General features: G+C 71.8%; 57 protein-coding genes and 1 pseudogene (1 of these 58 running past the window's edge). 35 read left to right on the top strand and 23 right to left on the bottom strand.

Features of this window, described 5'->3' with window-relative positions:
* Window positions 1-7, bottom strand: the 5' portion of a protein-coding gene (locus IH80_RS44915; RefSeq protein WP_158943616.1) for a hypothetical protein. The gene continues 203 nt to the left of window position 1, outside the view; 7 of the gene's 210 nt are visible here — the first part of the coding sequence; the start codon lies at window positions 5-7; its stop codon lies off the left edge, out of view.
* 945 nt (window positions 8-952) lie between these two features.
* Between IH80_RS44915 and IH80_RS0125910 the strand changes: the two genes are divergently transcribed.
* From IH80_RS0125910 to IH80_RS0125900, 3 genes are read left to right on the top strand one after another with little or no spacing between them, the layout of a single operon-like run.
* Window positions 953-1,366 (top strand): phage holin family protein, encoded by a 414-nt coding sequence (locus IH80_RS0125910; protein ID WP_030963688.1) that lies wholly within the window; start codon window positions 953-955, stop codon window positions 1,364-1,366.
* Window positions 1,363-1,851 carry a DUF3618 domain-containing protein gene (locus IH80_RS0125905; protein WP_030963687.1) on the top strand — a complete coding sequence of 163 codons (489 nt, stop codon included), beginning with the start codon at window positions 1,363-1,365 and terminating at the stop codon, window positions 1,849-1,851. The genes IH80_RS0125910 and IH80_RS0125905 overlap by 4 nt, the downstream gene beginning before the upstream one ends.
* A complete protein-coding gene (locus tag IH80_RS0125900; protein WP_030963686.1) occupies window positions 1,848-2,114 on the top strand; it encodes a DUF4235 domain-containing protein in 267 nt (88 codons plus the stop codon). The genes IH80_RS0125905 and IH80_RS0125900 overlap by 4 nt, the downstream gene beginning before the upstream one ends.
* Before the next feature lie 139 nt (window positions 2,115-2,253).
* On the opposite strand, the gene IH80_RS0125895 is transcribed toward IH80_RS0125900, so the two are convergent.
* Window positions 2,254-3,507, bottom strand: coding sequence for a cation:proton antiporter (locus tag IH80_RS0125895; protein ID WP_030963684.1), 1,254 nt, complete (start codon window positions 3,505-3,507; stop codon window positions 2,254-2,256).
* Between the two features lie 401 nt (window positions 3,508-3,908).
* Between IH80_RS0125895 and IH80_RS0125890 the strand changes: the two genes are divergently transcribed.
* A complete protein-coding gene (locus tag IH80_RS0125890; RefSeq protein ID WP_030963683.1) occupies window positions 3,909-4,826 on the top strand; it encodes a SigB/SigF/SigG family RNA polymerase sigma factor in 918 nt (305 codons plus the stop codon).
* 252 nt (window positions 4,827-5,078) lie between these two features.
* Window positions 5,079-5,525 (top strand): ATP-binding protein, encoded by a 447-nt coding sequence (locus IH80_RS0125885; protein ID WP_030963682.1) that lies wholly within the window; start codon window positions 5,079-5,081, stop codon window positions 5,523-5,525.
* A gap of 824 nt (window positions 5,526-6,349) precedes the next feature.
* Here the strand turns inward: IH80_RS0125885 and IH80_RS0125880 are convergent.
* Entirely contained in the window at window positions 6,350-7,312 is a 963-nt protein-coding gene (locus IH80_RS0125880; protein WP_158943614.1) for a hypothetical protein, read from the bottom strand.
* A 1,319-nt stretch (window positions 7,313-8,631) separates the two neighbouring features.
* On the bottom strand, window positions 8,632-9,048 hold the full coding sequence (locus IH80_RS0125870; protein WP_030963678.1) for a CBS domain-containing protein: 417 nt from the start codon (window positions 9,046-9,048) through the stop codon (window positions 8,632-8,634).
* A 227-nt stretch (window positions 9,049-9,275) separates the two neighbouring features.
* On the opposite strand from IH80_RS0125870, the gene IH80_RS44005 reads away from it, so the two are divergent.
* The 5 genes from IH80_RS44005 (at window position 9,276) to IH80_RS0125850 (ending at window position 12,477) form a co-directional block, all read left to right on the top strand.
* Window positions 9,276-9,488, top strand: a complete 213-nt coding sequence (locus IH80_RS44005) for a hypothetical protein (RefSeq protein ID WP_199819308.1) — start codon at window positions 9,276-9,278, stop codon at window positions 9,486-9,488.
* Window positions 9,489-9,696: 208 nt separating this feature from the next.
* On the top strand, window positions 9,697-9,975 hold the full coding sequence (locus IH80_RS0125865) for a hypothetical protein (RefSeq protein WP_030963677.1): 279 nt from the start codon (window positions 9,697-9,699) through the stop codon (window positions 9,973-9,975).
* A gap of 92 nt (window positions 9,976-10,067) precedes the next feature.
* On the top strand, window positions 10,068-11,069 hold the full coding sequence (locus IH80_RS0125860; protein ID WP_030963675.1) for a PHP domain-containing protein: 1,002 nt from the start codon (window positions 10,068-10,070) through the stop codon (window positions 11,067-11,069).
* A 149-nt stretch (window positions 11,070-11,218) separates the two neighbouring features.
* Entirely contained in the window at window positions 11,219-11,779 is a 561-nt protein-coding gene (locus IH80_RS0125855; RefSeq protein WP_030963674.1) for a hemerythrin domain-containing protein, read from the top strand.
* Between the two features lie 194 nt (window positions 11,780-11,973).
* Window positions 11,974-12,477 carry a hypothetical protein gene (locus IH80_RS0125850; protein WP_030963673.1) on the top strand — a complete coding sequence of 168 codons (504 nt, stop codon included), beginning with the start codon at window positions 11,974-11,976 and terminating at the stop codon, window positions 12,475-12,477.
* Between the two features lie 146 nt (window positions 12,478-12,623).
* Here IH80_RS0125850 and IH80_RS0125845 read toward each other — a convergent pair whose 3' ends face one another.
* From IH80_RS0125845 to IH80_RS0125835, 3 genes are all read right to left on the bottom strand, one after another.
* Complete coding sequence (locus IH80_RS0125845) at window positions 12,624-13,016, bottom strand: hypothetical protein (RefSeq protein ID WP_030963672.1); 393 nt, start codon at window positions 13,014-13,016, stop codon at window positions 12,624-12,626.
* A gap of 393 nt (window positions 13,017-13,409) precedes the next feature.
* Window positions 13,410-13,646 carry a hypothetical protein gene (locus tag IH80_RS0125840; protein WP_030963670.1) on the bottom strand — a complete coding sequence of 79 codons (237 nt, stop codon included), beginning with the start codon at window positions 13,644-13,646 and terminating at the stop codon, window positions 13,410-13,412.
* A gap of 300 nt (window positions 13,647-13,946) precedes the next feature.
* A complete protein-coding gene (locus IH80_RS0125835) occupies window positions 13,947-14,912 on the bottom strand; it encodes a GlxA family transcriptional regulator (protein WP_030963669.1) in 966 nt (321 codons plus the stop codon).
* A 135-nt stretch (window positions 14,913-15,047) separates the two neighbouring features.
* On the opposite strand from IH80_RS0125835, the gene IH80_RS0125830 reads away from it, so the two are divergent.
* Window positions 15,048-15,461, top strand: coding sequence for a hypothetical protein (locus IH80_RS0125830; protein ID WP_030963668.1), 414 nt, complete (start codon window positions 15,048-15,050; stop codon window positions 15,459-15,461).
* A gap of 80 nt (window positions 15,462-15,541) precedes the next feature.
* Here the strand turns inward: IH80_RS0125830 and IH80_RS0125825 are convergent, their stop codons facing one another.
* Window positions 15,542-17,014: an aminotransferase class I/II-fold pyridoxal phosphate-dependent enzyme gene (locus IH80_RS0125825; RefSeq protein WP_030963667.1), complete on the bottom strand. Its 1,473-nt coding sequence runs from the start codon at window positions 17,012-17,014 to the stop codon at window positions 15,542-15,544.
* A 362-nt stretch (window positions 17,015-17,376) separates the two neighbouring features.
* Here IH80_RS0125825 and IH80_RS0125820 point away from each other — a divergent pair, with 362 nt between their 5' ends.
* From IH80_RS0125820 to IH80_RS0125800, 4 genes are all read left to right on the top strand, one after another.
* Entirely contained in the window at window positions 17,377-18,573 is a 1,197-nt protein-coding gene (locus IH80_RS0125820; RefSeq protein ID WP_030963665.1) for an amidohydrolase, read from the top strand.
* Window positions 18,574-18,794: 221 nt separating this feature from the next.
* Window positions 18,795-19,205 (top strand): hypothetical protein, encoded by a 411-nt coding sequence (locus IH80_RS0125815; RefSeq protein ID WP_234432386.1) that lies wholly within the window; start codon window positions 18,795-18,797, stop codon window positions 19,203-19,205.
* A gap of 287 nt (window positions 19,206-19,492) precedes the next feature.
* Window positions 19,493-20,038 (top strand): DUF4383 domain-containing protein, encoded by a 546-nt coding sequence (locus IH80_RS0125805; RefSeq protein WP_051809932.1) that lies wholly within the window; start codon window positions 19,493-19,495, stop codon window positions 20,036-20,038.
* Between the two features lie 84 nt (window positions 20,039-20,122).
* Window positions 20,123-20,302: a DUF6480 family protein gene (locus tag IH80_RS0125800; protein WP_030963661.1), complete on the top strand. Its 180-nt coding sequence runs from the start codon at window positions 20,123-20,125 to the stop codon at window positions 20,300-20,302.
* Between the two features lie 28 nt (window positions 20,303-20,330).
* Here the strand turns inward: IH80_RS0125800 and IH80_RS0125795 are convergent, their stop codons facing one another.
* The 3 genes from IH80_RS0125795 to IH80_RS46925 all read right to left on the bottom strand — a co-directional run bounded on the left by IH80_RS0125795 (window position 20,331) and on the right by IH80_RS46925 (window position 22,383).
* A complete protein-coding gene (locus IH80_RS0125795; protein WP_030963660.1) occupies window positions 20,331-21,341 on the bottom strand; it encodes a MerR family transcriptional regulator in 1,011 nt (336 codons plus the stop codon).
* A gap of 163 nt (window positions 21,342-21,504) precedes the next feature.
* Window positions 21,505-22,002, bottom strand: coding sequence for a DUF427 domain-containing protein (locus tag IH80_RS0125790; RefSeq protein ID WP_030963658.1), 498 nt, complete (start codon window positions 22,000-22,002; stop codon window positions 21,505-21,507).
* Window positions 22,003-22,014: 12 nt separating this feature from the next.
* Window positions 22,015-22,383 (bottom strand): UBP-type zinc finger domain-containing protein, encoded by a 369-nt coding sequence (locus tag IH80_RS46925; protein WP_078906746.1) that lies wholly within the window; start codon window positions 22,381-22,383, stop codon window positions 22,015-22,017.
* A gap of 186 nt (window positions 22,384-22,569) precedes the next feature.
* Here IH80_RS46925 and IH80_RS0125780 point away from each other — a divergent pair, with 186 nt between their 5' ends.
* Window positions 22,570-24,075: a cryptochrome/photolyase family protein gene (locus IH80_RS0125780; protein WP_030963657.1), complete on the top strand. Its 1,506-nt coding sequence runs from the start codon at window positions 22,570-22,572 to the stop codon at window positions 24,073-24,075.
* A 275-nt stretch (window positions 24,076-24,350) separates the two neighbouring features.
* Window positions 24,351-25,154 (top strand): hypothetical protein, encoded by an 804-nt coding sequence (locus tag IH80_RS44000; protein ID WP_051809924.1) that lies wholly within the window; start codon window positions 24,351-24,353, stop codon window positions 25,152-25,154.
* Window positions 25,155-25,252: 98 nt separating this feature from the next.
* On the opposite strand, the pseudogene IH80_RS47205 reads toward IH80_RS44000, so the two are convergent.
* Window positions 25,253-25,483: pseudogene (locus IH80_RS47205) on the bottom strand (2'-5' RNA ligase family protein); the annotation flags it as partial.
* 402 nt (window positions 25,484-25,885) lie between these two features.
* Here IH80_RS47205 and IH80_RS0125770 point away from each other — a divergent pair.
* The 7 genes from IH80_RS0125770 (at window position 25,886) to IH80_RS0125750 (ending at window position 30,534) form a co-directional block, all read left to right on the top strand.
* Window positions 25,886-27,388 carry a hypothetical protein gene (locus IH80_RS0125770; RefSeq protein ID WP_030963654.1) on the top strand — a complete coding sequence of 501 codons (1,503 nt, stop codon included), beginning with the start codon at window positions 25,886-25,888 and terminating at the stop codon, window positions 27,386-27,388.
* Between the two features lie 302 nt (window positions 27,389-27,690).
* Window positions 27,691-28,326, top strand: a complete 636-nt coding sequence (locus IH80_RS39705) for a DUF4241 domain-containing protein (protein WP_158943612.1) — start codon at window positions 27,691-27,693, stop codon at window positions 28,324-28,326.
* 78 nt (window positions 28,327-28,404) lie between these two features.
* Window positions 28,405-28,545 (top strand): hypothetical protein, encoded by a 141-nt coding sequence (locus tag IH80_RS47420; protein ID WP_420708858.1) that lies wholly within the window; start codon window positions 28,405-28,407, stop codon window positions 28,543-28,545.
* 50 nt (window positions 28,546-28,595) lie between these two features.
* Window positions 28,596-28,928 carry a hypothetical protein gene (locus tag IH80_RS44910; RefSeq protein WP_158943610.1) on the top strand — a complete coding sequence of 111 codons (333 nt, stop codon included), beginning with the start codon at window positions 28,596-28,598 and terminating at the stop codon, window positions 28,926-28,928.
* The gene (locus tag IH80_RS43995) at window positions 28,862-29,050 is read left to right on the top strand and encodes a transposase (protein ID WP_107056901.1); all 189 of its coding nucleotides are present in this window, start codon (window positions 28,862-28,864) and stop codon (window positions 29,048-29,050) included. Before IH80_RS44910 ends, IH80_RS43995 begins: the two co-directional genes overlap by 67 nt.
* Window positions 29,051-29,082: 32 nt before the next feature.
* Window positions 29,083-29,664 (top strand): hypothetical protein, encoded by a 582-nt coding sequence (locus IH80_RS0125755; RefSeq protein WP_030963651.1) that lies wholly within the window; start codon window positions 29,083-29,085, stop codon window positions 29,662-29,664.
* A gap of 405 nt (window positions 29,665-30,069) precedes the next feature.
* Window positions 30,070-30,534 (top strand): LIC_13387 family protein, encoded by a 465-nt coding sequence (locus tag IH80_RS0125750; protein WP_234432384.1) that lies wholly within the window; start codon window positions 30,070-30,072, stop codon window positions 30,532-30,534.
* 400 nt (window positions 30,535-30,934) lie between these two features.
* On the opposite strand, the gene IH80_RS0125740 is transcribed toward IH80_RS0125750, so the two are convergent.
* Both IH80_RS0125740 and IH80_RS0125735 read right to left on the bottom strand, forming a co-directional pair.
* Window positions 30,935-31,660: a dienelactone hydrolase family protein gene (locus tag IH80_RS0125740; RefSeq protein WP_030963647.1), complete on the bottom strand. Its 726-nt coding sequence runs from the start codon at window positions 31,658-31,660 to the stop codon at window positions 30,935-30,937.
* Between the two features lie 196 nt (window positions 31,661-31,856).
* Window positions 31,857-32,267, bottom strand: a complete 411-nt coding sequence (locus tag IH80_RS0125735; protein WP_030963646.1) for a RidA family protein — start codon at window positions 32,265-32,267, stop codon at window positions 31,857-31,859.
* A 443-nt stretch (window positions 32,268-32,710) separates the two neighbouring features.
* Here IH80_RS0125735 and IH80_RS0125730 point away from each other — a divergent pair, with 443 nt between their 5' ends.
* Window positions 32,711-33,286: an Imm21 family immunity protein gene (locus tag IH80_RS0125730; protein WP_078906745.1), complete on the top strand. Its 576-nt coding sequence runs from the start codon at window positions 32,711-32,713 to the stop codon at window positions 33,284-33,286.
* Between the two features lie 242 nt (window positions 33,287-33,528).
* Window positions 33,529-35,223, top strand: coding sequence for an alkaline phosphatase D family protein (locus IH80_RS0125725; protein WP_030963644.1), 1,695 nt, complete (start codon window positions 33,529-33,531; stop codon window positions 35,221-35,223).
* A gap of 319 nt (window positions 35,224-35,542) precedes the next feature.
* On the opposite strand, the gene IH80_RS0125720 is transcribed toward IH80_RS0125725, so the two are convergent.
* Window positions 35,543-37,405: a hypothetical protein gene (locus IH80_RS0125720; protein WP_030963641.1), complete on the bottom strand. Its 1,863-nt coding sequence runs from the start codon at window positions 37,403-37,405 to the stop codon at window positions 35,543-35,545.
* Between the two features lie 415 nt (window positions 37,406-37,820).
* Here IH80_RS0125720 and IH80_RS0125715 point away from each other — a divergent pair, with 415 nt between their 5' ends.
* Both IH80_RS0125715 and IH80_RS0125710 read left to right on the top strand, forming a co-directional pair.
* Entirely contained in the window at window positions 37,821-38,192 is a 372-nt protein-coding gene (locus tag IH80_RS0125715; RefSeq protein ID WP_030963640.1) for a hypothetical protein, read from the top strand.
* A 195-nt stretch (window positions 38,193-38,387) separates the two neighbouring features.
* Window positions 38,388-38,747, top strand: coding sequence for an ArsR/SmtB family transcription factor (locus IH80_RS0125710; RefSeq protein WP_030963639.1), 360 nt, complete (start codon window positions 38,388-38,390; stop codon window positions 38,745-38,747).
* Window positions 38,748-38,881: 134 nt separating this feature from the next.
* Here IH80_RS0125710 and IH80_RS0125705 read toward each other — a convergent pair whose 3' ends face one another.
* Entirely contained in the window at window positions 38,882-40,489 is a 1,608-nt protein-coding gene (locus IH80_RS0125705) for a phospholipase (protein WP_030963638.1), read from the bottom strand.
* Between the two features lie 268 nt (window positions 40,490-40,757).
* On the opposite strand from IH80_RS0125705, the gene IH80_RS0125700 reads away from it, so the two are divergent.
* The 4 genes from IH80_RS0125700 (at window position 40,758) to IH80_RS0125685 (ending at window position 43,563) form a co-directional block, all read left to right on the top strand.
* Entirely contained in the window at window positions 40,758-41,660 is a 903-nt protein-coding gene (locus IH80_RS0125700) for an NAD-dependent protein deacetylase (protein ID WP_030963636.1), read from the top strand.
* A gap of 82 nt (window positions 41,661-41,742) precedes the next feature.
* A complete protein-coding gene (locus IH80_RS0125695; RefSeq protein WP_030963635.1) occupies window positions 41,743-42,273 on the top strand; it encodes a GNAT family N-acetyltransferase in 531 nt (176 codons plus the stop codon).
* 125 nt (window positions 42,274-42,398) lie between these two features.
* Window positions 42,399-42,851, top strand: coding sequence for a VOC family protein (locus tag IH80_RS0125690; protein WP_051809922.1), 453 nt, complete (start codon window positions 42,399-42,401; stop codon window positions 42,849-42,851).
* A complete protein-coding gene (locus IH80_RS0125685) occupies window positions 42,835-43,563 on the top strand; it encodes a DUF2625 family protein (protein WP_030963632.1) in 729 nt (242 codons plus the stop codon). The genes IH80_RS0125690 and IH80_RS0125685 overlap by 17 nt, the downstream gene beginning before the upstream one ends.
* Before the next feature lie 591 nt (window positions 43,564-44,154).
* Here the strand turns inward: IH80_RS0125685 and IH80_RS0125680 are convergent.
* The 3 genes from IH80_RS0125680 to IH80_RS41010 form a co-directional block, all read right to left on the bottom strand.
* Entirely contained in the window at window positions 44,155-46,587 is a 2,433-nt protein-coding gene (locus tag IH80_RS0125680; RefSeq protein ID WP_030963631.1) for a SpoIIE family protein phosphatase, read from the bottom strand.
* A gap of 117 nt (window positions 46,588-46,704) precedes the next feature.
* Window positions 46,705-47,184, bottom strand: a complete 480-nt coding sequence (locus IH80_RS0125675; protein ID WP_030963629.1) for a hypothetical protein — start codon at window positions 47,182-47,184, stop codon at window positions 46,705-46,707.
* Window positions 47,185-47,272: 88 nt separating this feature from the next.
* Window positions 47,273-48,130 (bottom strand): 2OG-Fe(II) oxygenase, encoded by an 858-nt coding sequence (locus IH80_RS41010; RefSeq protein ID WP_158943608.1) that lies wholly within the window; start codon window positions 48,128-48,130, stop codon window positions 47,273-47,275.
* A gap of 445 nt (window positions 48,131-48,575) precedes the next feature.
* On the opposite strand from IH80_RS41010, the gene IH80_RS0125665 reads away from it, so the two are divergent.
* Together IH80_RS0125665 and IH80_RS0125660 are read left to right on the top strand one after the other, a co-directional pair.
* Window positions 48,576-49,223, top strand: a complete 648-nt coding sequence (locus tag IH80_RS0125665) for a DUF4389 domain-containing protein (protein ID WP_107056899.1) — start codon at window positions 48,576-48,578, stop codon at window positions 49,221-49,223.
* Window positions 49,224-49,355: 132 nt separating this feature from the next.
* The gene (locus IH80_RS0125660) at window positions 49,356-49,736 is read left to right on the top strand and encodes a VOC family protein (protein WP_030963625.1); all 381 of its coding nucleotides are present in this window, start codon (window positions 49,356-49,358) and stop codon (window positions 49,734-49,736) included.
* A gap of 123 nt (window positions 49,737-49,859) precedes the next feature.
* Here the strand turns inward: IH80_RS0125660 and IH80_RS0125655 are convergent, their stop codons facing one another.
* The gene (locus tag IH80_RS0125655; protein WP_051809919.1) at window positions 49,860-51,227 is read right to left on the bottom strand and encodes a serine hydrolase domain-containing protein; all 1,368 of its coding nucleotides are present in this window, start codon (window positions 51,225-51,227) and stop codon (window positions 49,860-49,862) included.
* 146 nt (window positions 51,228-51,373) lie between these two features.
* On the bottom strand, window positions 51,374-52,168 hold the full coding sequence (locus IH80_RS0125650; RefSeq protein ID WP_037881103.1) for a 3-hydroxybutyrate dehydrogenase: 795 nt from the start codon (window positions 52,166-52,168) through the stop codon (window positions 51,374-51,376).
* A 288-nt stretch (window positions 52,169-52,456) separates the two neighbouring features.
* On the opposite strand from IH80_RS0125650, the gene IH80_RS0125645 reads away from it, so the two are divergent.
* Window positions 52,457-53,026, top strand: coding sequence for a hypothetical protein (locus IH80_RS0125645; RefSeq protein WP_030963620.1), 570 nt, complete (start codon window positions 52,457-52,459; stop codon window positions 53,024-53,026).
* Here IH80_RS0125645 and IH80_RS0125640 read toward each other — a convergent pair.
* Together IH80_RS0125640 and IH80_RS0125635 are read right to left on the bottom strand one after the other, a co-directional pair.
* Window positions 52,998-53,690, bottom strand: a complete 693-nt coding sequence (locus tag IH80_RS0125640) for an HAD family hydrolase (protein WP_030963619.1) — start codon at window positions 53,688-53,690, stop codon at window positions 52,998-53,000. The genes IH80_RS0125645 and IH80_RS0125640 overlap by 29 nt on opposite strands.
* Before the next feature lie 35 nt (window positions 53,691-53,725).
* A complete protein-coding gene (locus IH80_RS0125635) occupies window positions 53,726-55,123 on the bottom strand; it encodes a L,D-transpeptidase (RefSeq protein ID WP_234432383.1) in 1,398 nt (465 codons plus the stop codon).
* Between the last annotated feature and the right edge of the window lie 232 nt (window positions 55,124-55,355).

Here is a 55,355-nt window from a genome sequence, read left to right as displayed (position 1 = left end):
TGCTCACGGACATGAATCCCGCCTTTCGCCTTGACGTTTACACCCTGTGGCTACTCAGCGTTTCCAATATCAGCCGCTCTAAACACGTTAAGTGACGCCCAATCAGGCTGAGTCACGTCTTCTCGCAGGTGAACGTCACCGTACTGCTCGCCGCCCTGGCCCGCCTTCCGGGAGGCCCTGCCGGACTTCAGCTCGCGCTGTCTGCAGCAACTGCGTTCTACTGCGTACTGATCTCTGTCGCTTGGCGACGGGGCCGTTCCGACCCGGCGGAGGGGTGCCGGGCGGAGCGGTCACGGTGTGGGGCCGGAAGGGTGGTCGCCTCACGACGGAGAGCTGGGCCGCCTCCGCCGGCCCGGACCCCGACCGGTGGACATGAACGCCGAGCAACCCGGGCACCCACCCTGCGAGGGCGCCCCGGATGTGCTCGCCCAACCGTCGACACCCGCATGGGGCCCCCGGGCGCGATACCGGCGCTCATTCCTCCATCGTCACCGCCACCACCGACGACGAACCGCGGTGGCGCGTCCCGTCACGGACTGCTGTTCGCGCAGCGGCCCGACGCGCTCGTCTCCCGACCGAGGCACCCTCGACCCGAGCGACCCTCGACGTCGCTGCTTGTTCGACGACGGCGCCCGCCTTGGGGGTGGGCGCCGTGATCGAGCGGGGGCGGGTCAGCCGCGGGCGATGTTCTTCTGGCCGGACACAGGGCATCGGTTCGACCCCAGGGCTGCTGTCGAGCTCCTTTCGTACACCGCTGGTGGCCACGCGGGTGACGGCGCGGTTGCGGGGTAGTCGCGCCGTTGCGACATGACCGTTCACACCCTGAACGGCAGCGACTCGGTCAGTCGCAGCGCCGATGCCCCCGTCCCGGACACCACCGGCGCTGAGCAGAGCGTCTGACCGAGGTGTCGCCCATTCCGGCACTTGGAAGAGAAAGGCAAGGTTTCCTGTCATGACCACGGTAGAGCGGCAGCCCGACGCCGCCGACGATTCGGTGGGCATCCTGGTTTCACGCGCTTCACAGCAGATGTCCGAACTCGTGCGCGAGGAGATGCAGCTGGCCCGGGCGGAGATGGCCGAGAAGGGCAAGCGCTACGGGAAGGGCGGCGGCCTCTTCGGCGCCACAGGGATCATCGGCGTCCTGGCACTCCAGGCCCTGACGGCAACCTGTATCGCCGCTCTCGCGCTGGTCCTGCCCGTGTGGGCGTCCGCCCTCATCATCACCGTGGCCCTGGGGATCGTGGCGGGCGGGACCGCCCTGGCCGGAAAGAAGCAGATAGCCCGGGCCGGTACGCCGGCTCCCGAGCAGACCATCGACAGCGTCAAGGCCGACCTGGCCGAGATCAAGGAGAAGGCACACCGATGAACGACGACGCCCGAACCAACATCGGCACCCCCGCCCCCACCCCTGCCGACCCCGGCTCCGCCGAACTGCGCGATCAGGTCGAGCGCACCCGTGACGAGCTCGGCCGGACCGTCGAGGCCCTCGCCGCGAAGGCCGACATCAAGGGCCAGGCCAAGGAGAAGACCGCCGCAGTCAAGGACCAGGCCGCCGAGAAGGCGGCGCTGCTCACCGACCAGATCCGCGAGAAGGCGGGGCACGCCGCCCAGCTGGTCAAGGACAAGACCCCCGACCCGCTCCTGGAGAAGACCGCGCAGGCCGCAGCACATGTACGGGAGAACGCGGCCAGGGCGGGCCGGTACGCCACGGACAAGGCGCCCGACCCGCTCCTGGACAAGGCCGGCCAGGCAGCGACGGCCGCACGCGCCAACCGCACTCCGCTCCTGGTGGCCGGGGCCGCCGTGGTCGTCCTCCTGCTGGTCCGTCGCAGCCGGGGACGTCGCCGGTGAAGGCCTCCAAGCTCGCATACAAGCCCGTCGGGCTGGCGCTCGGCGCCCTCAGCGGTGTACTCGCAGGCGTCGCATTCAAGCAGGCCTGGAAGATCATCGAAGGTGAGGGCGATGCTCCCGACGCCACCGACGAGGACCGGGCCTGGAAGCAGATCCTGCTCGCCGCAGCCATCCAGGGTGCGATCTTCGCCGTGGTCAAGGCCTCGGTCGAACGGTCGGGGGCCGTGGCCGTACGGCGCCTGACGGGCACCTGGCCCGGCTGAGCAGCGGCGGTGCCGGCCACCATCCCCGTGCCGGCCGGCACCGCCCGCCCGGCCCACCCCTGCTGGGGACGGCGCGTACCGGGCGAGGACCCCCCGCCCTCCCGGCCCGTGGGCCCCCGACGATCAGTGATGGCGCTCTTCAGCCATCCTGGGCAGAGCGGTCGAGCCGGGCCGTGACCGGTGTCGCCGCGACGCCGTGCAGGAGTACGGAGAGCAGCACGGTGAAAGTCACCACGGCCCACAGCTCGCGCGCCGACGCGGCGAAACTTGCCTCGCCCAGAGCGTACGCAAGGTAGAAGAACGAGCCGACGCCCCGGATGCCGAACACCGCGATGGCCATGCGCTCCTTCCCCGTGGCACGGCCCCGCATCTGGACGGCCCAGCCGACGGCCGGGCGGATCAGCAGGAAGAGCACCAGCCCCAGTACGGCTCCCTGCCAGGTCAGTGCCGCCAGGCCACCGTCGGCGATGAAACCGCCGACGAGGAAGAGGATGACGGCCGTGAGAAGCCTTTCGACCTGATCGGTGAAGGCGTGCATGACGCGGTGGTACCGATGGCCACGTTCGGCGTTCCGGATCGTGCAGGCCGCGACGAACACAGCGACGAACCCGTAGCCGTGGAAGAGTTCGGTCAGGCCGTAGGCCGTGAAGGTCGCGGCGAGCGCGACGAAGCCCTCGCGGTGCTCTGAGAGCCGCAGCGCCTTCCAGGAGGCCTGGAAGAACATCCGACCGAGGACGCGCCCGACGCCGAATCCCACGGCCAGTCCCACCACGCTCCGCACCAGGATGTCGCTCCACACCCAGTGCCAGAGTCCGTCCGTGGACCACCCCGTCGCCGAGGCGGTGGTCAGCGCGACGGCCGCCAGGACGAACGGGAAGGCCAGACCATCGTTGAGCCCCGCCTCGCTGGTCAGCGCGAAGCGAACTTCGTCCTCGTCGTCCTCCTCGTCCGTAGGCTCGCCCACGCGCACCTCCGCGGCCAGTACCGGGTCCGTGGGAGCAAGGGCAGCCGCCACCATGAGCGCGACGGCCGGCGGCCACCCCACCAGCCACCCCGCCACGGCCGCGGTGAACAAGATCGTCAGGGGCATGGCCAAGGCGAGCAGCCGCCACGTCGTCGACCAGGCACGCCGGCCCGGCGGCCTGTTGATGGCCAGCCCCGCGCCCATCAACGCCACCACCACGCAGACCTCGGTGAGGTGCTCCACCAGGCTCCGGTGCCGGACGGGATCCAGCGCCGGGAGCGCGTCGAGCGGCAGCAGGAACACCAGGAACCCCGCCGCCAGGAACACCATGGGCAAGGACAGGGGCCGCTTCGCCAGAGCGGTCGGGAGCACTGCCGCGCACAGAGCCCCCAGCCCCGCACAGGCGTACACCACGTCGATCCCGGTCATACCCGACAAGCCGATCACCCGTTCCCGTACGAACCCCCGTGGGGACCGCCTACCCGATCTTCCAAGGGGCAGACTCGGTACCCGTCTGCTGCTTCGGCGCACGGTGACCGCCGGCAGCACGGCTCTGCGGTCCGCCTCCGACCTTCCCCGTCGCAGTTGGTAGTGGTCCTCTGTGGTGCGCTTGCGCCACACACGGACCGGACCCGTACCGGCGGTCCTGGCACCGGCACGACGGACCCGTCGGCCGGAACGTACTCACCGCGCAGCAGCCCGGCCCGCGTCGGAGCCCGACGGCGCCCGAACCTCCCACGGGGACATCCGACACCCGGCACGTGCATGGGAGTACGAAGCGGGGGCAGAAGGGCCGGACAGGCGTCAGTCAACTGGGAGGGAGTGGTCGCATGTCTCGCTCGGCCACCGTGATGATGGGTCCCGTTCGGACAACAGAAGAGCAAGTCACCGGCGCCCGGGAGGAACTGGCTGACGACCTGGGACCGCGCCGGGTGGAGAACGCCCGTGAGATGGCGCCGGGTGACGCACGCGAACTGTCGCGCGTGTTCTTCCAGAGACTGCGCACACTGGAGGAGGGGACGCGTGAGTACCAGTACACGCGCAACACCCTCATCGAGATGAACCTCTCCCTCGTGCAGTTCGCCGCACGCCGCTTCCGCGCCCGCGTGATGGGCGGGGGCCTGGACATCGACGACATCACCCAGGTGGGGACCATCGGCCTCATCAAGGCCATCGACCGCTACGACCTCGACCGCGAGGTCGAGTTCTCCACGCTCGCCCTCCCCTACATCATCGGTGAGATCAAGCGCCACTTCCGCGACACCACCTGGGCCGTACACGTCCCGCGCCGCCTCCAGGAACTGCGTGTGGAACTCGCCAAGGCGCAGGAGGCGCTGACCGACGTCCTGGGCCGGGCCCCGACCGTCAAGGAAGTCGCAGCTCACCTCGAACTGACCGAGGAGGAGGTCATCGACGGACTGGTCGCCGCGAACGGGTACACGAGCGGCTCTCTCGACACCGCTGCCGGGGAGAGCGACGCAGCTTCCCCGACCGGCCGGGCCACCCGACCCCTGGCGGAGCTCATGGGCGAGAACGATCCCGCCATGGAACTCTTCGAGGACTTCCACACCCTCGCACCCCTGCTGCAGCAACTCGACCAGCGTGACCGGTTGATCCTGCAGATGCGCTTCGGTCAGGAGAGGACCCAGGCCGAGATCGGTGCCGAACTGGGCATCTCGCAGATGCAGGTCTCCCGCCTTCTGTCCCGCACTCTCGCCCGGCTGCGCGCCGGCATGCTCACGGTGTAGGGGCGAGCCATGACGCCCGTACCGGGAAGCACAGCGCCACCGTCCGAGATCGAGCAAGCGCCCATGAGATCGGATGCAGTTCCCCACCCTCGTGCCGCGGGTTCACCAGGCGACACGGCGGGCCGGGTCCCCTACACTGTCACGACCGTGCTGAGGCCTCCCGCCCCGATGCGGCCCGCCCCCACCGGCAGCAACCGCGGTGCCGGCCGGCGGCCGGGAGCCGAAGCGGCGGGCGAGCGCGGGGGGGCCACAGTGGAGACGATAGAACCGGAGGCGGGCGGTCCGATGGCCGTCGGCCCTCCTTCAGGGAGACAGCGCCGCAGGCTCGCCCTGACGGGCGTCCCCGGGATGGTGGCCAAGGGCCGCGATTTCACGCGTCGGGCTCTGCGGGACTGGGGCTGGGCCGACTCCGCGACCTCTGAGGACACCCTCCTCCTCGTGTCCGAACTCCTGACCAACGCGTCACTTCACGCCCACGGCTGCCGCGAACTCGTCCTGACCGCCGATGAGGCGGCCCTGCGCATCGAAGTGCACGATGGCATGACGACCCTTACAGTGCGCAAGCGGGCCCCGCAGCCAGGAGTCCCGGGGGGCCGCGGTCTGTTCATCGTGGAGCGCCTGTCCGATCGATGGGGCACCCATGTCTACGAAACCGGCAAGGCCGTGTGGGCCGAGATCGAGGCCTCCCGGCTGGCGTAGGGCCTGGCCGAGCCCCGGTGCGGGCACCGCGTAGCGGTTGGTGCGGACGCTGATCCGGCTGGAGCGGTCTACCCGCAGAGGGAAGAGCCGGCCCGTCTCGAAGGGCTCCTGCGGCAGCGGCAGCGGCTGCGGCGCGGCTGCGGCTGCGGCTGCGGCTGCGGCTGCGGCGCGGCTGCGGCTGCGGCTGCGGCTGCGGCTGCGGCTGCGGCTGCCCACCATCCGGTCCTCGTTCCCCGACCGCGCCGAAACCGCCGGCCGCGATCAGACGTCCTCCCGAAGCTGCCGCCGAGAGCGGTCGACCAAGAGCGTCGCCCGCCACGGTCGCGTCGACCTGCTCTGCATCGGCGAGCTCGGCTCCATGGAACTCGACCGCCCTTCGCCGGCCGGACGCACCCGTGAGCACCTGTCACCGAACCCGCCGGCGGTGTGCCGTGCCGCTCCGCCCTCCCGCGCCCGGGTACGAGGTCTGCTGGATGAGCCGGCCGAAGATGCTGCCCGCGGCACTGCAGCGCTGGGCGGAACGACGCAGCGGCCCCGTCCTCTCCGTCCGCGACGCCTCGCACGGCTGGGAGGCCGGGCCGTTGTGCGCCCGCCTCCACGAAGCGGTGCGTTGCGGGACATGCCCGCCCCACGCACGCCCGCTGTTCCGCCCTCCCGTGAAGGAGCCTCGTGACGACGACCGCGACCGCCGCGTACTGGGAGCCGCTGTGGGCCGGGGGCCGCCGGTACCGGCAGCTCGACGTCCCCGAGACGCGGCCACCGTCGCCCGCCTGCTCTGGGCTCAGATCATGGGGGGACGTGAGTGCGCCGACGCGTCGGGGCGGTCAGTTGGGCAGCTGTACGTTCCAGGTGCGGTTGCCCGCCGCGTGGTGGTTGACGCGCACGGCCTCCTCCGGGTTTTCCGCGTCGAAAGCGGACGTGACGCGGTGCACCATCTCGTCGCTCTCCCAGAACGGCTCGGCCTTGGTGAAGCGTCCGCCCTGCTTCTTGCGGACCTTCCAGCGGAACCGGACTGTGTAGTCGACGAGGAAGTAGCCGGCCGACATGCGTGTGGTGGTGGAGAAGCCGGGATTGTCGACGAAGGTGATCCGATCGGCGGCGTTGACGATGTTGCCGTCCTCATCGTTGTACGGGGGGTGGAAGGGGCCGTCCACGCCCCAGGCGCGGCGGGGGGCCTTCTTGGGCTGGTAATTCACCGACGTCGGAACGATTTGACGGCTTTCGTCGGAGACCTCCTGCCAGAAGTCGTACGCGTCTGCCGCGGGCGTCTGCATCCCGTCCGCGCGGCGCAGCGTTGCCGTTTGTTCGAAACCGATGTTGTTGTTGCCGTTCAGCGACTGCTCCTCGTCTCCGTCGTAGCTGGAGGTGAAGACAAGGGTCGGATTGCCGATCTCTTCCTCGACCCCCTTTCCCTTGCCCTTCACCGAGGGTGTCGCGCCGGCCTTGCCGCTGCGGGTGGCCCGGGTGGCCGCTCCCGCCTCGGTCTTCTGCTGGTTGGTCGGGGGGCTGTCGCCGCGCTCGACGACCTCGTCCTGGGTGCGTTTTCTACCTCGCGTACCGGGAGCGGCGTGCGGCACTTTCGGCCCGGCCGGGCCCTGCGCGATCATCCGCCCGAGCGTCGCATTGCCCACCGAGCGCTGCATGGCCGTGGCCATGGCCGGATTGACCGGCCGGAGTTCCGGCGCGACCCGCTGGCCCCTGTCTGGATCCGCTGCACGTCGGTTCGTCTTCGTCGCGACCTCGGCCCCGGCCTCGTCCCGATCCTTGCGTAATGGCACGGCGCACACTCCCCGCGTGTAGACAGTCTGCGCAGACGACGCTACGGGTATGGCCGGGGGCGCAGGGGAGGAACAACAGCCACTGCTGGGGGCAGCACGAATGCCCGCGAGGGACAACCGACTGGGATGAGACAGGAGCACGTCGCCTGCTGCCTCACCACCCGGTCCACCCGGTCCGGGCAGTCCGGGTGACGCGACCTCTCGGTGGAGACGGCGCGTCCTACCCGAGGACTTGACACGGTGTCCTCGGCGGTGACCGGCCGCCACGGAGATCCGGTGGAACTCGAGCACCCCCTGGGCCGGCATCGCCTCCGGCAGGCCGCCGGCTCGGTCGGCTGCGCCAGGATGCGCATGGCCTCGCGGGCCGGGACCGAGGTCATCACCATCGGGGTGCCCACGCCCACGCGACCGCCTCCTTCGGCCGTGCCGGCATGCCCGGGGTGGGGCGTCGGCTCGGGGGCCTCCGATGAGAGGGGCGGGGGCGGCGTGGAGATCACTCGCGGTCGGGACCCGAGCGCACGCGATCAGGTGAGGAGATCCCGGGTGCCGGGCGAAGTTCCGGCATCCGGCCGAAGAGGGCTGCGCCGCGCCATCGCGGGCCTGCTCGCCCTCTTCGCCGACCTGCCCCAGGCGTCGGCGGAGCCGGCCGCTACGGCCTTGACAGGCGCAGGACCCCTACAGTTCGGTCCGTGAACGATCAGGAAGCGCAGTTCCTGGATGCCGTACGGACCGTGCTGCAGGACGCCGGATTCGCCCCCGTCGAGGCCGGGACCGAAGGCGTCCACGTCATCCAGCACGCCCGCGGCGCGATGGTCGGCCGGGATGCCGGAGGAGATCCAGCGCCTACGGGCACGGATGCGGGTGCGGCGCCGCGGGCCCCGCCGCGCCGCTCCCGCGCCAACCATCGAAACGAACTGCCCGGACTGCGCCACGCATTCGGGCTCGCCCTCGCCGCGGCCGTCCGCAACGCCGGGTTCACCGTAGGAAACCGCGGCGACGAATGGCTCTTGATCATCAACCCCGCCACCAGCCGGAACTCTGACCTGTACCCACCGTGCGGTCACCTGGCGGGCCTCTCGCCCGGCGGGCCGACGGTCACCGCGCCGCAGACCTTCGTTCCCTGGAGCGCCGAGCCGCCCGAGGCGACGGGCACGCGACCGCCGCGCGCCGTCCGGTGGCCGCAAACTGCCCCCTCCCCGGGCGGGGCGACCCTCCTGGCTGCAACATCTCGGCTGGTACGACGATGTGCCGCACATGGCGCGGGTCCCCACCGGCTGGTGGAAGCCTGCGCCATGCGGACACCCAAGCGTCGGACGTCGTGGGGCCGGTCAGTTCTCCGAGATGGTCTGGAGCAGGTCGCCGACCTTGGCCTCCGGGAGCGCGCGGGCGACATCGGCGAGCGCGACGATGCCGACCAGGGTGTGCCCGTCGATGACGGGCAGCCGGCGGACCTGGTGCTCGCTCATGGTGCGCAGGATCTCTGCGGCGTCGTCGTCGGCTCCGATGGTCACGGCCTCGCCCTGGGCGAGGTCGCCCGCCTTCACCGAGCCCGGGTCCTTGCCCGCACCCAGGACCTTCACCACGATGTCCCGGTCGGTGAGCATGCCCTTGAGCTTCTCGTCCGTGCCGCAGATCGGCAGGGCTCCGACCTTCAGCTGGGTCATCTTCTTCGCGGCCTCGAGCACCGTCTCCTGGGCGCCGATGCACGTCGCGTCCGCCGTCATGATCTCGCGAGCCGTTGTCATCCGTCATACTCCTTCGTCGTCGTCTGCACGGGTGCGGGCCGGCTCTCTCACACGGACCGGCCACGGCACCTATGGGTGCCCTTTGCCCCCGACACTTAACGACATTCGCCCCATTTCCACCCCAGGGCCCCTGCCGCGCATTTCAGCGTGCCTTGCCCGCGGTGGGGGCCCCGGCGCCGTGATGGCCGCCGCAGGAGCGGAGCCTGCGGCGGCCGGAGGATAATTGCTTGATCACTGTGGATGTCCAGCACTGCGGCACCTCGGTCCGGTCAGAGCCGGCGGAGAGCCCCAGCGGTGCACGGCCGAGGTCGCCGGCATCCCCGGGCGCGGCCACCGGGGAGCGGTACGCCCCGGCGGGCTTCCACCGGCTCGTCCAGGAGCGGGCCCACCGCGCACGAGACGCCCCGGACGTCGCCGCCGGACGGCTGCCCCACGCCTGACCCAGACCCTCATTCCCCTGCCGTGCCCCTGGGCCGTCATGCGGTGCGGCGGCTCGCCGCACACCGCGGCACGGGCGTAGAGGCCGTTGTCCCAGCGCGTCGGTCGGGAAGCGACCGCAGGGTCGGCCCGTCGCCCGCGGAGCGGTTGAAGCGGTGGGGAGTGGAAAGGTGCCATGTCTCAGCACGAACGACCGAAGGGAGCGCCGTCATGGCGCAGGAGAGGAAGGGCGACGGGTCGCCGCTGGAGCGCGTGACCGGCGAGAGCGACGTGTCCCGCCAGGAGGACCGCGAGCGTGCCGCCGCTCCGTCCGCCGGCAAGGGCGGCGGGCTCCAGGAGATGGCTGACAAGGTCAAGGATGCGGCGCGGGAGGCCTTGGGCACCGGAAAGCACGAGCCCACCGAGGCCACCCCGGAAGCCGAGCAGGTGCTGCGTGAGCGTCGTGAGAGGTCGGATCGCCCGTCGTCGGACGAACCGGGCCACGGGTAGACCGGCGCCGGGCTGTGCGCGCCGATGGGGAACCCCGTCTTCGACCCGGCCGCTGACCGGATCGCCAACGCCACCGGCGGAACGCCCCGGCCATGACCCCCGACGAAGCCCTGCGCCGGATCGCCTTCCTCCTCGAATGGCGCGGGGCGTCCCCGTACCGGGTTCGGGCCTTCCACACGGCAGCCGATGCCGTCCGCGACCTGCCACCGGGCCCCGTGGCCGCCGCGCAGGCCGCAGGGCTGCGCGGGGTGGGCCCCGTCACCGCCGAAGTGATCGCGCAGGCGTCCACCGGCGCGGTACCGCGCTACCTCGCCCGCCTTGAGGCCGAAGCCGAACCGGAAGCCCGGGCCGGCTGGGAGCTCTCGGCTACGAGCACCGGGGACTGTCACCTGCACTCCGACTGGTCGGACGGCGGCAGCCCGCTCGAGGACATGGCCGACGCGGCCCGCGCCCTGGGCCACCGGTGGGCCGTTCTGACCGATCACTCGCCGCGGCTGACGATCGCCCACGGCCTGAGCCCCGAGCGGCTCGAAAGGCAACTGGAGGCCGTGGCCGCCCTCAACTCCCGAATGGGCCCGGATTTTCGGCTGCTCACCGGCATCGAGTGCGACATCCTCGAGGACGGCTCACTCGACCAGGACGAGGACCTGCTCGGCCGGCTCGACATCGTCGTGGCATCCGTGCACTCCAAGCTCCGCTCGGAACCCGGCCCGATGACCGCCCGCCTGCTGGCCGCGGTGCGCAACCCGCACGTCGACGTGCTGGGACACTGCACGGGACGGATCATCACCGGCCGGGGACGCCCGCAGTCCCGCTTCGACACCGAGGCCGTGTTCGCCGCCTGCGCGGAGGCCGGCACGGCCGTGGAGATCAATTGCCGGCCCGAGCGCCGCGACCCGCCGGACGACCTGCTCGTGCAGGCCGCCGCCGCGGGATGCCGCTTCGCCGTGGACACCGACGCCCACGCCCCCGAGCAGCTGCACTGGCAGAGCACGGGCTACGCACGCGCGGCACGCATCGGCCTGGGACCGGACCGGCTGATCACGACCTGGACACTCGGGCGGCTGCTGACCAGCAGAAGCGACCGACCCTGAACCACCCGCCTTCCGCCCCGCCGCATCGGAGGGGTGTCTCCCCCTCCATGCGGGTGAGACGTTCCGTGCGCCCGGGCGTCTCCAGGTCGGGCGGGGAACCGATCGGATCGGGCCGGAGCGGCCCACCCACGAACACGCATGGAGACGACATGGGACACGGCGGGAATGTGATCGACGAGCTGATGGCCGACCACCGGGAGGTGGAGGAGATGTTCAGCCGCCTCCAGGCCATGAGCGGCACGGGACAGGAGCTCCGCGATCTCATCGACGAGATCACCATCGAGCTGGTGCGGCACTCGGTCGCCGAAGAACAGTACCTCTACCCGGCAGTACGCGAGCACGTCCCAGGCGGCGACCGGATGGCCGACAAGGAGATCGAGGACCACAGCCGGGTGGAGAAGATCCTCAAGCAGCTGGAGAAGATGAGCACCGACGACGCGCAGATCAGCCCGCTCCTGCAGCAGCTCATGGACGAGGTCGCCGCCCACGTCCAGGATGAGGAGAGCAATCTCTTCCCGATGCTGCAGCGGGCCTGCACCCCCCAGCAGCTTGACGATCTCGGTGACAAGATCCGCCGCGCCAAGGCCATGGCGCCCACCCGCCCGCACCCCGCCGCCCCGAGCAGCCCCACCGCCAGCAAACTCCTCGCACCGGGCGCCGGCCTGGTCGACCGGGCGCGCGACTTCGTGACCGGCCGCGGCAAGTCCTGAAGCCCGCCCGGGGGCGGCGGGCCCGTACTCACGCGTCCGGGCCCGCCGCCCCTGGGTGAACGGTGACGTGCGTCATGCCGCACTCCCGTCGCATCCGGCTACCCTGATCGCCCATGAGCGGAGCGGCGCAGCTTCGCGCCGCAGCTCGCGGACCCGATACGGCCCAGGGCGAGCACGCCCCCGAGGAAGCCGCGATGTCCGCTGATCTCACACCCGTCATAGCCGCCGGCACCCGTTGGCTACTGACCGCCTTCCCGCCCGCCCCGGGCGCGTTCAGCCGGGCCCTCGCCGAGGCCCAGGCCCAGCAGGCCGTCGCCCTTGCGGCCGCCCTGCGGTACCCGACCCCACTCGACGCACAGCTCCTGCATCTCCTCGGCCCGGGCGGAAGCACCCGGCTGGACTGGCTGACCGGCGCCGATCACGGCGGCGACGCCGCTGCCGACTGGCGGACCTGGGTGGACGAAACCGTCGTCAGCTGGGCTGCCTGCTTCCTCGCGGCGCCCGCCCTCGCCCTGGCCGCCCACCGGCTCGTCGGTCGCGGCCAGGCCGGCGAGGTCACCCGACTCGCCCGCCCGGGCGACCATGAACACGATGCCGCGCCCTTGCTGCGTCACCCCGACCTGCTCGAACCGGTCGCCGCTCTGCACCGGGAACTGCTGCTGGACCTGCTCGACCGCGAGAACGCGGCCCTGCAATAGGTTCCTGACCGACTCGGACGTCAGGGATGGAAGAGGACCCTGATGGAGCGCGAGCGCCGGCCTCACCCGTGCCGGAGGAGTCTCCATGACGTGGATGTGGCAGCTCACTGCCCCGCCCCGGCGCAACCGGCCACCCGAACGAGGGGTCACATGCGGCGGCCGCTCCGGTGGTCCCGATAGCGCGACCTCCACCGCGCGAAGAGCTCACCAGGAGTGCGGGCAGGCGGTGTGCGTTCAACCGGCCGTTGCTCCTCGCGGGTGAGGGAAACGAGCGGCATGAGGTAGCGGCTGCCCCCTGTCTCCAGCACGCACAGGGGGATGTCCCCGGGGTCATCGGGGTGACCGACGCGGATGACCGCCTGCCGGGGCGGAACGTCGGGGATCTCGGCCTGCAGAACGGTGGCAGCGTGGCGCTGCGTGCGGGCTGCCGCGACGGTCTTCCCGTCGACCCAAACCTCCGCGCGCTGACGCCGCGGGTCGTGCAGGACGGTAATGGAGTGGCCGTCCTGATCCAGGTGGTAACGGTCGCTGCCTGCCACACCGGCCTCCGGAAACGCTCTTACCCCCAGCGTAAACACCCATTTCCCGCCGTCGCTGGACCAGTGCATACTCCGTTGTCACCGGTGGACGTCCCAAGCCAGTGACAGAGGGCCGACAGGCAGGCGCGGGTCAGAACGGCCCGGGATCGGGATCATCTGCCCTGCCGCCGCGGCAGAACGCTCTGCGGCGGGGTTGGTGCCGGCCTTCCCGTTCGTCGGACCCTTCGTGCTCGCTCAACCGCCCCAGGGCGCCTTCGCTCCTGCGGCCGTGGCGGATGCGCCGCGCCCGGGGCAGTGCCCTGGCCCCCGCCTCGCCGACGAGGTCCGCAACCTCCCCCGGGTCCACCCGCTCCGGCTGCTTACCGCTTGCGGCGGATGCTGGGGAGTCGGTTCCTACTCCCCCTCGCCGACCTCGTACTGATGCGGCTTCCCGCCCTGCCATGCGATGACCTCGGAGTCCCCGAGGACCAGCTCGTCGCAGTCGGGGATGTCGAGACGCTGCAGGAACTCGATCAGGTCCTGATCGCTGTGAGCCACGCCGAGGACGGTGTCGACTCCGCAGATCCTGATCACGACCCGTCGGCCGCCCGACGGGGAGATCCGGTGCACGAGGATCGGCGCCTGCTCCATACCCCCAGCCTGCGCGGCGCTCGCCAGTCCAGCACGCCGAGCGTCGCCGGACGCTGCAGGACGGTCCACGAGGCTCGGTCCGGGCAGGGGCGCGAGGCAGCGACGGCGTCCAGACCCTCGCCCGTCGGCATGGCCGGCTGCGCCCTGGAGGGTGAAGGGCGGTCCGCGCTCGGCATGACCGCCACCGGATGGTGGGGCACGGGCGGAGGTCGGGCCGTGTCGGCCCTCGGGTGCGTCGAGGACGAATGCGCCGTCGAGCGTAAACGGGGGTGTCAGGTTCCTGGGGAGTCCCCGGCGGGCTCAGTCGCGGCGCATTGCCGCACGGTAGCGGGACGGGGCGATCCCGAACCGCTCTGTGAACGCCTGCCGCAGCGCCTCGGCGCTGCCGAAACCGCAGCGTTTTGCCACGCTGGACATCGGCAGCGTCGTCGAGGCGAGCAGTTGCGCGGCCGCTTCGGTGCGGGCTTGCCTGACGTAGCGGCCGGGTGCCCGGCCGACCTGCTGGGTGAAGAGACGGTTGAGGTGGCGTACGGTCATTCCGGCCCGCGCGGCCAGCGCAGCCGCGCGCAGGTCGTCATCAGGGTGGGCAGCGATGTGCTCGACGAGCGCACGGACCACGTCGTCCCGGGCCGGCGCAGCTGCAGTGAACAGACTCATCTGCGCCTGGTTCCCGGGCCGTTGGAGATACACCACGAGGTCCCGGGCCACCTGGCGGGCCAGTTCCGGGCCGTGGTCCTCCTCGACGAACGCAAGGGTGAGGTCCAGCGCGCTGGTGACGCCTGCCGCCGTGTAGACGTGACCGTCGCGGACGAAGATGGGTGCGGGGTCCACGGCCACGTTCGGGTGTTGCTCGGCGAGCAGACGGGCGAAGCGCCAGTGCGTGGTCGCACGCCGGCCGTCCAGCAGTCCGGCGGCGGCCAGCACTCCCGCGCCCGTGCACACCGAGGCCACCCGCCGGCTCTCCCGGGCCAGTCGGCGGACGTGTCCGACGAGCCGCGTGTCCGACGCTGCCCGCTCGAACCCCGTGCCGCCGGAGACGATCAGCGTGTCCAGGGGGCCGGTCAGCCGCTCCAGGGATTGCTCACTGTGCAGGACGAGCCCCGAGCCGCAGACGAGGGGAGTGCCGCCCGGGCCTGCGAGGACTACCCGGTACGGGACCTCGGGCGCCCCTATGCCGTTGGCCATGGCCAGGGTCGTGGTCACGCACGCGATGTCCAACAACTCGGCCGCCTCGTAGCCGACCACCACCATGAGCCGCTCCCCCATGTGCCAACCCTAGTCCGCACGGACGGGTACCCCAAGGGAACGGACACCGAAGCAGACCCCGCTTTCCTGCATGACCGGGCGCCCCCGACAGTGACCTCGTCGCACTCGCCCCGTCCGCACATGGGAGGCACCCGGATGCACACGATCGGACACCGCTGGCCCACTCTGATCGCCCTGGCCCTGGCCGGCCTGACCTTCGTCGACGGCCTGCCCGCGCCGGAGTTCCTCGCTGGAGTCCTCGCCGCGATGCCGCTGTTCTACCTCCTCTTCGGCGCGGTCCGGCATGAACTGCACCGCCCGGGTGTTCTTGCCGGACAGCTCGCCGGTCTCGTCGCTTTCGCCGCATTTGCCCTGTCAGCCGTTCTCCTGGATGGCGCCCTGACCCTGCTCGTCCTCGCGGCCGGCTGGATGGGCCACGCCGTGTGGGACGCCGTCCACTACAGGAGGGACCAGGTCGCGCCCCGGCAGTGGTCCGAATGGTGCGGAGTCTTCGACGCCTGCGGCGCCGTTGCTCTCCTGTTCGGCGCCGTAGGAGTCTCCGGTGGGTGATCCCTGCTCGGGGGTACGTGCCGGCGGCCGGAAGTGCGCGCCGCCGCCGCGTACGCCAGCGCGGCGGGACTGGAGGCCGTTCACTCGTCTCGGAGCACCCGGACGCTCGTGACCTTCGTGTCGACCGCGTCCGGCACGACCATGCCCGCCTCCACGCCGGACCGCAGGTACCGCAGGACGTCCTCGTTGAGACGCTCGCCGGGCAGGGCTGCCGGGATGCCGGGCGGGTATGGGGTCAGCATCTCGGCGGCGATGCGGCCGACCACCTTCTCCCATGGCACCTGTTCCGTGCGGCCGAAGAAGGCGTCGCGGGGCAGCGCCGCCTGCTCCAGCCGCAACTTCGCCGGCGGGGGAACCTCCACGGTCTGGCCGGTCCGGAGTTCCGCGGTGTGCGCGGCCAGGTCGGTCAGAGCCGCCAGCAGCACGTCAGTCGTTTCGCTGTCGTCGGCGTGGGTGAGCTGTGCGCTGATACGTCGGTGGTCGGCGACGTGGAGGTTGATGCCGTGCTTCTCCCGCAGCCAGTCCGCGGCCCGGTACCCGGTGACCCCCGCCCCCCATGCGCTGATGTCCACGATGATCTGGAGGGGATCCATGTCTGCTGCCCGTCCCGGCCCGCAGAAGTCGTCGCGGCCGTGCACGTGCATGCCGTCGATGCGGTTGATGCGGTCGCGGGTGGTCTGAGCGAGGGCGAGTGCGCGGTCGTAGAGCGATTGGCCGTGTTCGACCATCTGGCGGCGCCAGCCGTCCAACGCGGCATAGACGAGCACGGAGGGGCTGGTGGTGCCGAGCAGGTCCTCGCGGCTCTTGAGCACCTCGGGTTTGACCAGGTCGCCCTGCAGGTGGAAAACGGAACTCTGTTCCAGGCCAGAGCCCATCTTGTGGACGGAGGTGACACATACGTCGGCGCCGGCGTCCATGGCCCACGTCGGCAGCTCGGGGTGGAACGGCAGGTGAGCACCCCACGCCTCGTCGACGATCAGTGGCCTGCCCCGCCGGTGGCAAACCTCGGCAATGGCGGCCAGGTCCGAGCACGTCCCGTAGGGGGTGGGCGTGGTCACCAGCGCTCCCCGGGCGTCGGGGTGCTCGGCGAAGGCGGCCTCGAAGGCCTCGGCGGACGGCGGGTGGGCGAGGTGGCGCTCCCCGTCCCACTGCGGGTCCACCCAGACGGGCCGGATACCCGAAAGGATCAGACCCGACACCACGGACTTGTGGGCGTCCCGGCCCACCAAGAGCTTCTCGTGCGGACCGGCCACGGACAGCATCGCCGACTTCACCGAAAGGGAGCTGCCGCAGGTGGAGAAGAACGCGTGGTCCGCCCCGACGGCCTCGGCCATCAGGGCCTGGGCCTCCTCCACGACTCCATGGGAGGACGTACGGTCGTCCAGTCCACTGGTGGCGAGGACGTCGGAGCGGAATACCGCGTCGCCGAGCACGGCCCGCACACGGGGGTCGGCTCCCCTGCTCTGCTTGTGCCCCGGGGGCGTGAACGGCGTCTGGCCGCTCCTCTGGTATGCCGCCAGCGCATCCAGTACCGGTGTCTTCGATTGGTCCATGGATCGCGCCTGCCCCGCCGGACCACGGCCGACACAGGTGCGCACACGGCACAGGCTCACCGCGGCGTGGCGGAACCGGGGTCGACGGCCGACGGCCGACGGCCGAACGGGCGAGCGGGGGGCCGGCAACGGAACGGCTCCCGGGGCGCGGGGCCGGCCTGCTCGGACGGCGGTTCATACGAGCCGTCTGCTGCGGCAAAAGCTGCCCGATCCGTCAGCATTCACCGCCCGGCGCGCCACGGCGTCGCGGAGTCCGTCGGCTCGGCCGCCGGCGCCCAGCAGACGAGATTCGGCGTTCGGGAGGCAGCGCGTTATCGGTCGTCCTCTGGACATAAGCGGGCACGAGGCTGGGAGGAGGCGCCATGGGAGATCCATCCGATGACCTGTACGCGCGCATGAGGCGGGAGTGCAGCCGCCGGGCGGACGATCTGTGGGCGGTCGGCCTCGCCCTGCACGCAGACCCCGAGCTCGCCTACGAGGAGTACCGTGCGGCCCGGCTGCTCACCGACGAACTCCGGCGGGCAGGGTTCACCGTCGAGCCGGGGACCGCCGGGCTCGACACCGCCTTCGTGGCCCGCGCGGGGAGCGGGCGGGGGCGATGCGTGGCGCTGCTTCTGGAATACGACGCGCTGCCGGACCTGGGGCACGCATGCGGACACAACCTGATCGCCGCGGCCGGGCTGGGGGCCGCTCTGGCCTTGCGCAGCGTTCTGGAGGAGGAGTTCGAGGGCACGGTGCTCGCTGTGGGGACGCCGGCGGAGGAGCGGGGCGGAGGCAAGGTCGCCCTGGCCGAAGCCGGTGTGTTCGACGGGGTGGACGCCGCGTTGATGTTCCATCCGGGCGTGCACGACTGGTCCTGGGCGCCGCTGACCGCGCAGGTCCAGGTCCGCGTGGGCTTCCACGGCCGGGCAGCACATCCGACGGGCGACCCCACGGGCGGCATCGACGCCCTGGCCGCCCTCATCCAGCTGTTCAACACAGCGGCTGTGATGAGCAGGCGGTTGCCGTCCGGTTCGCATGTCCAGGGAATCGTGACCGACGGGGGCAGCGCGACCAACATCGTGCCGGCCTTCGCCGAAGGCCTGTTCGGGCTCCGCGCGGCCACGAGCAACGAGCTCGATGCGCTGGTCGCCGAGCTGGGAGGCTGGGCCCGAGGCGTGGCGTCCGCGACCGGCACCACGGTGGACGTCACCCGCGTGGGCAAGGGTTACGCCCACTTCCGGGACAACGACGTCCTCTCCGACCGGTTCAGCCTCCACATCGCACGCTCGGGCGTGTGCCTCACCCAGCCCGTCGGCGGGGTGTTCCTGGGATCGTCCGACATCGGCGACGTCAGCAGCCGGGTCCCCGCCATCCATCCGTTCGTCGCGATCCTGGGCGACGAAGCCTCGGACCACACCCCCGCCTTCGCGCGGGCCGCGGCCTCGGAACGGGGGCGCAAGGTGATGCTGGCGGCCGCCGAAGCCCTGGCCTGCACGGCGGCCGACGTCCTGACCGACGCCGGAATCGCCGCCCGGGCCTGGACCCGCCAGCGGGAGAAAGCGGCGGCAGGCCTCTGAATTCCCGGCCGCGGCGCCCCGGGGTACGGGCACAGACCTCGGCGCGCCCCCGGCACGACGGTGGTGCCACCGCTACCGAGTGCCGCGCCTTCCCTCCTGTGCGGGCACGGGGTGGAGGTCAACGGTGTCGTGGCGCTGTCACCTGCACGTGCGATGCCCCGGCCGTGTCACGTCCGGAATGATGGGCGGCGAATCTCAAGTACCGATGGAAAGTGTGCGGTATGCCCAGTCCTCGTGTTGTCATGCGGCGCCTGTCGCACGTCACCGTAACCACGTGTTGTGCCGCAGTCCTCATCGTCACGCAGGCCGCCTCAGCCCACGCAGCAAGCCGGACGGTCAACTTCGAATACCAGCACATCTGGCTGACACCCGAGTTCGAGACGGGCATTCGCGGGCGCATCCACTTCACCGTGAAAAAGTGCGACCACCCCAACGGGGACATGACCGTGCTGCTGCGGCGCACCGACGGCTACAACTACGTCGCCGGTACCGAGAAGATCAAGTGCCGTTCTGGCCAGTCGGCCAAGTTCGATGACCATCCGGCCGGCACCTACGAGTTCGAGCTCGGCAAACTCGACGACTACAAGTTCTTCAAGGGCACCGCCACCTACTCGTTCAACGCCGCACGCTAGCCGCCGGGCACGAGAGTGGATCGAGGCAGGCGCGGCCAGGAACGGCTGAGGCATCGACGGGGCTCGCCGGTGACATGAGATGGTGGCCGCTACGGCGGCGGTCGACGCCCGCGGGCAGGACCGGTGCAGCGCCTCGCCGGCCCCGCCCGCCCCCAGCCCCGTACGGGCGGGCCGCAGACGGCGGGCGGCATTTCGATGCAGAAACACTGCGAGTTGCCCCGGTTCACCGGGACGGGTGACCGTGGGGACCTCGGGATCCGCGTTTCGTGATCGTCCAGGAGGGCCCCGTGCGCTTGCGTGACGAACTGCCCGTCGACCACCCGCTGAACCGCTTCTACCGGTTCGGGGCGGCCCTGTGCGGGCTCTTTCTCCTCGTGTTCGGCTGCCTCGGTTTCGCGGGCAGCCTGTCGGCGTTCGACACCGCGGGCCGCCAGGTCGCGGGCCTGTCCACCAACGGGCTCCTCAGTGCGGTCTCCGTTGTCGTCGGGCTGCTGCTGATCGCCGCCGCCGCGGTGGGGGGCAACATCGCCTCCTCGGTCAACATCACGGTCGGCGCGCTGTTCGTGCTGAGCGGCTTCGTGCACCTCTTCCTGATCGACCGCCCCGCAAACGTGCTGGACTTCGGCATGTCGAACGTCGTCTTCAGCTTCCTGATGGGCCTGCTGATCATGACGTTCGGCATGTACGGCCGCGTGAGCGGCGGCCTCCCGCACGACAATCCGTACTGGCGGAGCCGGCACCCGGACCTGGCCGCCCGTGAGACGGCGGCCACCCGCCGGCCCCGCCCGGGCCTGCCGGGCCCGTCCGTCCCCGCGCGGCCGCCGACGACGTAGCAGCCGCACCGACAGCCCCGTTCCCGTACGGGCCCAGCGGCCCGGGCGGGGGCCGGGCGCACCGAGCGACCGGGAGCAGGAATCATGTCCACACCACGCATACCCCCCGGGGAGACTCCCCCGGCCGAAGGATCCATCTCCTCCCCCCACCGGGAGCGCGGCGACGGTGGGATCTGGGAACACCCGGGGGCGTTCCTGGTCCTCATCGTCACTGGGGCCATACTGATCGGCTTCTTCTTCGTCGCCCGTGCCGCCGGCTGGTGATACCCGCGGGCCTCGCGGATCCCCCGCCTCAGGAGGCGGCCGCGCCCGCTCCGGCCCCGCAGTGCCGGGCCAGGACGTCCAGTGCCTCGCGCAGGCCCGTCGGCCGGACCGTGCCGGGGCCTGGTGCCCCGTTGCCCCAGCCCGGACCGGCCAGCGCGACCAGCGGATGCGTGCGGGCGCCCCGGACACCGAAGGCCGTCCCGGCCACCTGGCGGGCCAAGGTGCCGTCGGCGGTGTGCCGGGACTGGGACCACAGGACGACGGCGCAGGGTCCCGTTCTGCGCACCGACGCGGCGAGGGCCTCGGCCGGTACCGCGGCGCCCAGCATGCGCAGCGGCAGGGCGCGTTCGGCGAGGGCGGCGGCCAGCGCTTCGAGCGGCAGCGAGTGCTGCTCGCCGGGGACGCAGGCCATCAGCACCGGCGCCGCGTCCCGGGGGCCCGGCGGGGCGTTGCCTACGACCGTGCGCAGGGCGGTGGAGACGTGCCAGGAGAGCAGGTGCTCCACCTCCACGTAGCGGTCGCCGGAGGACTCCCACTTGCGGCCCACCGCGTGCAGGGTCGGCGCGATCACCTCTTCCCAGGCCGTCACGAGTCCGTGCTCGTCGACGAGCACGGCCAGCAGCTCGTCCAGAGCCGGGCCGTTCAGGCGTAGCGCGGCCCGGGCCAGGCCCCGGAACTCCTGCCGGACGGCGCCCAGGGGCAGACCGCCACCCGGTCCGTGGCCGGGGGCGGGGCCGGGGGCCGGCTGCGGCTCGGTGCCCGGCACCGCTCCGGTGCCGGGCACGGGGGACCTGTGGGCCCGGGACAGCGCCACGCCGGCTGCCTCGGAAGGGGGTACTCCCGCCGTGGTGAGGCGGCACATGTCCTCCAGGACGGCGATGTCCTCGACGCTCCAGCGCCGGTGCCGGCCGCCGTCCCGTACCGCCGGCCCCATGCCGTAGCGACGGTCCCAGGACCTGAGGGTGGTGGGCGAGATCCCGAGGCGTCTGGCCACGGCTCCGGTCGTCAGACGGGGAGTACGGGGAGTGGGGGAAGACATCTCGGTCATGGCACCGCCTCAGCACCAGGACCGGGACCGGGAAACGGACGGGGACCGGGAAACGGACGGGGACCGGGAAACGGACGGGGACCGGGAAAGGATTGGACGGCGGGTGCGGCCACGGCCGCACCCGCGGCCGGCGCCGGGCGGGAGGAGAGCCCCATCACCAGCCCCGGCTCCCGGGCACGCCCTTGAAGGGGCCCGTGATCCCGTCCGTGATCCACCCGCCGTAGAAGCCGCCCGGCTGGGCCCGGACCCGCTCGCCGTCCACCGTGCACGTGTCGACCCGGTCGGCGTGGAACGCGAGATGCCCGGCGATCGGCGCGTAGTCCGGGCGCGGGGCCTCGTAGCTCCAGGCGATGGGGGCCGCCGACGGGTGGCCGAGCTCCGGGCCGAGGTCCCAGTAGGTGGCGGTGCCCTTCCACTCGCACACGCTCCGGTGCTCCGAGGCCCGGAGGAGTTCCATGCGCACGTCGGCCCGCGGTACGTAGAACACCGGCGGGTGGCTGGTCTCCAGGACGCGGACACAGCGCCGGGAGTCGGCCAGCGGCACGCCCGCGTGCCACACCATGACGTGCCGGGTGTCGGGCTCGATCCGGGGCGGGCGCGGGTAGTCCCACACCGATTCCGTACCCGGCGTGTCCGCGCCGTTCGTTCCCATGAGGGCCTCCCATCAGTACCGCGCCCCGCCTGTCTGCGGGTCCGCTGCGTCGGGCCGGGCCCGGACCAGGAAGACCTCGTCCGGGAAGCACCAGGCCCAGTCCTCGTCCGGAGCGAGCGACACGGCCACCGGGTGGCCGCTGCGCGCATGGTGTCCGTAGGAGTGGCGGCCCGGGGAGCTGTCGCAGCATCCGACGTACCCGCAGGTCACGCACTGCCGCAGCCTGACCCAGGACGCCCCGTGGGGCGCGCACCCCCGGCATCCGGCGGACGGCGCGGCCCCGGGCGCGCCGCTCTGCTCCAGGAGGCCGAGGTGAGAACACGTGCGTCCCTCCGGACGACCCGCGTCGGGAGCGGCCTCCCACCGCTCGGTTCCGCCCATCGTGCCTCCGCTCCGCGATCGCACCGCGTCCGCCGCTCGCGGACTCCAGCGTCCCCTCTTCGGCGGGAGCGGCACGGACGGATGCGCCTGCACCGCCACCCGAAGGGGTGCGTCCGAACGCCCCGGCACGCGGGAAGCAGCCAGGGGGGCGTGCACCATGCGAGGCATGCGAGGAAGGACGGCGACATGACCGGCGCACACTGGCTCTTCGGCGATCAGCTGGGTCCTGCCTTCACCGCGCAGGGGAACGACGGCGTCCCCCGCGACACCCCCTTGGTGATGATCGAGTCGCAGGCCGTCTTCCGCCGGCGCCGGTTCCACCGGGCCAAGGCGCACCTGCTCCTCTCGGCAATGCGCCATCGGGCCGCCGAGCTGGGCGACCGTGTCGTCTACGTCAGGGCGGACACGTACCGCGAGGGTCTGCGCCGAGCCGTCGGCGGCTCGCCCGTCACCGTGCACCACCCGACCTCCCGGGCCGCCGCGGCCCTGGTGAACTCGCTCGGCAACGTGACCGTCCTGCCCGCACGCGGCTTCCTGATGGGCCGGGAGGACTTCGAGGCGTGGGCGGCCGGCCATGCGCGCGGAGGGCTGCGGCTGGAGAACTTCTACCGCCATGTGCGCAGGGAACACGACCTGCTGATGGACGGGGGCGAACCGGCGGGAGGACGGTGGAACCTCGACCACGACAACCGGGAACCACCCCCGCGGGGAGCACGGACCCTCGGCTCACCCGCGCCCTACCGGCCCCGCGAGGACGACATCGACGCCGGCGTCCGGGAGGACCTCGACCGCTGGGAGCGGACCGGGGCCGTGTCGTTCGTCGGCCGGGACGGGCCGCGGCTCTTCCCGGCCGACCGGCGGGAGGCCCTCGCCGCGCTGCGGCGTTTCGTCGACCACCGGCTCGCCGGCTTCGGCTCCCACGAGGACGTCATGCTGGCCGCCGACCCGGTGCTGAGCCACAGCCTGTTGTCCTCCTCCCTCAACCTGGGCCTGCTGGATCCGGCCGAGTGCGTGGAGCGGGCCGAGGCAGCCTGGCGGGCGGGCACGGCGCCCCTCAACAGCGTCGAGGGCTTCATCCGGCAGATCGCCGGGTGGCGGGAGTACGTCTGGCACCTCTACTGGCACTTCGGCGAGGACTACCGCACGTCCAACGTCCTGGGGCACACCGCCGCGCTGCCCGAGTGGTGGCTCTCGCTCGACGCGGACGCCGTCACGGCCCGCTGCCTGTCGACGGTCCTGCGCCAGGTCAGGGACACCGGGTGGACGCACCACATTCCGCGGCTGATGGTGCTGGGGGGTTACGCGCTCCAGCGCGGCTGGGACCCGGCCGCGCTCACCGACTGGTTCCACCGCTCCTTCGTCGACGGCTACGACTGGGTCATGCTGCCGAACGTGGTCGGCATGTCGCAGTACGCGGACGGGGGCCGGATGACGACCAAGCCCTACACGTCCGGCGGTGCCTACATCAACCGGATGAGCGACCTGTGCGGTCCGTGCCGCTACCGGCCCGGCTCGCGCAGCGGCGAAGACGCCTGCCCCTACACCGCCGGGTACTGGTTCTTCCTGCACCGCCACCGGGCGCTGCTGGGCCGGGGTGCGCGCACGGCCCGCCCGGTACAGGGACTCGACCGGCTCCCAGACCTGCCGGAACTCCTCCGGCAGGAACGGGCCCGGGGCGACACCGCCCCGTGAGGCTGTCCAGCCCGGGGCTGCGCCCGCGGGCGCAGCCCCGTGGCGGTGGCCGCCCGCGGACGCGGGGTCCAACCACCGCCCCACACCGTCTCCCCCAACCATCAGCCCCGGGTGGGCTCCTCCCGTACCCCTCGTCCGCACGGCAGGAACGGGCGCTGCTGCTGATCGCGCTCGTGGCGGTGGTGGAGCCGCCGCCTGGCGCCGCGAGCCGTCCTCACCGACCTGGTGCGTTCCGGCCCAGCGTGGCTGTCGGAAGGGTTGGTTACTCTCCGGCCATGGAACAGCTCTGCAACAGCCGGCCCTCCGCGGAGGACATCGTCGCCGCCGTGCCCGGACTCGCACCGTACGCGTTGCCGGCCGTGGTCCTGGCCCCCGAACCGGGAGAACCCACCGTCCATCAGAGTTCCGTGGGTGGGCCGTTGCTCTGGCCGGCCGACGAGGCATGGCCGTTCTGCGACCTCCCGGACGAGAAGTCCGGTTCCGGGACACCAACGACCGCCATGGTGGTGGTGGCGCAGGTGTACCGCAAAGACGCGCCGGGCGACTGGTGGCCCGAGGGCAAGGACGTGTTCCAGCTCCTGTGGTGCCCCAACGTCCACTGGGATCCGCCGGCTCCGCACGCCGACGTCAGCCCGGTCGCGGAGATCCGCTGGCGCAACAGTGCCGACGTGGGGCAGATACTCGCGTCGCCCCCGCTGCCCGTACGGCAGGAGGACCCGGACTACGGATACTCCCCAGTGCGGTGCACGCTCACCCCGGTGCCCCTCATCGACTTTCCCTACCCGCAGGCCCTGCCGGACGAAGAACTCATCCAGTCCGTGCAGGGGTATGTGGAGGCGACCGGGGACGGAAGCGACGTCATTACCCGTGTAGCCGGGATCAAGTTCGGCGGGTGGCCCACGTGGCACCTGACCGACCCTTACGACGTCTTGTGCCTGACCTGCAGCACGCCGTGCCGCCTGCTGTTCACCGTGGCCAGCGACGACACCACCGGTATCACGGTGGGGAGGTGGGGTGACTTCCGGATCTTTGCCTGTCCCACCGGGGAAGGGCACGGGTACGTCTTCGACCAGCACTGATCCGCCCTCGCGGGAGTCGCTCGCACCGTCGCCAGCACCCCGATCCCCCCGAGATACAGCACTTCCGGGAGCCGCCCACACCTCTCGAACTGCAGGTCAAAGGCCTGGTAATGGCTGCCCAGCACGTCCGCGAGCGCGGAGTGGACGAGCGAATCTGTGCGGCTCTCATCGAGGAACGGGAAGAGCACGGTGACGTGGGCTGGAATCCCGGCCTGGGCTGAGGGGTCGAGCCGTTCACGCCACCCGCGGACGGACGGCTCCGCCTCCGGGATCCGGACGATGAGCCCCGTCTGGCCCGCATGAAACGTACTGGCGCTGCCATCTGCCATGACACCGCATGGTGTCAGCTCTGTCGCAGACAGCACGTCTCCTTTTCCGCCGAACGATCACGACCGCTGTCCGAACATCCAGAATGTCGATGATCACTGGACGCCGCCGGAACCCATGAACAAATTCTGTCGGTTGACGGGTTCTGGCTCGCTTTCCGTGATGCGCGCACGCTAAGTGACGGCTGACGCTCCGATCAGGCTCTGGGTGGCTCTGTTGGTCAGCAGCGAGAGCGTTCATACCCAAGGGCAGGAACACCCCGTAGACAAGGCAGACGATGTAGCCGAGTTTCAGCAACGCCCGGTTGCTTGACTCGGCCCTGATGTTGTGCGTTCCCGTGGCTGCGTGCCGCGGCTGGTCATCGTATGCACGACGGGCAAGGGATGGGGTGGCAGGATGACGCGGTGTCCGACTCTCTCCGTGAACTGTGGCTGCGCGGCATCGCCTTCAATCCGGCGGCGCCCTCCGATGTACTGATACGCCTGCTGGATCGAGCGGCCGGTGAGGCCGGCCAGCTGATGTGTGAGGGCCGTGACCTGCCCGCTGCCGTCATCGCCGCAGCCTTGCGGCACCCGGCCATGGCGATCCGCGGCCGACTCGCCCGCAACCAGCACGTCGACCCCGCACAACTCGCCCCCCTGGCAACCGACCCGTCGGGGATCATCCGCGCTGGGCTTGCCGGAGGGTCCCGCTACCCTCGGCCCCGACGGGTCCGACCGCTGCCGGACGACATCCTCGTCACCTTCATGACCGCCCAGGACGGGGGCGAGGACGGCATGCTCACCGAGCACGAGATCGTCCAGGAGCTCAGTTCCTCTCGGCAGATCCCTCTGTCCTTCTACCGCGCCATGGCCGGGCACGACCACCCCGAAATCCGCAAACGCGCCACCTGGGGGTGGCAGTCACTCACCCCTGCGCAGCGGGAGGCCCTGCTCGACGACCCCGACCCCGCCGTACGGGAAGCGGCGCAGGAGAGCGGCTGGGAGCTGGACCCGGAAGCGGTGGAGGCCAAGCTGCCGTCCATCGGCTCGCACAGCAAGTCGTTCGTGCTCGGCACGTGCGCCCTGTCCCCCGCACTCGTCGAGCAGTGCTTCGCGGACGACAGGGTGCACCCCCTGACCTGGAACCGCCACACCCCGGCCGACGCCGTCGCCCGGCTCGCCCGCCACCCCGAGGCGAAGGTCCGCGAGATGATCGCCGCCCGGCCCGATGTGGGACCAGACCTGGTCACCGAGCTGAGGGAGGACCCGGACGAGGACGTGCGGATGCGCGCACGCCTCCACCCCTTCCCCCGCACCTGGGCCGAGTACCGGGCGATCAACCGGGTCATCGGGCATGGTCCGGACTGCACCTGCCCGATCACCGAGCCGGACTCCGAGCCGTCCCCCGACTGGTTCGCCGCGTGCGCGGCGTCCGGAGAACCGGTACTCCGCCGGGTTGCAGCGAGCTGGCCAGGCCTGCCCGCAAAACTTGTCGAGACACTCGCACGGGACGACGACGAGGAGGTACGGATCCGGCTCGCCTGCCTCCACCCGCTGGCTCCGCCCCACCTCCTCCTGGACGTCTTCGTCACCCGCCCAGCCCACCGACCGCACCTGCTGACCCTGCCCGCGTTCCCCCGCACCGGCCTGACCCACCTCATCGGCCACCCAGACCCCCAGGTACGCGCCCTGGCCGCAGCCGATCCCACCCTGCCCCAACCCCCCGTGCAAGACACCGACGAGTCGGTGCGCCGGGCGGCCGCCGCCAATCCGATCCTGACGCCCGAAGTCCTGGAGGCCCTCCTCCCCGACCCCCGCACCGCAGAGGGCGCTGCGGCCAACCCATCCCTTCCCGTCCCCCGCATGCACGCGCTCCTCGACCACTGCCTGAACAGCGCTACCCTCCCGCCGGCGGCGGGATGCTGAGAAACGATGCCCGCGTAGCGGTCACAGGCAGGGCAACCTGCGCCCGCCATTGGTCGACGCCGACGTGTCAAACAGGCGTTCCAAGTCTCGGTTCTGGCACAGATCTTGGGGACGATCACGGATTGCGACGATGCAAGAAGTGCCGATGTCAGCGGGCCCACGTAGCTTTCGGTTGACCGCCCGGCCGGGTGGCGAGGAGGGAGTGAGACATGGAGTGGGTCAGGGACGCGCGGCTGGCAGCCGGCCCTGAGGCCACCTGGTACTTGGAGGCGGCTTTCAGACCCGGTGCTCACCTTGGGACGGTGTACGACGATCCGACGACGCCGGTAGTCGTGACGGGCATCGAGGAGCTGACGACGATTCGCGTACCGAGCGGCCGGCTCGTCGTCGATGCGCCATGGCACGACGACCAGGTCTGGGAGTACCAGAGGGGGCTGCCGACCAGGCCCCCGCGGGAGCTGGCGGTGCGCATTCCCCCGGGCGTCTACCGGGTAGAGATCGCGTGGACGGCGGGCCCGTACGAGTTCATGGGCGAGCACGTCGACGGCGTTGAGTGCGCCGCAACGCGCCTGTGTATCAGCGACGACCCTGTCGTCGGATGGGAGATGGGCCTGAGTGTCGAGGACGACATCGCCCGGCTTCAGCCGGGCGAGGAGCCCCGCTTCTTCTCCGATGCCAATGTCGGCTGCTTCGCCGACGCAGGCGCGTGGACGACCTTGTCCGCACCGTTTCGCACGTTCATAGACGACGGGGTTCCTGCACCGCGCGACTCCGAGGAGTTGGCTGACGGGTGCGAACGGGTACGCGACGAGTCGCAGCGAGCCGATTTGGTCACGTTCGGGGCCGAGTCGGGCGGCGTCGTCTGGTTGGGCCGCACGAAGACCGGCGATGTGGCGGCGATCGTCGTCACCAGCGGCATGCCCGATGCCAAAGCATGACGTCGCTGCCGCCTCTCCCTGGCTGCAAGTCGCACTGCCGGACGTGGCGGCTCGCCTTCACTTGGCGAATCAACCCGGGTGCACAGCTCTTACCTGCGGTTTCCTGCGGACGTGCCGAGCGGGGGACGTCTGGTGGTCCTGCAACTGCGAGTCCGGCGGTTCTTCTGTCCGGAGCCTTCGTGCGCGCGGCGGACGTTCTCTGAGCAGATGCCGGGCTGACCCTGCGGCATAGCCGGTGGACGGAGCGGTTGCGGTCGACTCTCGCCGCGGTGGGTCTCGCCCTCGCCGGCCGGGCCGGCGCCCGGATGGCACGGGCCTTCGGGGTGTCCATCAGCCGCAGCGCGGTGTTGCGGCTGCTCGATGCATTGCCCGAACCCGAAGTCCCGGCCCCGCGGGTGATGGGGGTTGATGAGTACGCCACACGCAAAGGACGGGACTACGGCACGGTGCTCGTCGACGTCGAGAATCGCCGGCCGGTGGATCTGCTGCCTGACCGGGAGGCGTCCAGTGGCTCGACGCCGTCCGTCAGGACGGCCTGCCCAGCCTCCATACTCTCGCGGCCGGCATCGACCGCGACCGCGACGCGGTCATCGCCGGCCTGACCCTGCCCTGGAACTCTGGAGTCGTTGAGGGCCACGTCAACCGGATCAAGATGCTCAAGCGCCAGATGTTCGGCCGGGCCGGCTTCGCACTGCTCCGCAAGCGAGTCCTGTTGGCTCACTGATCGATGTCAGATGCGCGCGATAGCTTCCCCACATGGGCGTCTATCTGGTGAGCGTCGGCGCGGAGGAATGGTTCGGTGACGAGGAGGACGGATGGGGTGGAGTTGCTTCGGCGCTCAATGCTGAACTCAGGCGGCGGGGCATGCCGCCCTACGAGGACGTCCCCGCAGAGACGGAGTTCGCACCTGGCTCAGGGCAAGCTTTCGAGGAAAAGCTGACCCCCGATATGACCGGGTTCCTCGCCTTGTGTCAGACGCACCTGTCACGAGAGGAATCGGAGATCCTCTGCGGCTGGACCGTGCTCGTGCCCGTATCGCTCGATGAGGAGATCTGGTTGCCCATCGAGGCCGACGACCACGAGTCCATGGTGGCCGGCGCTCCTCAGGTACTACCGCTCGCCGAGAGGCTGGCGGCAGCCATCGATCTGCCAGCCGAAACCCCGGCGACATGCGACAACCTTGACCTGAGCACGTGGTTCAGGCACCGAGCAACGGAACAGGCCACTACTCGAACAGGCCCGTGGACCAAGGACCTGGACACAGCCTTCTACGTCGCGCTGTTCCTTCGCGCTACACAGCACTCGATCCGGCGCGGCTGCCCCATCGTCTGCACCTGAGGCTCCCCTTCGGTTCCACTGGTCTCCCAGCGAACATCACCCACCGTGCACGTGTCACGGAAAGCGAGCCAGAACCGGTTGAGGTGTACGAAGCCCCAGCCTCGATCGGTGCCCTGACGCTGGCAGTCACGAAGGACATGGGCTGCCCGGCGCCACCGTCCACTGCCTGGACGGTGACAACTGGCTCCACGAGCGGGCCCGGGGGGCGCAGGGCACCCCAGGCGCCACCCCCAGGAGAGCGTCCCGTACATACGGACAACGATCGCCGGGATCAGCCGTGGGCGGTCGAATCCGGTGTGCGAGCTGCAGCCGCCCCCACCCACACGCCTCTACATGTGTAGAGTGCGGGCAGCAGCACCCTCTACCGATGTAGAGGGTCGCCTCGTTCGACTTCAAGGAGCCACGGTGAGCGCGATCGTCACACCCGCCCTCGAGCGCAAGCCCCAGCCCGAGCCACTGCGACCCTTCAGAGTCGGGGCCGGCGGCTTCCTCCTGCTGGGCACGGGCCACCTCGCCCTGGCGGCCGCGACGGCGCTGGGCGACCCCACCCCCCAACAGCAAGCCTCCTCGGCAGCCATGCGGGAGTCGAGCGTGACCCTGCTCGGCCTGGAACGCTGCACCCTCGACATCGTCCAGGGAATGAGCCTCGCCATGGCCCTGTTCGTCATCGCGTGCGGGCTCCTCTGCCTCACCGCCGTCCGGCACGCCCCGGAACTGGTCGAACGGCGCACCGCCTTCGGGTGGATCCCCCTCATCGGCTCACTGGTGGGCCTGGCGATATCCCTCCTGCTCCTGCCCATGCCGCCGATCGTCGTCCTCACCGTCACCAGTTGCGCCTTCGCCCTGTCCTTGCGCCGGGCGACGCCCTGATCCGGTCACGGCGGGGCGTGGGCCGCACGCCCCGCCGGTCGGCCCGGCCACCCCGCCGCACCGGCCGGGCAACCGCGTACACCACCCCGACGTCCCATACGAGCACGTGGAGGCCGAGGGACGCCCGCTGGGGCGGTGGCTGTCGAATCAGCGGCGGCCCGAACGTACCGGTGCCATGGCCTGCGAGCAGGCGGCCAGCGCCCCGGCCGGCTCCACAAGGCCGACCGGGGCGCAAGACCGGGCAGGCGCAGGGCAGGGCAGGGCAGGGCAGGCGTAGGGTTCCCGGCCGCCGGCGTCCCCCGCCCGCTGCGTGACCCGGACCCGCCGGAGCTGGACGAGGACCAGGACGAGGACGAGCACGAGGACGGCGGGCATGAGCGGGCGTCAGTGGCCGACCACATCACTGCGTTACGGGTAGGCACTCGGCGAGCAGGTCGACGATGTCGCGCCAAGCTCGCTGTGCGTGCCGCGGGTGGTAGCCGACACCGGGGGGCGCGGCGTGGTCGACCGGTGGGTGATGGAAGGCGTGCAAGGCTCCGCCGTAGACCGTGAGGCGCCAGTCGACGCCTGCGGCCTGCATCTCGGCAGCGAATGCGTCCCGTTGCGAGGACGGCATGATCGGGTCTTCCGAACCGACTCCGGCCCACACCGGGCAGCGAATGCGTGCCGCCTCGTCCGGTCGCCCCGTGGTCAGTGCATTGACCGTCCCGATCGCGCGCAGGTCGACGCCGTCGCGCCCGAGTTCCAACGCGATGGCGCCCCCGGTGCCGTAACCGATAGCCGCAACGCGGTCGAGGTCGACCCGCGATTCGGCGCGCAACACGTCAAGGGCCGCGTGGCCGATGCACCGCATCCGGTCGGGATCGGCGAGCAGCGGCATGCAACGGGCCAGCATCTCCTCGGGATCGCTCACATAGCGCCCGCCATGCAGGTCGAAGGCCAGTGCCACGTAACCCAGCTCGGCCAGGGCCTCGGCCCGGCGGCGCTCGACGTGGCTGAGTCCCATCCCCTCGGGTCCGATCAGGACTGCGGGCCGGCGATCGGCACCGGCCGGGAGTGCGAGGTGCCCGATCATCGCCAGGTGGTCGGCTGGATACTCCACTGCACGCGTGGTGACCGTCGTCATGCGACGGAACTGTAGTGACCGTCAGGTTCGCCCGGACGGGTGTTCACCTCTGGCGGACCTCGTCTGCAAGGGGGGCTCGACCGACCAGCAGCCGACCGCCCGGCAGAGCCTGTTCCTCGACGGGACCGGGATCGAGGAGCCGGTTGGCGAGCCGGCCCGTTCGCCCCGGCGTTCGACACCTTGGAGGCGACGAGACTCAGTCGGGCAGCGCCACGGTGAGGTCCACTTCGATGAGCTGCCCCGTGAAGCCGAGTTGCGCAACACCCAACAGCGTGCTGGCGGTGGTGAACGCCGGCCCGAGAGCCGAGTCGGTGAGCCGACGCCAAGCGACGCCCAGAACGTCTCTGTCGTCGCTCCGCACATAGATCACCGAGCGCACCACATGGTCCGGCCCGGCATCAACCGCAGCCAAGGCAGCGAGTGCGTTCACGACGACCTGGTCGACTTGCACCTCGAGCGATCCGGAACCGACGAGGGAACCACTCCGATCGAGAGGGCACTGCCCCGCCAGGTAGGCCGTACGGCCGGTCTCCACCACGGTGATGTGGTGATAGCCGGGAGTCTCATGCAGCTGCTCGGGGTTGATACGCGTGATCTTCGCCGTCATGCCTGCGAGTGTGACCGGCCTACCCGCCGGTGTGCACGCCATTTGTTCCGCCCAGTAACACTCGCGGCATCCGGAGGGTTGCAGAACGACCTCAGCGGCTCAGGTACGCGTCCTCGGGCCCTTCGGGGCCGGGGAGCGCGAGCCGAAGTTGTCGGGCGGGTTGAGGGAGACGAGCGCGGTTGAACCAGGGGGCCGCGGCGGCGGGGTCCTTCTGCTTCCGCAGAAAGGCGTTCTCGCACGGGTTCTGCGCCGCCCGTGGGAGCGGCCCGCAGAACCGGACAGGCTCACCCCCGCCCGGGACTCCATGCCGCGAAACTTGTATCTACCGACGGCCTGATCACCTGACGTGAGCAGCGCCGCTCGTCCGCGGTCGCTCCACGCATGGAAGCATCGTCAGTGTCGCGCGGGATGCGTGACTCGGAGAGAGCAGCGGGAGGTGCCCCGTGGGGGCCAATGTCGATGAACACGGGCGACCGTGGACGAATTCAGGTGGTGGACCGGTCATCGTGGTCCCGGCAGAGGCCGCCGAGCACTGGCGGGGGACGCTGCCTCCCGTGGGCGCCGAAGTTCCTGAGGAATGGACGTGGGGTGGTGCGAACGGCCCGGAGTGCGACTACGACCGGGCATGCGGTCCGCCGGTGTTCGAGGGAACGCCGTACGGTGGCTTCGGGTGGGTCGAGGTCCAGGGGAAGCCGGCCTTGATCCTGGACGGTGAGATCGTTACCCGGTTCGAGGGGGACAGCGAGGGCGGGGTCCTCGTGCGCAACCCGATCAGTGAAGCCCGTGCCGATCTGGAAAAGACTCTCGCAGATGGCTGGCGTTCCGTCGGAGTGGACAGCCTCTCGCTGACCGACGGCCGCCTTTTCATGTTCGATTCGGCTTTCGAAGGAGCCGCGGACCCGGCGCAGATTTCAGCGGATAACGGGGTGGGCGTGATCACACTGGGGGCCGGCCGCTGGCGGGTCGATTTTGCCACCACCGTGGACGAGGTGGATCTCGTCCGCTTCCGTCGCGTCTGAGCCTGGTGAAGGGACAGCGCCGACCACAGCTCCACCGCCAACCTGCCGTCGCGGCGCGTTGCCGGACGGCGGGCGGCGCTACGGTTCAGGCGCGGGCCGTCGCTGCCGACCCTCTGCTCTCCTGCCCGCCACGTCCGACGCGGGGCGGTCGGGCAGCACAACGGCGCCGCTTTCGCCGCCGTTCTCAGTACTGTACGGAGCGGCCGTTCCGTACCGTGCGGAGCACCGGAAGGGGACTCGCGATGGCCGGTCTGAGGCTGGGCCCGCTCCTGCGACACGTGGACTGGGAGTCGGGCACGAGCGCGACAGTGTGGGTCGAGGCCGACCGGGCCTGCACGGCGGAGGTCCGGTGCCCGGGCGGCGGCGGCGGTTCGGCGCCCACGTTCTGCGTCGCCGGCCACCACTACGCACTGGTGGTCGTGACCGGACTCGCCCCCGGGTCCGCCACGACGTACGAGGTACTGCTCGACGGCGAGCGGGTGTGGCCACTCGCCGACTCGACCCAGCCGCCCAGCACCATCCGCACGCCGCCGGTCCCGGCGACGGGCGCGGTGGTCGCCTTCGGCTCGTGCCGGTGGGCGGCGCCTGCCGTGGGCGAGCACGATCCGGTGGGCCCCGATGTCCTCGACACTCTCTCCGCCCGGCTCGCCGCCGACCCGGAGGCCGAGCGTCCGGACGTTCTCGTCCTCCTCGGCGACCAGGTGTACGCGGACGAGACGTCCGCCGACACCCGCGCGTGGATCGCCCGGCACCGGCGGGCCGCCGGCACCGGCTCCGCCGCCCCGCCGGACCAGGTCGCCGACTACGAGGAGTACGCCCGTCTCTACGACGAGTCCTGGGGCGACCCCGAGCTGCGCTGGCTGCTCTCGACCGTACCCAGCTGCATGATCTTCGACGACCACGACGTCATCGACGACTGGAACACCAGCGCCGCCTGGGTGGCCGACATGCGGGCAACGCCCTGGTGGCGCGAGCGGATCACCAGTGGCCTGATGTCGTACTGGGTCTACCAGCACCTCGGGAACCTCTCCCCCGCCGAGCTCGCCGACGACGAACTGTACGCGGCGGTACTGGCGGCCGACGACGGCACGGAGGTGCTGCGCGCGTTCACCGAACGCGCCGACGCCGACCCGACGACGGTCCGCTGGAGCTACCGCAGGGACTTCGGCCGCACCCGGCTGCTGATGGTCGACACCCGGGCCGCGCGGGTGCTGGAGGAGCAGCACCGGGCGATGCTGGACGCCGGGGAGGAGGCCTGGCTGCGGACGCAAGCGTTCGACGACCCCGGCGGCGTCGACCACCTGCTGATCGGAACCTCGCTCCCGTGGCTGCTGCCCCCGATGGTCCACTTCGCGGAGGGTTGGCACGCGGTGCTCTGCCGGGGCGAACGCGGGCCGCGCTGGGCGCGCTTCGGTGAATGGCTGCGCCGACGGGCAGACCTGGAGCACTGGGCGGCGTTCACCTCGTCGTTCGAAAGGCTGACGGAGACGGTCGCCGAGGTGGGGAGGGCCGACGCCGCCCCGGCGACGGTGTGCGTGCTCTCCGGAGACGTACACCACGCGTATGTGGCGGAGCCCGTCTGGACCACCGGACAGCAGCCGCGCTCCCGCGTCTTCCAGTTCACCTGCTCACCGCTGCACAACTCGGTGCCCGCAGCCATACGGGCCGGATTCCGCTTCGGCTGGAGCCGGTTCGCCAAGGGGATCGGACATCTCCTCGCCCGTCACGGACGGGTCGCGAGACCGGTGATCCGGTGGGAGCGCACCGGCGGACCGTGGTTCGGCAACCAGTTGATGACGCTGACACTGCGCGGCCGTACCGCGCGGCTGCGACTGGAGAAGGCCTCGTCGGGTGCCAAGCGGGGGCGCCGCGGGACCGACCGCGCGGGAGCGCGGCTCATCGGTGTCCACGACCGCAGTCTGACGGACGGAAGCTGACGCCCCGCCGGACCGCCCCCCATCGCTTCTTGGAGGTCCCGCGATCCGAAGGTGGCGCATGCGGGGCGCCACGGTTCCCGTCGCCGAGGCGGAGCGGCACGGCCTGTGCGGGTCGTGCTGCCACGAGGGCGCTCACGGCGCTCGCCCTGCGGCGGGCCGGGCCGGCGGCCGGGGCGGCGGAACACGTCCTCACAGGACTCGCCTCCCGGCGTCGGGGGAGCCATCCGCTCCACGGCTCGGCGTGTTCCATCGCACCTCTCCCCCACGGTGATCGCGCCCCGCACCGCCGGGACGTCCGCGACGGCGGCGGTGGGGTGGGTCAGTGGCTCTCGAGCAGACTCCGGGCCAGAGCGCGGAGTTCCTCGTCGGGGTGGACGTCGGAGAAGGGCATCGCGGGGAGCAGGCGCAGCGAGGAGAAGGCGAAGGAGCGCAGCACGGGGCGGAGTTCCTCGGGGACCCGGCCGATGGCGGCGAGGGCCTTGAGGGCGGAGAGCCCGACCGGGGTGGGGCCGATCAGCCCGGCGAGGACCGGGACGGCCCGCTCCGGGGATCCGGTGGCCGTGTGGTGGGCCTGGGCGGCTGCCATGCGGGTCCACTCGTAGCGGGCGGTCAGCAGCGGCTCGACGAGCGGCAGGAGTGGCGCGGCGGCGCTGCCGAGCGGCTGGAGGCTGCTCAGGTGCCAGTGGACCGGGCCCTGGGCGGCGAGCAGGCCCTGGAAGACGCGCAGCGCGGGGGCGGCATCACCGGTCAGGCGGTGGTGGGCCAGGGCGGCGGCGGCCCTGAGCGAGGGGTCGATGCTGTGCGTGGCCTCGTGGAGCAGGGCGGTGATCTCCGGGGTCACGACGCCGTTGAGCCCGATCTGCCGGGCGGCCACGACGGCCGCGCGGCGGGTGCGGAGGCAGTCGAGCAGTTCCGGCTGCGCCTGGCGCGCGGCGGCGCCGAATCCGGTCAGGGCACCGATCAGCTCGATGGCCTCGTTGCCCGTGGCGCCGGACGCCAGTGTGCGGCGGATCTCCGGTATCAGCCGGTCGGCCGCCCCGGGGCAGGACGAGGCGGCGGCTCTGAGGGTGTCCGGGCCGGGAGTGCGCAGCACCAGCTCCAGGGCGCGGGGGTCGCGTGAGCGCGCCAGGGCGAGGAGTGCGGGGGCGGCGCTCTCGTCGTCCGAGCGGGCGTACCGGTGGAGCGTGTCCCTGAGGTCCGTGCCGGGCTCGGGCAGGCGCTCGATCCACTGGCCGATCGTGGTGAGGCATTCGGCCCGGCCGCGGGCGTCCCTCTGGTGCGGGAGGGCGGCGAGCATCAGGTCCAGGACCTCGGGCTCCCGGTCGCGCCAGGTCTCGGCGATCTGGCGGCCGAGCCGGGATCCGCGCGATCCGAGGTCTCCGGAGGCGATCCAACGGGCGGCCACGGTGAGGCCTGCGGCGACGTCGCGGGTGAGCAGGTGGGTGAGCCGGTCGTCCGGTGAGGTGGTGCCCGCCCAGGGGAAGTCGTCCTCTCCCGGATCCGGATCGGCCCCGTCCTCGGCGAGGACGTCCACCAGCCGCTTCTCGTACGGGGCTCCGGACCGTTCGGCGGCGAGCACGGCAGCGGCCAGCCGGACTTCGCTGAACGGGCTGTCGAAGGCCTCGGTCCCGCGGCCCAGCCGGGCGAGGACGGCCAGGGCGTCCGCCCGTACGGCCGGCACGGGGTCGGCGGCGTACAGCTCGTCGACGCGGCGTCCGGCCGTGGCCCGGACCTCGGCCGGCAGCAGATCGGCCACGGCGGCGACCACGCGGAGCGCCGCCCGGCGCACCGGGCGCGCGGCGTCCGCCAGGCAGGGCAGCAACTGCGGCAGCAGCCGCACGAGTTCGGCGCATATCGCGGCGACGGGACGGCCTGGCCAGTGCGGGGACCCGGTGTCCTCCGGGTCGTGGTCGGCGAGGACGGCGAGCAGCATCAGCAGTTCGTCGCGTCTGCCGGGGACGTGCAGCACGGCGTGCGCGAGGAACGGCACGGCGGGTGCGGAGGCCGGATAGACGGTGCCCTGGTGGTGGATGTTGCCGTACAGCTCGTGGATCGCCTCGTCGACCGTGTCGGCGTCGTCCCCGTAGAGCGCCCTGATCAGTTCGGGTACGTCCTCGGCCGGTCCGTAGGCGTGGGTCAGGTCGTGCCACTGGACCTGGTCCAGTTCGGCCGGAGATCTCATGGCGGGCGCTCCTCAGCTGATCAGGTCCGCCGACCGTACCGATCACCACTGACAACGCCCCGCCGGTGATCGAGACCGGCTCCTGTCGGCCAAACACGCCAACCGGCCGGGTCCGGGGCGTCCTTGTCGTAGCGCAGGCGCGCCGTCGGCGCACCGACCGGTGCTGAGCTGCAGGGATCCGCCGCTCCGGGCCGCGCGGCCACCGGGCGGAACGCTCGGGTCCGGTGCCGACTCCCCGGTGTTTTCCGGCAGTCGGGTGATCGCGGGCCCGCACTTTAGCGGATGGAGGTCCATATCCTCCCCGAATACCTGATGTTCGCCACGTCCCCGGTATCCGGCGCGTAGCGTCCCTCCCGTCCAACCCGGCCGGAGGCGCGAAGCCGGCCAGGGTCGTGAGAAACGAGAGGCTGCAACGATGAACGTAGAGACGTCCCTGAAAGAGGCCATGACCTCCATCGAGGGGAGCGTGGGAGCGGCACTGGTCGACTACACGAGCGGCATGGCTCTCGGCACGCTGGGGGGCAGCAAGGACCTCGACCTGACGGTCGCGGCCGCGGGGAACACCGATGTGATCCGGGCGAAGACCCGCACCATGGAAATGCTGGGCCTCAAGGAGGACATCGAGGACGTACTGATCACCCTCGGCAACCAGTACCACCTGATCCGGCTGCTCAAGGGGCGCGGGGGCAACGGTCTGTTCCTCTACATCGTCCTGGACAAGGCCAAGTCCAACCTGGCCATGGCCCGTCACCAGCTCAAGCGCATCGAAGCCGACCTGGAACTTTAGCCGCTTTCCTGTACCCCGTTTCCTTTGCCCACGAATTGAAGAAATCTTCAACTCGGCACATCCGAATGCCGTCACCGGTCGTTCGGTCGGGGCCGGGGTACAGGAGAATGGCTGGTCATGGTCACCGGGGGCGGGCCCGGCAGTACCGACGCCGTCCCCGTCCATTGGTCAGAACCCGGGTAGGAGCGTTGCCACATGCAGGTCCCGCTGTACCAGGCCAAGGCGGAGTTCTTCCGGATGCTCGGGCACCCCGTCCGCATCCGCGTACTCGAGCTGCTTCAGAACGGCCCCGTACCCGTGCGCGAGCTGCTGAACGAGATCGAGATCGAACCGTCGAATCTCTCGCAACAACTCGCGGTACTGCGCCGATCCGGCATTGTGATCTCCATACGCGACGGCTCGACGGTCAGTTACGCCCTCGCCGGTGGCGATGTGGCGGAACTCCTGCGGGCCGCTCGCCGCATCCTCACCGAACTGCTGGTCGGGCAGAGCGAGTTGCTCGCCGAGTTGCGGCACGCCGACACCTCGGTCCACACCGGGTCTCACCCGATGTAGCCGCCCGTCGGTGAAGGGCGCTCCGCCCGGCCGGAGAGGCCGGGACGGAGCGCACGGGTCGGGACGGAACGCACACGTCGGGGCGGAGTGCACGGGTCGGGGCGGTGGGTGGTGGGGCGGGGTGGCGCCGGCCGTCAGCCCTGGCAGAGTCCGCGGGCGTAGTCGTACGTCGCGGTGGCCTGCGAGTAGCGCCACTGCGGGTCCAGCAGATCGCTCGTGAGCTGTCCGGCCGCGGCCGGGCTCTCGACGATGTAGCCGAAGTCCTGCAGCCAGGACGGGTACAGGTTCTTCGAGCCGATGTAGAAGGCCGATCCGTCCACGGAGACCAGCTTGTGGTGCTGGGCGTACGGCTTTCCGTCCGCCCAGGTCGGCCGGTCGGACGCGCGGAACGTGGCCAGCTGCAGGTTCTCGCAGAGAGCCGTCCGCGCCCGTCCGCCGTCACCGGTCAGGGCCGTCACCCGGCCGCGCAGGGCGTCGCTCACCTCGGAGAGCGACTTGGTCTGCGAGTAGCCGCCGCTGCCGATGGTTCCGCGGTTCGCCGGGTCGCTCACGACGATGCGGACCTTCACGCCGGAGACGAGCTTCGCGGCGAGGGCGTCGTAGAGGCGTACGTCGTAGCGGGGCAGGGGCGGGCAGGTGGCGTGCACGTCCTGCTGGGAGATCTCGATGTGCGAGGTCGCGCTGGAGACGAGGGCGCGCAGGGCGCTCTCCTCCGGGTTGACGGTGTCGTAGTCCCGGTCGTTGTTGGTCTTGTCGGGCACCCCGATGCCGCACTTGGTGTCACCTGCCGTGGGCAGGACGGGGCGGAAGGACGAGGTGGGGTCGTTCTGGCGGATACCGACGCCGAGGCCGCCGACGGCCAGCGCGGGCACGTTCCCGCCGCCCGCGGGAGAGGCGGGCCGCGGCAGGGTGGGCATGCAGTCCGCGCCGGGCGAGGCCGCGAACCAGACCGAGCTCCAGCTGGTCCTGTTGCGGCAGGTCCAGTCCCACAGGGAGTCCAGGTAGCGGCCCGCGGAGCCGGCGGCGGGCCCGGACAGCGCGAGGTCGACGTCGCTGACCGGGTGGGTCGTGTCGAGGTAGTCGTCCTTCCAGCTGTTGATGCCGCCGGTGATCACCGAACCGCCGTCCACCACGATCAGCTTGGAGTGGTTCCAGGAGAAGGAGGTCTTCGAGGTGGTCATCGAGGCCACGTTGAGGGTGATGTTGGCCGCGGCGGCGGGGCCGAGCTTCGCGAGCAGCTCGTCCCGGTAGGACGAGGGGATGACCGTGGAGTGGTAGATGGGCGCGGCGCCCACCATGATGCGCACCTTCAGCCGGTTGCCCTTCTGGGCGGACTCCTTCAGGCCCGCGACGATCGCGTCCTGGTAGCCGCCGTTCGGAAAGGGTGCCAGCGTCGATATGTCGACGGTCTCACGGGCGCCGGCGATGTCCTGGCGCATCTTGTCCAGGAGCCGGCGCGATCCGGGCCGGTCGGTGCAGGCGGCGTCGCCCCAGCAGCCGGGGGTCTGGAGCAGCCAGTCGGCGCCGCCGGGAGTGGAGGAGCCGAGGCGGTTTCCAGAGGTGCGCTCCCAGACCGAGCCCTCCAGGCCCGGCGAGACCTGGCGCAGGGTCTGCTCGATCGAGTCCAGGTGCGGGGTGGGCGCCTCCGCCGCGTGGGCGGGGGCGGCGGCGCCGAGGAGGGAGATGCCGAGTGCGAGGGCCGTGGTGGAGACGAGGGCCGTCGTACGGACGGTGCGTGCCAATGTGGTTCCTTGACTGGGGGGTGGCTCGGGCCGGGAGGGGCGTGGGCCGGCCACGCCTCCGACCTTGATCAACTCGCGCAAGTTACCAGCCCGTAGCCCCCTGTTCACCTTCGTCGGTCGACTTCCGGCCACGCCGCGGGCACGGGTGCGGGTCGCGCCCCGGGACGGGCGGGCGCACCCGGCAGGATCCGCCGAGCCCCGGGATCGGGATCGGCATCGGCGTTGCCATCGGGAGGTCGCAGCCGCGGCCGTTCCGTACGCTGGTCGCATGCGTACGCGCCCCACCCTGAGCTGGACACCCGCCACCGAGGACCTGCGGCCAGGCAGCACGGACCCGGAGCCGGTCGCCGACGCGCTGCGGGCCGGTGGCGTACTGGTGCTCAGCGGGGCGGGCATCTCCACGGAGTCGGGCATCCCCGACTACCGGAGCGAGGGCGGCAGCCTGCGCCGGCACACCCCGATGACCTACCAGGAGTTCACCGCGAGCGCCCGGGCCCGGCGTCGCTACTGGGCGCGCAGCCACCTCGGCTGGCGCACCTTCGGCCGCGCCAGGCCCAACGCCGGGCACCGGGCCGTCACGGCGTTCGGGCGGCACGGGCTCCTCGCCGGGGTGATCACCCAGAACGTGGACGGCCTGCACCAGGCCGCCGGCAGCGAGGACGTGGTGGAACTCCACGGGAGCCTGGACCGGGTCGTGTGCCTCTCCTGCGGCGCCTCCGGCTCACGCCGGGACCTCGCACGGCGGCTGGAAGCGGCCAATACGGGCTTCGAGCCCGTGGCCGCCCGGCTGAACCCGGACGGCGACGCCGACCTCACCGACGACCAGGTCGGCGGCTTCTCCGTGGTGCCCTGCGCGCGGTGCGGGGGTGTCCTCAAACCGGACGTCGTGTTCTTCGGCGAGACGGTGCCCGCGTCCCGGGTCGCGCGCTGCCGCGAGCTGGTCGACGGCGCGACCTCGCTGCTGGTCCTCGGCTCCTCACTGACGGTGATGTCCGGCCTGCGGTTCGTCCGGCAGGCGGCGCAGGCCGGCAAGCCCGTGCTGATCGTCAACCGGGACCCCACCCGCGGCGACCGGCACGCCGTCACCCGGGTGGCACTCCCCCTGGGGACGACCCTCACCACCCTGGCCGACCACCTGGACATCCCGGTCGACGGCAGCACCCCCGCCTGACGCCGCACCGGGGGCGTGCGGTGTCGGTGGCCCGGGAGATATTCGCTGGTCGTTGCGGGCAGATGGTGTTCATACTGCCGCCATGGATCCGGTGACGATAGAGACCGGCCGTCTACTGCTGCGACCCTTCACCTCTGCCGACACGGACGCGGTCTACGAAGCGTGCCAGGACGAAGACATCCAGTTCTACACGCCGGTGCCCGTGCCGTACCGGCGCGCTGACGCGGAGAAGCTCGTCGGTGAGACGCTGCCCACCCAGTGGGCCGAGGACAAGGACTGCACGCTCGGCGCGTTCCGCAAGGACACCGGCGCCCTGGTCGGCTCGTACTGCCTGACCCTCATCAGCCGCGGTGTCTGGGAGCTCGGCTACTGGGCGGTCAAGGAACAACGCGGCCAGGGCTTCTCGGTGGAGGCGGCACGGGCCCTGTGCGACTGGGGCTGGACCGCGCTCGACGTGCACCGCATCGAGTGGTGGGCCATGGTCGGGAACGCCGGGTCACGTGCCGTCGCCGAGAAACTCGGCTTCACCGTCGAGGGGACTCTGCGCCATCGGAGTATTGCCAACGACGGCAAGCCGCACGACTGGTGGGTGGGTGGACTGCTGAGGGCCTGATGCGCGATCGCCGACCGCCTGTACACCCTCGGCCCGGTGCCCGCTGCGCTGCTGGAGTGGACGCGAGGGGTGCGTCATCATGATCAGCGCCGTCCCAGGTGCCCGGAGAAGGAGGAGTACGCGCCATGTCCGACAGGACACCGGTCGCCGCCGCCGGAATGCTGCACCACGTCGAGATCTGGGTGCCCGACCTCGCCCGGGCCGTCGTCTCGTTCGGCTGGCTGCTCCAGGCATTGGGCTACGCGCCGTTCCAGAGCTGGAGCGACGGACGCAGCTGGCGTCTCGGAGCGACCTACCTGGTGTTCGAGCGGTCCCCGGACCTCACCTCCGACCACCACGACCGTTGCCGGCCCGGGCTGAACCACCTGGCGTTCCACGTGGAGGACCACGAGACGGTGGAACGCCTGGTCGCCGAAGGCCGCGAGCACGGCTGGAGTCTGATGTTCCCCGACCGCCACCCGCATGCCGGTGGCGAAGGCAGCTACGCCGCGTACCTGGTGAACACCGACGGCTTCGAGGTCGAACTCGTCGCCATCGACCGCCCCGGGCGAGAATGCGCGGATGCGCGAGATCGATGAGCTGATCGACGTCGAGGACCCGGCCTGGCCGCTCCTCGTCCAGGAGCTGTCCGCAACCGACGTACCGGTCGAGGTGCTGCCCGTCGACGCTGCGGCGGCTCGCGCCTGCCTGGGGCAACTGCAGGTCTCCGCCCGGTCGAACCTGGGTGGCATCGTGCTGCGTTGCGGTGGTCTGCTCGTGGACGGCGGATGGCTGCGGATCTACGGCAGCCCCGGTGACGCCGGACCCGGTGGGCTCCCCGGCCTGGCCGAGGTCAACGCGATGCCCTCGTCCTTCGATCCGGCCTGGCGGCCGGAGGCGGGTCTCGTGGTGGCGCACGACGTGCTGGGCGGTGTCTTCGCCCTCAACGGAAGAGACGCCCGCCGGTCCGGCCGGCCCGGCGAGCCGGGCGAGGTCGTCTACTTCGCCCCCGACTCCCTCGGCTGGGAGGCCCTGGGAGCCGGGCACTCGGCATGGCTGTCGTGGATCCTCGCGGGAGGGCTGCAGGAGTTCTACGAAGGCCTGCGGTGGGACGGCCGGTGCGCTGAGGTCGCCGGACTGAACGGCCGTCAGGGCCTGTCGCTCTTCCCGCCGTTGTGGTCGGCCGAGGCCCGCCGGGACCTGGCGACGACGAGCCGGCGGGCCGTGCCGATGGCGGAACTCCTCGGACTGGGCCGGGAGTCGTACCTTCGGCTCGACGGCACCGATCCGGGGTTCCTCGGAGCCGCATGACCGGGCTTCCTCGGAGCCGCATGAGCCGTGCGTGCCGTGCCGCCGGCGCCGGCGCCGGCGCCGGCCACGTGGTCGCCGCAGCGGACGGCCCGCGAGAAACCGATGCGCGGTTCCAGCGGGGATCCGGAGCCGGCCGTCTGCCGAATGCCTTCCATCGGGCCGTGCTCGCAGACCGCGCACCCCGCGAGCCCGGCATGATCGGGTCCAGCCCCGACCGGTTGCCGGTCATGGTCGCCTGGACGGGTACCACCGCGGCCGTCGCCTTCGCGCTGAGCGCGTTCACGCTCACCACCAACGCGCTCCTGACGCCGGGCCCGTCGCTCTGTGCGCTCGTCGGCGCGGTGGCCATCGTCTTCCATGCGAAGATCGCCGCCTCCGCCCGCGCCTGCCGCCGCTGCGCCCGACTCGCGGTGGCCGCCCGACCCCGCCCTCCCACGCCGTGCGGTCCGAGGGGATCATCGTTCCGTGGCCGCCTTTCACTGAGCCGCCTGCGGGGTCCCGCTGCCCGTTCCGGTACGCGAGGTGCCCCCGGAGGGCGAGACGTGGACCCCGCTCGACTCCCCGGCGGATCCCTGCCCGGTCGGGGCGGGTTCAGGTGGTCGGGGCGTGCCAGGGGATCTCGGCCCAGACCTGCTTGCCGCCGCTGAGCGGCACGGAGCCCCAGGCCGTCGCCGTCGCCTCGACGATGAGCAGGCCACGGCCGCCGGTCGACTCCCAGCTGACCGACACCGGTTTGACGGGGCTGCGCGGCGACGCGTCGTTCACGGAGATCCGCAGCCGGTCCGCCGACAGGGTCAGGTCCATCCCCACCTCGCCCTGCGTGTGCGCGATCGCGTTGGTGACCAGCTCGGACACGATCAGCAGAGCCGTGTCGATCTCCTGCACCACACCCCAGGACCGCAGCGTGCGCGCGGTGAAGCGGCGCGCGTGCAGGACGGCCTTGGGCAGGCGCCACACCGTCCAGTGGCCCCGCTTGGGCCGGCCCGCGGTGCCGTCGTAGCGCAGCAGCAGGAGTGCCACGTCGTCGTCGCGACGGCGCACGCCGGCGACCAACTCGTCGGCGACGCCCCCGACATCCTGGGGGTCGGCCTCGGCGAGGTCCTCGCACACCCGCCGCATGCCCTCCTCCAGGGGCAGCCGGGCGGACTCGACCAGGCCGTCCGTCAGCAGGACGAGCAGGGTCCCGGGGAGCAGCCCCAGTTCGGTCATGGGGAATTCGGCCTCCGCGAGCACTCCCAGGGGCGGCCCGCCCTCGACCGGCATCTCCTCGGCGACGCCGTCGGGATGGCGCAGGAGCGGCGGCAGGTGGCCCGCTCGGACGACCCTGGCGATGCCTTCCTCCATGTCGAGGTCCACGTACGTACACGTGGCGAACAGATCGGTCTCCATGCCGACGAGCAGGCGGTTGGCCCGCGCGACCACCACGTCGGGCGGGTGGCCCTCCACCGCGTAGGCCCTGACCGCCGTGCGCATCTGGCCCATGATGGTGGCGGCGCCGGCGCTGTGGCCCTGTACGTCCCCGATGACGAAGGCCACGTGGGCGTCGCCGAGCGGGATGACGTCGTACCAGTCGCCGCCGACCTCCAGTCCCGCCGTCGCGGGCAGGTAGCGGGCGACGGCGACCCCGCCCGGCAGCTCCGGGAGCTTGCGGGGCAGCAGGCTGCGCTGGAGCATGGTGGCGAGTTCGTGGCCGGCGTCCAGTGCGTGGGCGCGCACCAGTGCCTGCCCGACCAGTCCTGCGGTCGCGGTCAGCAGGGACCGCTCCTCCGGCGCGAACCCGTGTTCCTCGTCCCACCCCACGAGGCAGACCCCGACCATCCTGCCCTCGGCGGGCAGCGGCAGCACGGCGAGGCCGCCGGGCCCGACGCCGAGGAGGCCGGGTTCGAGCGCCGCGCCCGGCGGCCACAGGCTCATGTGGCCGGCCCGGAGTGCGCTCTGCAGGGTGGGCAGGTCGCCGAGTGACACGTCGGGCCACTCGGAGCGCCATTCGGCGCGCCAGGCCTCGGGCCAGGCGTCCGGCTCCGGGGGGTCGAGTGCGGTGACGATGAGCCGTTCGGGCTCCAGCTCGCCGACCGCGACCCGGGAAGCACCGAGCGGCTCGCGCAGGGCGGCGACCGCCAGCCGGCTGACCTCTCGGATGGTCGCCGCCCCCGCGAGCGTGGCCGACAACCGCTGCACGAGGGAGACCTCGTCGGCGCTGGGCCGCAGGTAGGAGGCGTCGGCGACCACGCCCAGGACGCGCTGTGGGGTGCCGTCGGGGTCCGCCTCCACCCGGCAGCGCAGCCCCAGCCAGCGCAGCTCGCCGCCCGGGCGGCGGATACGGAACGCCAGCTGCTGTCCGGCGGCGGCCAGCCGGTCCGGCTCGACGACGGCCATCAGCGCGGGCATGTCGTCCGGGACGGCGCAGGCGAGCAGGGTCTCCACCTGCCCGTCGAACTGCTCGGGGGACAGGCCGAGCAGTTCCAGCACGTGCGCGTGGGCCTCCATGCGGCCGGTGCCGAGGTCGAGGATGAAGGCGCCGCCCTGGTCGGGGACGAGGGACTGGACGAGATGTGCCTGCGGGGCCCTGCGCCCGGCGAAGCGGGCGGCGACCGACTCGAGTCCGGCGGCCACCTGGTCGGCGTACAGCTCGAGCAGGCTGCGGTCGTCGGCGCTGAAGCCCTCCCCGACGTCGCCGGCGACGACCAGGCAGCCGAGTTCCTGGTCGCCGTGTCCCAGGGGCAGGGCGCCCAGCGAGATGCGGGCCGGCGAGCTCGGCTCTCCGTCCCGGACCCGGGTGGGGAAGTGGTGGGGATCCTCCTCGATGAACGTGGCGAGTTCCTTGGGGGTCAGCCACAGCGGGCGGCCGGAGCGGAAGGCGTTGGCGGCGGGCGAATGACCGGCCACGGCGAGGATCGCGGGCAGTCCGTACAGCACGCCGCGGTTTCCGGTCAGTTCGGCCAGATGGAGTTCCCGGTCCTGGTCGGCGGCCACGTAGACGGCGGCGAGTTGAGCACCGCAGAACGCAAAGCGATGTCTGCTCACTGTCCGTGTCGCCTCCTCCCGAGACCGTCCCGCCGAACGACCGCTCTCCCTCCATGCTGTCGCCACCGGGACCGATCGGGCGAGTCGGAGGGTGCGAGCGGGCGGAAGGGGGGCCGGTCAGCGGTACAGCGTGCCGAGCGAGGCGATGAGGAGCGCAGCCGCGGCGGCGAGGGCCGGGATCCGGTGGCGGTCCCACGTGGCCAGTGCGAGCCCGCCCGCCCACGCCGCGCCGGCGAGTGCGGCGCCCCACCAGTCGGCGACCGCGGCCGCGGCGGTGAGCGGCAGCGGCGCCAGCAGGACGGTCGGCGGGACGACCGCGAGGCGGGGCGTGATGTCCAGCCTCTTGTAGACGGCCATCAGGGAGATCAGGGCGACCGTGAGGGTGAGGGGGACGGACGCCCAGTCCCACCAGGTCCAGCAGAGGCCGTCCGTCGTCGCGCACGCCCGTTCGTCGTGGCGGTCGACCCGGGCGAAGAACCACACGGCGCCGCAGGCGAGAGCCGCACCGGTGGCGGCTGCCGCGGCCGACGCGGGCAGGGCGCGACACCGCTTCGCGGGAGAGGAGTTCACGGCCTTCATGGGGTGGTCGGAGTACATGGCCCCAGCTTTCCGTCGTCGATCGCCGGGGGCCTGAGTACGCGTACTCAGGCCCCCGTGCCTCTCCGGCGCCGCGGGCGGGCCGCCGCTACGGCGTCCTGCGGGGCGTGGGGAGGGTGAGGCGGGTGGCCGGGTCGGCGGCCGGGAGGGCGATGGGGCTGGCGCCGTCGTGGTCGTGTGCGACGTCGGCGAGCGGGCGGGTGCGTTCGGCCGCGTGGGCGAGCCACGGCCAGATCCGGAAGGGGTCGCCGGACTCCGTGGCCGCGGGCCCGGTGCCGCTGATCCACGTGGTGAGGGTGAAGCGGTGGTCGGCGAAGTGGCCGCTGGGGCAGGTGGACGGGACGACCTCGTGGAACGCGCCGGCCGGGAAGAACACGATGGTGTCGTGCTCGGGCTCGATGGTGCGGTACGACTCCGCCGGCCGGGCCCCGCCGTCGGCGAGCAGGGTGTCGTAGAGCCGGAGCTGGCCGCCGCCGAAGCCGCGCGGTGTGCGGTGGAGGTAGTACACCGCGGAGAGGGCCGTACCGACGTCGCGGACCCGTGAGGCGTCGGTGTGGATGCCGTAGTGGCCCCCTTCGCCGTGCGACGTCAGGACCGTCAGGGTCTGGGTGAGGGCCGCGCGGTGACCGAGGACCTCCTGGACGAGCGGCAGGCAGTCCGCCAGGTGGGCGCTGAAGACGGAGCTGGTCACGGGGAGGACGAGGGAGCTGCGGCCCTTGTGGGAGACCTGGCCCGAGAGAGGGTCGAGGACCGTCCCCGCGTGGAAGTCGGCCTCCCGGGAGATCGCGTACGACAGCAGGGTGCCGGCGCGTTCCGCGCCGAGGAAGTTCTCGAAGCGGCAGACCGGTGCCGGTACCACGGGGGCCGTGGCCCACTGATCGGAGGGCGGCAGGGCCTGGGTGCCGATTTCCGCCGGGGTGGCCGATTCCATCGCGTATCCGCTCATGGCCCGGAACCGTACGCGCGGCGGCGGGAGCCACCGAAGGGGCACATGGGGGGCGCACGGGAGAACGGCGGACCGGCGCCATGCTCTTACGGGCGCGGGCGGGTCCGTCCTCGCGGCGCGGCGTAGCGCCGTGCGGCGCGGGGCGTACGCCGGCGCATGTGGTGCGAGCGGTCGTCTCCCGCGCATCCGGGCTCGGCGTTCGCGGCAGCCGGTGCACGACGCCGCCCGGGCCGGCGAGCAGATCCGGCTCCTCCCCGCAGCGACCCGCCCCTGCCCGAGCCGTCACCTGCCCACCCACCCCTGACCCGGCACTCCGGCGGCCCCGCCCCCGCCCGCCCTCGCGCCGGGACGCTCTGCCGGGCGCCCGGGACGGGTGGAGTGCGGGGGCCTCGGGCCGGAAGGAGGATGGAGGGGCGAGGCAACGCGATGAGGTGAGCGCATGACCATGCAGACCCCCTATCCGCCGGTCACGGTGTCGGCCAGGCTGGACGCACCCCTGTCGCGCTGGCTGTGGCTGGTCAAGTGGATCCTCGCGATCCCCCACTACGTCGTACTCGCCTTCCTGTGGCTCGCGTTCCTCGTCATCAGCGTGATCGCCTTCTTCGCGGTCCTCTTCACCGAGCGCTACCCGCGCGCACTGTTCGACTTCAACCTCGGAGTGCTCCGCTGGTCCTGGCGGGTCTCGTACTACGCGTACGGCGCCCTCGGTACCGACCGGTACCCGCCCTTCAGCCTCGGCCCCGAGCCCGACTACCCGGCCAGGCTGGACATCGCCTATCCCGAGCGGCTCTCCCGGGGCCTGGTCCTGGTGAAGTGGTGGCTCCTCGCCATCCCGCAGTACCTCGTGATCGGCATCTTCACCGGCGCCGTGCACAGCGGCATGGGGGGTGCAGGACTCATCGGGCTCCTCGCCCTGATCGCCGTCGTCACCCTGGCCTTCACCGAGAAGTACCCCCGCGACCTGTTCGACCTGGTCATCGGCCTCAACCGGTGGGTGCTCCGGGTCGCCGCCTACGCCTGCCTGATGACGGACGCGTACCCGCCGTTCCGGCTCGACATGGGCGGCGACGAGCCCCTGACCGCCGTGTACTGAGCCGGGACGGCCGTGCGGCCGCCCGCGTTCGGAGGGACGATGGACCGGTGGAGGGCGGCGTCCGGCCGCGTCGGGCGCGTCCGGCGCGTTCGGCGCGTTCGTCCGGAACCGGAGGGGGCGGAAGGAGAAACCATGCTGGGAGACAGCAAGGCATTCGGCGGTTTTTCGGTCGACAGCGTCGACACCGCGAAGGAGTTCTACGGTTCGACCCTCGGCCTGCGGGTCTCCGAGGACAACGGGTTGCTGTCCCTGCACCTCGGCGGCGGCACGGACGTCCTGCTGTACCCCAAGGAGAACCACACCCCGGCGACCTTCACCGTGCTGAACTTCCCGGTGCCCGACATCGAACGGGCCGTCGACGACCTCGGTTCGCGCGGTGTGGCCTTCGAGCGGTACGACGGCTTCCGTCAGGACGCGAAGGGCATCTGCCGCGAGGAGGGCGGCCCCCCGATCGCCTGGTTCAAGGACCCGGCCGGGAACATCCTCTCCGTGCTGGAGGAGGGCGGGCCCTAGCCGGTTCGGGACGGTGCCGGCGGGTACGGGGCCGTCGCCCTACGCTTCACGACGGACCGGACGGTCCGGCTCCCTCCGGACGAGCCGGTGGAGCGCCGCGGCGGGGACATCGGCTGCGTCGGCTCAGCGAGCGGGAACCGCCGGCGGTGCGGGGAGCGCCGGAAGGGCCGGGGACAGGGGTGCCGGGGCCTCGACGGAATCGTGCTTCGGAACCGTCGGTGCCTGCGGCGGCTTCGGTACGGTCCTGCCGCACAGGGCCTGGTCGCGGTAGTCCGTCATGGCGGCGTCGGCCGGGTGCGGGTCCAGCCCGGTGCCCGCGTCGTTGATGCGCTGATACTTCATGAGGTTGTACCCGAGGGCGAACTGCCGGGTGCCGTCCGGGCTGGACAGGGCCAGGGTGCCGGCGCCCCAGACGCCCCCGTCGTGGCCCCAGGCCGGGCCGCACGGGGTGTCCAGGGAGTAGATGCCGAGACCGTAGTGCAGGATCACCTCTCCCTGCTCGTTCCTGACCTCGTACGTGGTGCGCATCTGGTCCAGCTGGCGGCGCGGCAGGAGGTCACCGGTGAGCAGGGCCCGGTAGAAGGTGTTCAGGTCCTGCGGGGTGGAGACGAGCGCTCCCGCGGTGCCGCCCCAGGTCATGTTGTAGACGCTGTAGTCACGCGGCGGATCGATGAGCCCGTAGAAGCTCTCGTACATGCGGGCGTGCGCACCGCGGATGTGGGGATCGGTGCCGGGGAAGTAGGTGTCGCGCAGGCCTGCGCGCCGGATGACGTCCTTGGCTATGAGCCGCTCCGGGTCCTGGCCGGTCACCTTGCGCAGGATCTCGCCCAGCAGCACGTAGTTGGTGTTGGAGTAGCTCCAGTCGGTACCGGGCTCGAACCGCTGCGGCCGGGCCACGCCGTAACCGATCAGCTCGGCGGGGCGGATCGTCCGGTAGCGGTGGTCGTCCAGGCTGCCGGTGGTGCCCTGCTGCAGGGAGGGGAAGGCGTCCGCGATGTAGTCCTCGATGCCGCTCGTGTGGTTGAGGAGCATGCGTACGGTCACCTTGCGACCGCGCTCTCCGGGCAGGAGATCGGGCACGTAGTCGCCGGCCGGCCGGTCCAGGTCCACGCGGCCCTTGGCGTTCTGCTGGAGCACGGCGACGGCGGTGAACGTCTTGGTGACGCTGCCGACGCGGTGCCGCAGGTCGGCACGGACCGGGCGCCCGGTGGAGAGGTCGGCGGTTCCGGCGGCGCCGTCGAAGCGCTCGCGGCCGTCGCGGGCCGCGGAGAAGACGCCGTACACCCCCGCGTCGCGGACGGCGTCGAGCCTGGCCTGGAGCTCGGCCCGGTCGAGGCGGCGGCCGGCGGCCGCCTCGGCGGTGCGCTCCCCCGCGCCCGCGGCACTGGCAGCGGGGGCGAGACCCGCCAGCAGGGCCACGGCGACGGCGGTCGCCGAGACCGCGCGGTGCAGTCGCCGGGCGGGGCGGACGACGGGACGGGGGTGGCTCATGGCGGCTCCTCGGCGCGGGCCCTGTGGGGCCGGTGATCGGTACATCCCGATTCTTCGCGACGCGTCCGCGGCGGCACTTCCTCCGCCAGGACGAAACAGGCATCAACCTCCGGGCGTAGATGCACCTTGACGGACCGTTACATTTGTCACGTCGCCGTCCAGCCGCCGTCCAGCGGGAGGGAGGCCCCGGTGAGGTGGCCGGTGTGGGGACCGCAGAGCCAGAGGACGGCGGCAGCCACCTCCTCCGGTTCGATCAGCCGCTTGACGGCGGAGCGGCCGAGCATCACCTCGGAGACGACGCGGTCGGCGTCGAGACCGTGGGCGGCCGCCTGGGCGGCGATCTGCCGCTCCACCAGCGGTGTCCGGACGTAGCCGGGGCTGACGCAGTTGCTGGTGACCCCGTGCGGAGCGCCCTCGACGGCCGCGACCTTGCTCAGCCCTTCGAGGGCGTGCTTCGCGGTCACGTAACCCGCCTTGTACGCGCTGGCGCGCAGGCCGTGCACGCTGGAGATGTTGACGACGCGCCCCCAGCCCCGGGCGTACATGTGCGGCAGGATCCGGCGGAGCAGCAGGAACGGGGCGTGGACCATCACCCGCTGGAGGAGTTCGAACCGGTCCGGAGGGAAGTCGGTCAGCGGCGCGACGTGCTGGAGCCCGGCGTTGTTGACCAGGATGTCGACCTCGGCGGGGAGTTCCCCGACGGGTGCGGCCTGCGCCAGGTCGACGACGTGGGCCCGGCCGCCGATCGACTCGGCGACGGACGCGGCCGCCGCCGCGTCGACGTCCACCACGTGCACGTGGGCCCCGGCACCGGCGAGCGCGAGGGCGCACGCCCGCCCGATCCCGCTCCCGGCTCCGGTCACCAGGGCGGTACGGCCCGCCAGGTCGATGCCTGCGGCGGCTGCTGTCCCGTGGAAGCCGGGAGGGATGGCGCTCGTCATGGCGGGAATCATCGGCGACGCCGGTGGCCCGTTCCCATGTGCGCGGGCACCACAGTCCCGCCGCGGGGTGTGTCGGCGGGAGCCCCCTCAGGAGGGGTGCCGATGCGGGGCGCGGGCGACCAGCGAGTGCATCACCGGGAGGTGCGCGTCACGAGCGGCGGCCGGGACAGGTCTCCCACAGGGGCGCGGTTCGGCGCGGCTGCGTCGTCGGTGTCCGCCGGGATGCCGATCACGGACCCGAGGACGGCACACCACCTGCAGGAGGGCGCGTCATCTACGGTGTCTCCCATGGGCATACGAGGACTTCCCCACCGGGCCTACCGGTACGTGGGGCCCGCCGGGCCGCCGGCGCTCGTCCGGCCGGGGACCGGGGGCCGCAGCATCCGGTCGGCGGCGGATGTCGAGGCGTGGGTCTCGGCGCTGCCCGCGCGGGAGCTCGCCGAGCCGTTCACGTTCGTCGTCGACACCACCGGTGTGCTGCGGCTCGCGCCGCGGCGCAGCGAGCACGTCGTGTGCGCGGGCGGCGCAACGGTCCTGGCCGCCGGTGAGATGGGCTTCTCCCGGGCGGCGTCCGGTGCGTGGGTGGTCGCCGAGGTCAGCAACCAGTCGACCGGATACTGCCCCGACGTCGTCTCGTGGGCGGCCGTCGCGGACGCGCTGGACGCGGCCGGTACCGGGCACCCGGACGGGTACACGCACGAGGTGGTGTTCCGCCGCTGCCCCGGCTGCCAGGAGGTCGGCATCGTCCGCGAGGACGACTTCGTGTGCGTGTTCTGCGACGGGCCGCTGCCGTACCGGTGGAACGTCGACGGTGACCCGCCGCCGGTCGTTACCCCAGCAGGTCCAGGAGCGGTGTGAGGCCGTGCGGCCGCCGGTCGACCGGCAGGTGGTCGACGAAGTGGACCGGGCAGCCGAGCACCGCGGCCCCGCCGTCCGCGGTGCGGTCGTCGCCGACCATCAGCACCTCGCCGGACGGCAGGCCGAGCCGGTCGCAGGCGGTCCGGAACATCAGGGGGTCGGGCTTCTGCACGCCCAGCTCGTAGGAGAGCACGTACACGTCGACCAGCTCGTCCAGGCCGTGCTCACGGAAGACCGGCCGCAGGTCCCAGCCGATGTTGCTGACCACCGCCACCGGGACGCCCCGGCGCCGCAGCTCGCGCAGCGTCGGTTCGGTGTCCGGGTACGGCCGCCATGCGGCCGGGCTCATGTGGCGGTCGTAGAGCGCCTGCGCCAGCTCCGGCGCGGGAAGGCCAGCGGCCAGCGCCAGACCGCCGTAGGCGGCCCGGTGCTGATCGGCGCTCACGTCCCTTTCGTGCCACACGGCTTCGAGGTGCGGGGGCATCCGCCGGGGCGCGGAGCCGCCCGGCAGGGCGCCGTATTCCGTCAGCCGCCCCGCCGTCTCGTGGAACTCATCGTCGGACAGCCGGATGCCGGTCGCCGCCAGGCCCGCGCCGAGCCACTCCTCGGTCGACTCGATGCGCAGCAGCGTGCCGGAGAAGTCGAACATCAGTCCTCGGATCATGGGGTGATGGTATGCCAGCGCCGTCGGACGCCCCGTCAGGTGGTGGGGTGCAGGCGGGACGGGGTGGGCGGCGAACCGGGCGGCGCGGCGTCCACGTCGGCCAGCGCGCTGCCGGCCAGCCAGCTCCGCCAGTCCACGTTCCAGTCGCCGAAGCCGTTGTCGAAGGGGGCCATCTTCTCGCCACCGCTGTTGACCACCTCGACGATGTCCCCCTCCCGGACCGTGTCGAAGAACCAGGCGGCGTTCTCGGTGCTCATCCCCGTACAGCCGTGGCTGACGTTCTCCTCGCCCTGCGCCTCGACCGACCAGGGCGCGGCGTGGATGTACTCGCCGCTCCAGGTCACCCGGGTCGCGTAGGAGACGGGCAGGTCGTAGAACTCCTTGGTGCCGCGTTTGATGCCGACGGTGTCGCCGCGCATGCGGACCTTGGATTCCTTGCGCAGGACCACCTTGATGCCGCTGCGGGTCCTGAACCCCTCCTTGCCGGTGGTGACCGGGATGGTCCTGATCACGCGTCCGTTGCGGCGCACGGTCATCCGGTGGGTGGCGGAGTCGGTGACGGCTTCGATCCGGTCCCCGATCGTGAACTGCAGGTCCTCGGAGGGTCCGCCGTAGGCCTGGTCGCCGACCTCGACCCCGTCGAGTCCGCTGCGGACGCGGACCACCGTGTGCGCGGGCCAGTACGTACGGGGCCGGAAGTGCAGCGTCGACGCGTCGACCCAGTGCCAGGCGCCCTCGACGTTCGGCTCCGAGGTCACCTCCAGCGCCTGCTCCAGCCGGGCGCGCGCCACGGTGTCGTGGGCGGGGACCGGCCGGCTGAGGGCGGCCGTCACGATCTCCCCGGCTCCGTAGGTGCCCGGGCCCGGCCCGAATTCGACGGTCAGCCTGCCGCCGTCCGCGGGCGGCGCGGTACGGAAGGCCATGGTCACCCCGACCGGGCTGCCGGCCGCGTCCTGCGCGCCGACCTGAACGGTGTACGTCTGCCCGGCGCGCAGCGACTCGGTGTTGAGCCAGCGGTCGTTGTGCGGGCCCAGTTCACCGGCCAGGTGGCGGCCGTGTCCGTCCCGCACGGTCACGTCCGTGATGCGGCCCGGTTCGCCGAGGGCGATCTGCAGGGGCCCGCCCGCGTCGGTGGGCCGTACCTCGGCCCAGGCGGCGTCGGCGAAGGCCGGCTCCTTCAGTACGGATCCCCCTCCGCCTGCGGTGGCCCGTACCCGCTGTTCCTGCCAGCCGTCGCACAGCCCGGGCTGCAACACCCGTGCGGCGCACCGCCCTTCGCCGGCCCCGCGGGCCCCTTCGAGCACCCTCCCCACCAGCAGGGTGACCGCGGCTTCGCGCGGGCGATCCGCGGGGGTCGTGTCCGGGGAGGTCCCATCGGGCGCCCGGCCCGGCGCTGCGGCGACGACCAGCATGGCCCCCGTCACCGCAGCCACGGCGCCCCACGCCTTGGTCGGTTGTGTCCGTCGCATTCGTGGCATAGCCGTATCAAACCGATGGAGAGCCAACATGATGATCATGCGCTCGGCCCTGGGGCCGAACGGGCACCCGAAGTGAACTCGGACGGAGCACAGACCACCGCGGCCGGGACGGAACACGGCGCCACGCGGCGGGCCGGTGGTGGGAGCGGGGGTGGGAGTCGGGGCAGGAGCGGGGAAGGGGCGGGGG

Origin of the sequence: Streptomyces sp. NRRL S-378, from assembly GCF_000720645.1 — a bacterium.
Taxonomy (GTDB): Bacteria; Actinomycetota; Actinomycetes; order Streptomycetales; family Streptomycetaceae; genus Streptomyces.
This window is presented reverse-complemented; position numbering and strand designations above follow the sequence as displayed.

Excerpts from the sequence above, each read along its gene's own strand:
- IH80_RS0125830 (WP_030963668.1), top strand. The coding sequence starts at position 15,048 with ATGCACACGATCGGACACCGCTGGCCCACTCTGATCGCCCTGGCCCTG.
- IH80_RS0125700 (WP_030963636.1), top strand. The coding sequence starts at position 40,758 with ATGCGTACGCGCCCCACCCTGAGCTGGACACCCGCCACCGAGGACCTG.
- IH80_RS0125715 (WP_030963640.1), top strand. The coding sequence starts at position 37,821 with ATGAACGTAGAGACGTCCCTGAAAGAGGCCATGACCTCCATCGAGGGG.
- IH80_RS0125865 (WP_030963677.1), top strand. The coding sequence starts at position 9,697 with ATGGCGCAGGAGAGGAAGGGCGACGGGTCGCCGCTGGAGCGCGTGACC.
- IH80_RS0125850 (WP_030963673.1), top strand. The coding sequence starts at position 11,974 with ATGTCCGCTGATCTCACACCCGTCATAGCCGCCGGCACCCGTTGGCTA.
- IH80_RS0125660 (WP_030963625.1), top strand. The coding sequence starts at position 49,356 with ATGCTGGGAGACAGCAAGGCATTCGGCGGTTTTTCGGTCGACAGCGTC.
- IH80_RS0125650 (WP_037881103.1), bottom strand. The coding sequence starts at position 52,168 with ATGACGAGCGCCATCCCTCCCGGCTTCCACGGGACAGCAGCCGCCGCA.
- IH80_RS0125720 (WP_030963641.1), bottom strand. The coding sequence starts at position 37,405 with ATGAGATCTCCGGCCGAACTGGACCAGGTCCAGTGGCACGACCTGACC.
- IH80_RS0125860 (WP_030963675.1), top strand. The coding sequence starts at position 10,068 with ATGACCCCCGACGAAGCCCTGCGCCGGATCGCCTTCCTCCTCGAATGG.
- IH80_RS0125895 (WP_030963684.1), bottom strand. The coding sequence starts at position 3,507 with ATGACCGGGATCGACGTGGTGTACGCCTGTGCGGGGCTGGGGGCTCTG.
- IH80_RS0125820 (WP_030963665.1), top strand. The coding sequence starts at position 17,377 with ATGGGAGATCCATCCGATGACCTGTACGCGCGCATGAGGCGGGAGTGC.
- IH80_RS0125905 (WP_030963687.1), top strand. The coding sequence starts at position 1,363 with ATGAACGACGACGCCCGAACCAACATCGGCACCCCCGCCCCCACCCCT.
- IH80_RS0125815 (WP_234432386.1), top strand. The coding sequence starts at position 18,795 with ATGCCCAGTCCTCGTGTTGTCATGCGGCGCCTGTCGCACGTCACCGTA.
- IH80_RS0125685 (WP_030963632.1), top strand. The coding sequence starts at position 42,835 with ATGCGCGAGATCGATGAGCTGATCGACGTCGAGGACCCGGCCTGGCCG.
- IH80_RS0125755 (WP_030963651.1), top strand. The coding sequence starts at position 29,083 with ATGGGCGTCTATCTGGTGAGCGTCGGCGCGGAGGAATGGTTCGGTGAC.
- IH80_RS0125740 (WP_030963647.1), bottom strand. The coding sequence starts at position 31,660 with ATGACGACGGTCACCACGCGTGCAGTGGAGTATCCAGCCGACCACCTG.
- IH80_RS0125840 (WP_030963670.1), bottom strand. The coding sequence starts at position 13,646 with ATGGAGCAGGCGCCGATCCTCGTGCACCGGATCTCCCCGTCGGGCGGC.
- IH80_RS0125735 (WP_030963646.1), bottom strand. The coding sequence starts at position 32,267 with ATGACGGCGAAGATCACGCGTATCAACCCCGAGCAGCTGCATGAGACT.
- IH80_RS41010 (WP_158943608.1), bottom strand. The coding sequence starts at position 48,130 with ATGAGCGGATACGCGATGGAATCGGCCACCCCGGCGGAAATCGGCACC.
- IH80_RS0125780 (WP_030963657.1), top strand. The coding sequence starts at position 22,570 with ATGACCGGCGCACACTGGCTCTTCGGCGATCAGCTGGGTCCTGCCTTC.
- IH80_RS0125710 (WP_030963639.1), top strand. The coding sequence starts at position 38,388 with ATGCAGGTCCCGCTGTACCAGGCCAAGGCGGAGTTCTTCCGGATGCTC.
- IH80_RS0125790 (WP_030963658.1), bottom strand. The coding sequence starts at position 22,002 with ATGGGAACGAACGGCGCGGACACGCCGGGTACGGAATCGGTGTGGGAC.
- IH80_RS0125675 (WP_030963629.1), bottom strand. The coding sequence starts at position 47,184 with ATGTACTCCGACCACCCCATGAAGGCCGTGAACTCCTCTCCCGCGAAG.
- IH80_RS0125890 (WP_030963683.1), top strand. The coding sequence starts at position 3,909 with ATGTCTCGCTCGGCCACCGTGATGATGGGTCCCGTTCGGACAACAGAA.
- IH80_RS0125870 (WP_030963678.1), bottom strand. The coding sequence starts at position 9,048 with ATGACAACGGCTCGCGAGATCATGACGGCGGACGCGACGTGCATCGGC.
- IH80_RS0125655 (WP_051809919.1), bottom strand. The coding sequence starts at position 51,227 with ATGAGCCACCCCCGTCCCGTCGTCCGCCCCGCCCGGCGACTGCACCGC.
- IH80_RS46925 (WP_078906746.1), bottom strand. The coding sequence starts at position 22,383 with ATGGGCGGAACCGAGCGGTGGGAGGCCGCTCCCGACGCGGGTCGTCCG.
- IH80_RS0125795 (WP_030963660.1), bottom strand. The coding sequence starts at position 21,341 with ATGTCTTCCCCCACTCCCCGTACTCCCCGTCTGACGACCGGAGCCGTG.
- IH80_RS0125690 (WP_051809922.1), top strand. The coding sequence starts at position 42,399 with ATGTCCGACAGGACACCGGTCGCCGCCGCCGGAATGCTGCACCACGTC.
- IH80_RS0125855 (WP_030963674.1), top strand. The coding sequence starts at position 11,219 with ATGGGACACGGCGGGAATGTGATCGACGAGCTGATGGCCGACCACCGG.
- IH80_RS44000 (WP_051809924.1), top strand. The coding sequence starts at position 24,351 with ATGGAACAGCTCTGCAACAGCCGGCCCTCCGCGGAGGACATCGTCGCC.
- IH80_RS0125800 (WP_030963661.1), top strand. The coding sequence starts at position 20,123 with ATGTCCACACCACGCATACCCCCCGGGGAGACTCCCCCGGCCGAAGGA.
- IH80_RS0125725 (WP_030963644.1), top strand. The coding sequence starts at position 33,529 with ATGGCCGGTCTGAGGCTGGGCCCGCTCCTGCGACACGTGGACTGGGAG.
- IH80_RS0125645 (WP_030963620.1), top strand. The coding sequence starts at position 52,457 with ATGGGCATACGAGGACTTCCCCACCGGGCCTACCGGTACGTGGGGCCC.
- IH80_RS0125835 (WP_030963669.1), bottom strand. The coding sequence starts at position 14,912 with ATGGGGGAGCGGCTCATGGTGGTGGTCGGCTACGAGGCGGCCGAGTTG.
- IH80_RS0125825 (WP_030963667.1), bottom strand. The coding sequence starts at position 17,014 with ATGGACCAATCGAAGACACCGGTACTGGATGCGCTGGCGGCATACCAG.
- IH80_RS0125695 (WP_030963635.1), top strand. The coding sequence starts at position 41,743 with ATGGATCCGGTGACGATAGAGACCGGCCGTCTACTGCTGCGACCCTTC.
- IH80_RS0125640 (WP_030963619.1), bottom strand. The coding sequence starts at position 53,690 with ATGATCCGAGGACTGATGTTCGACTTCTCCGGCACGCTGCTGCGCATC.
- IH80_RS0125665 (WP_107056899.1), top strand. The coding sequence starts at position 48,576 with ATGCAGACCCCCTATCCGCCGGTCACGGTGTCGGCCAGGCTGGACGCA.
- IH80_RS0125910 (WP_030963688.1), top strand. The coding sequence starts at position 953 with ATGACCACGGTAGAGCGGCAGCCCGACGCCGCCGACGATTCGGTGGGC.